The sequence below is a fragment of the Mucilaginibacter aureus genome (assembly GCF_053514885.1).
The window spans coordinates 4,491,920-4,549,590 of the sequence record NZ_CP170601.1; the positions used below are offsets into that span (position 1 = coordinate 4,491,920).

A 57,671-nucleotide genomic window follows, 5' to 3' on the forward strand; every position below is an offset into this window, starting at 1 on the left:
GAAGTAATTTACGGTACGCCATCGCGCTTTACCGATCCGGCCAGGTTTTCGTTTGCGCACGGTGGTAAGGATGGGCATCCGTTCCCGGTACCTATCAAAACTTATGATGAAACCATCGCGACCCTACAAACTGCGGTACATAAGGCAAAGCTTGGCCAGTCTGACAAACAGGACGCCATCAAAAAGCTTTCGCAGATAGCGCAAAGAGCAGAAAACAATTTTACGCCGAATGCCGATTTTGATAAGGTGATCGAAAAAGAACGGAATGAATCGTGGAGATATGGCGGCCGTACAGTATTTGGCAAAGCAAAACCGCCTGTTGAAGCCCAATTGAAACTATTTTAATAAAAAAGGCCCCGGAAACTGATCACCCGGAACCTTTTTTGATTCTAACCTCACTTAGTCACCCTGCTACAACATCATTTACGTAACTGATCAGGTGTTGGATTTTTAATAATTTATTTAATCCGGTAAGCCGACGACGGGAATCGAACCTGCGGCCTACGCATTACGAATGCGTTGCTCTACCAGCTGAGCTACGTCGGCTAATTAAAAAGAACGTTGCTAAATTACATACTGGCTTGTGGAAACCAAACCTGCATCTCCCCTTTTCCCCGGTTTGCCCAGTCGCAATAAGGTATCAGAGTTAATTTTTCATGAGCAACTTCACTTTTCAGCACCGTAACGCCGTTAAACAGGCTTTGATCAAATTCGGGTTTAAAAACAGCATTTTGTGGTAACGCTACATTACTGATCTTTGCCGCGTTGTCTTTCCATTCGGCGCAGTATACGATCGGACCGCGTTGTACGGCCACTTTACCGATATCATCCTTTACCAGTTGATTAGCAATAACTTTTTTAACCTCCATTGGCAGGTTAACTTCTACCCTATCGTTTTTATTCCACACCTTACTGATCACCGCGTAACCATTTTGCATGGTGTATTTTACCGGCTTGCCATTAAGTTTTACAACTACATTTTGCGCTTTGCCATTTTCAAAACTATACAGATCAGATGGTATGGCCTGGTTTTGTACCCATCCCGGTATGCGTATTTTTAGGGTAAACTGCTCTGCTTTCGCAGGATCGATAACAAAAGCTAATGCGCCGCTCCAGGGATAACTGTTTTGCTGAGTTATTTTTACCGGCTGGTTTTTGACTGAAAGCTGCGCAACGCCTTTTATAAACAGGTTTACAAATACATCGTCGTCTTTTTGTGCATACATATAACCCGAAAGCGATGGCAGGAAACGCGCTAAATTAGTTGGGCAGCATGAACATTCAAACCAGCCCGATCGCTCAGCTTCAACACCCTTACCCGAAGCGCCGTTAACCTGCATGGCGTTGGTATAAAAAAAGGAGTTACCGTTCAATCCAACGCCCGATATCAGGCCATTATATAAAACCTTTTCCATTACGTCTATATATTTGGCATCGCCGTGCAATAAAAACATCCGCTGGTTCCAGTAAACATCGCCTACAGCGGCGCAGGTTTCGTTATAAGCGGTTGCATTAGGCAACTCATAATCCGCACCAAAGCGCTCGCCGCTGGGCACCGCACCAATACCGCCCTGCACATAGATCTTTTTCCCCACCATATTGTTCCATATCTTATCAATGGCGGCTATATATTCTTTATCGCCGGTTAAAGCAGCCACATCAGCCATACCCGAATACAGATACATTGCTCTCACAGCATGGCCTTCGGCCACGTCCTGGTTTATTACAGGTACATCATCCTGCCAGTACATCCCGTTTTTCCATTCATCTTTGCTGTTTTTATCGTAAACACGTTTACCACGCTCATCTATAAAAAATTTAGCCAGGTCCAGGTAATCTTTTTTGCCGGTAATGCGGTAAAGTTTAACTAATCCCATTTCAACAATTTCGTGGCCCGGCTCCATGTGCATTTTATTGGGGCCGAAGGTTTGTACCAGCAAATCGGCATTTTTTAAGGCGATATTCAGAAAGTTACGTTTCCCTGTTGCCTGGTAATGTGCGCTTGCAGCCTCAAACAGGTGTCCCGAATTATACAATTCGTGGCTCAGTTCATGTTCTTTAACCCAGCGCTCCAAACCCGACCATGCATGCGGGTGCTGCGGATCGATAGTACGTGCAGTATACAGGTAACCGTCCGGTTCCTGCGCCTTACCCACTATCGCTATCAGCGAATCAACGTAATGATCAAGCTTAGGATCCGGATGTACAGCCATCGAAAATGAAGCGCCCTCAATTGTCTTGTAAATATCCGTATCATCAAAAGGGAATTTTGTACAAAACTTGCCGCTCTTTTGTGCCGCCATCTCAAAGTTCTTTACCCGGCCGGTGCTTTCGCAACGGGCAAATGATGCCGGTATGGTAACCGTACGATTAGTTTCTATCCGCGGCGACCAAAAATTATCATCCAGCTTTACTTTGGTGAATGATACCGGTTTAATGGTATAGTCTTTATTTTGAGCAAAAGTCATCTGCACACAGCCGGTGCAAATAAGCAACATAACAGTTCTTAATTTGTACATTTTGGTTTTGAATGGTTTTATTGGTTGTAACAAATCTATCAATAATTGTCATATCGACAAATAAAATCAAAACTTACTTAAAACCATATTACCCCCCTTATATAACTGATGCTATTTTCGATACGGTCTTCTTTACGGCTTCGGTTTGTGCATCCGGCTGGCTACCGCCAACACTGATCTTAACTTTTCCTGTTGGGATACTGGCATGGCCCTTTCCATCAATTAACCACAGATCCTGGGCAGATAATTCAAACTTAACAACCTTACTCTCACCTGCTTTCAAAAATATCCGGTCGAAACCTTTCAGTGCTCTTATCGGCGCTTTAACTTTTGCATTAATATGCGACAGGTAAAGCTCAGCAACTTCCTCACCATCGCGTTTACCGGTATTGGTTACCTTAACGCTTACAACAGTGTTTTTTGTTTTGCTAATGGTGGCTGGCATAATAAGGTTATCATATTTAAAAGTACTATAGCTTAAACCGAAACCAAAACCGTACAAAGGCGTACCCTTAAAATAACGATAGGTGCGGTTAGTCATTGAGTAATCATCAAACTTGGGCAGATCGTTATCACTTTTATAAAAGGTAACCGGTAAGCGCCCGGCAGGGTTATAATCACCGAATAAAACATCGGCTATAGCCGTACCCGCCGATTGCCCGCCATACCAGGCGTTAACAATAGCCGGCAGGTTTTCGGCTTCCCAGGGCGTGGCAATGGCGCTGCCGGTCATCATCACAAAAACAACCGGTTTACCTGTGCCTTTTAATGCTTTCAGCAAATCGGTTTGGGCTTGCGGCAGCAAAATAGTGGTGCGGTCGCCGCCGCTAAAGCCGGCTTTGCTCACCTTCATCTCTTCCCCTTCTAATTGTGGTGCTATACCACCTACAAAAATGATCGCATCGGCATCCTTAACCCGGTTAGCTACGGCATCAAAATCGGGTTTTGCATCCGGCGAGCCTACAAAATCCGTCCCCTGCTCGTAAACCACCGCGGTATTTGCGCCCAATTTGGCTTTGATCCCCGCAAGGGCAGTTACCAGTTGTGAGGGTGTGCCATTGTAATTACCTAATACGCTTTTTGCGTTATCAGCATTCGGACCGATAACAGCTATTTTTTTCAAAGATTTGCTTAAGGGCAAGGTGTTGTTTTCATTCTTTAATAACACAATGGATTGGTGCGCCATTTTCAGCGCTTGCGCCTGGTGAGCAGGGCTCTCTAATACTGATGTATTGATCTGGGCATACTTAACCATTTCAGCCGGATCAAACATTCCCAAACGGAAACGAATCGTAAACAATCTTCTTAGCGATATATCCAACTGACTTTCAGGTAATTTACCATCCTTAACTGCAGCGATCAGGGTTTTGTAGGTACGGTTACCACACTCTACATCCGTGCCGTGCAAAACAGCATCGGCTGCAGCGGCTTCTGCGTCGGGCGATGTTTTATGCCGCTCCCAAAAATCGTCTATCGCACCGCAATCAGAAGTTACATAACCGGTAAAATGCCAGTCGTTACGCAATATACTGGTCATCAACAGATCATTACCGCAGCACGGCTGCCCTTGAAACGCATTATACGCGCACATTACACCGGCAACTTTGGCATTAACCACTAAGTTTTTAAAAGCCGGTAAATACGTATCCCACAAATCGTAATCGCTTACCTCTACATTAAAAACGTGCCGTGATGGTTCGGGGCCGCTATGGATAGCATAATGCTTGGCGCAGGCAGCGGCTTTTAAATATTTAGGGTCTGTTCCCTGCAAACCTGTTACAAAGGCTTTGCCCATAGCTCCTGTTAAATAAGGATCTTCGCCGTAGGTTTCCTGCCCTCTGCCCCATCGTGGATCTCTAAAAATATTGATATTGGGTGTCCAGTAAGTTAATCCCAGGTAAATACCATGCTTACCATCTTTAAGGCTTTCATTATTAATGGCCCGGCCTTCTTCGGCCGTATAATCCGCCATGGTATGCAGCGAGTTTTTATCAAAGGTTGCTGCCATACCAATGGCCTGCGGGTAAACCGTAACCTTAAACGGTGTGCGTGCCACGCCGTGCAGGCATTCGTTCCACCAGTTATAAGCCGGGATGCCGAGGCGCTCAATAGCCGGAGCAGCATTGAGCATCTGCCCCACTTTTTCTTCAAGCGTCAGGCGCGATACCAGGTCGTTTACACGGGTATCAACCGGTAGCTCCGGGTTTTGAAAGTTATAAGCATAATGCTTTTTAGGAACCAGTGATAAAAAAGGTATCACCAAAGAAGCGGCAAGTGCGAACGCAATAGTTCTGTAAAAATTTGTTTTCATTGTGGGTATAATTGGATAGTTGAAGGTAAGGAAAAAAATTAATTATGCAACCGATTGTAATTTAAGTTTTTTATGTCTAATTATACCAAAAACGCTATTTACCAGTTAAGCAGGTATTATTACAGTTTTTATTTATCTTCAAATTTTAATTGTAACTATTTCCGCATGTCGAAACTGTTACCCATCCTAAATATAATTAACAGTATATCAGTTTATTGCAGGCGCAAATTAAACCGAACCGCTTTTTCAGGATGGTGCCTGACAGGTGTTTTATTTCTTTTTTTTGCCAATAACATCCCTGCTTTTGCCGAAGGCAGTAAAGAATTAATCGCAAACGGCGGCAACAGGGCTTATTTATATTCAAGTAATATCGCGACCCCGTCATTCCCCTTTCCTACCGTCGGTACAACAAAAGTTTACGTTAAAGTTGGCGAAACGATCAATGTAGGTTCAAGTGCACAGGGTATGGGCGCGGGCACTATCAATTTACGGGCACCCGATGGCTCAACTTATACAAGTGGTAACTCCACAACAGTTGGTTTAATAACCAACCTTGCACAGGAGCTGGCAGGGCCGCAGCCCAATGCAGGCGGTTATACACCCTTTACCAAAACTGTTTTAGCAGGCCAGGCCGGTGTTTGGGAAATAGATTTTGTGGCTCCTAATAATGGTGCTAATTCGGGTGCCAGTCCTGCTGTACTGCCGGCGCTGGCAAACTGGACACAGCCGTTTGCCGAATATATTGCAGCTTTTGATATTTCTGTTCGCGACGCATCAAACACTTCTTTTTTAACCGGCCGGGTGTATACCAACATCTTTTCGGGTTTATTAGGTGCCTATGATATCGGTTTTAATGCCATTGTGCAGATACTCACAAAAGACGGATATCAATACACCCTCAATAATAATGGCCAGGCAGGCGATGGATTTGCATTTTTTGTAAACAATAAAGGTTTTCGCAATGCCTCAGGAGCGGCATCCTACCAAAGTGTCGACAATGTAACCAGCCCTAATGTGCAGGACCCCCGAGTTGCTGATACACAAACCGATATTACCCACAAAATATTTTTCAACGCGCCTGCTGCCGACTTACCCACAACCGCCAATACCCCCGGTGGAGGTACAACCTGGTTGCTAAACCCGCCATTTGTGCCAACCATCAGCAATGTTGGTTTTACCGGTATTGAAGGCACCGCCAGCTTTGCCGGAACAAGCCCTATGGGTGGAAGCATCGGTTTTACCGCCGGTGCAAACGGCACTTATATCATTACCATTGATGTGAATAAAAACGGTGTGTTTACCGACGCCATCGACCGTAAGATAACAGGCATTGTGAATACAGGTACAAACAGTATTTATTGGGATGGCCTTGACGGTTTAGGCAACAAAGTACCGGCAAGCACCGGCAAATATACTGCCGCCATCCGTTTGTCGCTGTATGGCGCCGAAGTTCATTTTCCGTTTTTTGATGTTGAACGAAATATCAATGGCATTTTACTCACCCGCACCAACGGCAATCTTTCGCCCGATTATACGGTTTACTGGGACGATAGCCCAATAACAGTTACCGGCGGCACGCCATCAAATCCTTTAGTAAACACCACCGGTATCAGCAGCCTGATTAACGGCCACAAATGGGGCACGCCCGGAGCCGGGCCTACCGAGTTTGGCAACGAGAAAAGTTTAGATACCTGGGCCTATGCCGTCGGAACCCCCATTGTGGCTACGGTTGATTTTACCATCCGCGAAACAGACCTCGAAACGGTTAGCATTACCTCCAATACGGGCTGCGTTGGCCAGAATGTTATTTATACCGTTGTTGTGCGCAATAACGGCCCAAGCGATGCTGTGGGCACCAAATTTCATTTTGCCTACCCAACCGAAATTACCGGCTTATCTGCTACAAGCGCAGCAACAACAGGCACGTCAGCTTTGATATCGGGTACTGTAAGCGCTGGCGCATACGATGCTGTTTTAGATATGAGCAATGGTGCCGTGCGCACCTTTACTATTACCGGGAAAGTTAGTGCGGTACCATCCGGCGGAAGCCTGAATGTAACCGCAAGCATGCTCAGGGCGGCCGACTATACCGACCCTGATGCCACAAACCCCGATACAGCTCCCCCAACCGACCCAGCTGCCGAATGTAATGCTGCACCATCGGGCGCGGGCTGTAACAATATTAAAACCAATAGTACGGTATTTGCAGCCTTGCCAAATGCCGGTGCCGATCAAACCGTGATCCAGAACACAACGGTTACCTTAACGGCAAACACTACCGGTACATGGTCGCAATTGGGCATTACCCCAACAGTTGCTCACATTACTACCCCCGCCAGCGCAACCACTACGGTTACCGGCCTTACCGATATTGGTAACTACAGCTTTATATTTACAAGCAGTAGTGGCTGCCCGGATACGGTGGTTATCCATGTGGTTACATCGGCTATAAGCATACCCAATATTTTTACGCCTAATGGCGATGGCAAGAATGATCAGTTGGTTATCGGCGGACTGCAATTTTATCCCGGCAGCCAATTGCTGATATTTAACCGCTGGGGCAACGAGGTTTATAGCAGCGATAATTACCCCAATAACTGGGACGGCAGCGGTTTAACCGAAGGGACCTATTACTATGTATTAAATCGTAAAGAGCCTACAACGGGTACAATAACCACATTTAAAGGCTGGATCTATTTAAAAAGATGAAGATTAACAGGTACATATTACTGACGTTTTTAGCTTTTGGCTTTGCCAGGAGCTATGCGCAGCAAACTGTACAGTTTAGTCAGTATATTTTTAACGGATTGGCTGTTAACCCGGCCTACGCGGGTTATAAAGAAGATTGGACCTTAAGTTTAAGCAGCCGTTTGCAGTGGACAGGTATTGAAGGTGCACCAAAAACCAGCACAGTATCTGCCGACGGATTAACAAGGAACAGTAACATCGGGTTAGGCTTCATCGCCACATCTGATCTTTTGGGCCCGCAAAACACTTCATCACTTTACGCCAATTATGCTTACAGGCTGCGCTTAGATGAAAATGATACCAAACGCATAAGCTTTGGCATTGCTGCCGGATTGGTACAATACAGCCTTGACGGTTCAAAATTTACCGCTACCGATATTGGTGACGGTAATGTGCCATCGGGCAGTGAAAGTAAGTTAACTCCCGATTTTAGATTAGGTATCTATTATTATACACCCGACTATTATGTTGGCGCATCGGTACTTAATGTTTTATCGGGCACTACCAGTTTTACTGATAATCCGGCAGTGATTAGGGAAACCCGGCATGTTTACTTAACAGCCGGTGCATTGCTGCCTTTAACAGATAATCTCGATCTTAAACCATCAGTAATGTTTAAAGAGGACTTTAAAAGCCCTACCAATCTCGATCTTAACGCGTTTATATTACTGAATAAGATCATCTGGTTGGGTGCTTCGTACCGCACCGGGGTTACGATCTGGAATAAAAGCAACCTGCAAAACGGCCTTGATAAAAGCGATGCCATCGCCGCCATATTCGAACTTAAGGTAAATGATGTTTTCCGGTTTGGTTATTCATACGATTTTACTACCAGCCAGCTTGCAGGCTACCAAAGCGGCACGCACGAAATTTCGGTTAGCATAACCTTTAAGAGCAAAAAGCCGAGAATATTAAGTCCACGCTATTTTTAAGATGAGCGCATGAAAAAGATAACCACACTCATCACTACCCTGTTATTTGTCTCCGGCCTTTTTGCCCAGGAACAGTTAACTAAAAGACAGCAGGCCGACAAGCTTTTTGAGCGTTATGAATACGCGAAGAGCCTGAATCTATATCTCGAAATCGAAGCTTCTAAAAAGAAATATGATCTGACGTTGATCGAGCATATTGCAACCTGCTATCGTGAAATGAATCAATATGATGAGGCCGAAAAGCGGTATGCCGATGTGGTTGAGGATGAAAAAGCGCCGGCAATTGACAGTTACTACTATGCGGAAGTGCTGCTGCGAAACAAAAACTTTGAAGCGGCTAAAAATCTCTATAAAAAGTACTATTCGGCTACCGGTAATACAGCAGACCTTACTTTTAAATTAGCTACCTGTGATTCGGCAGCATTATGGATCAGCCAGCCATCAGATCTGGTTGTAAAGAACGAGCAAAGTTTAAACAGTTCGTATTCCGAATGGGGCCTAACCTATTACGGTGCGAATGCCTTTGTTTTCACATCCGATAGGAAAACCACTTTGAGCAAAAAAGAAAAATACATTTATCCCTGGACGGGAAATGGTTATTTTAAGCTGTTTGAAGCGGAAGGCACCAAGCTCATCGAACTTCCCATCAACTTTAAAGATAATAAACTGCTTACCGGCGATTACCATGTTGGGCCGATAGCACTTAATGTAACCCAGGATACCGCTTACATTACTATCACCACAGTTGTGTTGAAAAAGGAAATTACAACCGAAAAGTTAACGCCCAATAAGCAAAAGCTATATACCCGCAGGCTACAGCTCATTATAGCTACCAAAAAGAATGGCGAATGGGGGAATTTTAAAAACTTTGCTTACAATAACATTAACCAATACAGTGTTGGCCACGCCGCGTTATCCCGTAATGGAAGATTGATCTACTTTACGTCGGACATGGAGGGGGGCAATGGTAAAACCGATATTTGGTATTGTGAAAAGCAGGGCGATGGCAGTTGGGGCAAACCGGTTAACTGCGGTAAACAGATCAACACCAAAGAAGAAGAGGCCTTCCCTACCCTTAACGGCGATGATGTGTTGTACTACTCCTCGAAAGGCTTACCGGGCATGGGTGGTTATGATCTGTTTTCGGCGCAGGGTAGTAAAACCAGTTGGAGCAAGCCGGAGCATTTGCCTTATTCTATAAACAGTACCAGCGACGATTTTTGGTATATCTCGAAGGATGGATTGACAGGTTATTTTTCATCCGACCGGGAAAATGGCGAGGGTAACGATGATATCTACAGTTTCAGCTTTAAAGCACCGAAACCAAAACCGGCAAAGAAAAAGCCCGAACCCGAAATTGCCGGACCCGTTGCCCCCCCTAAACAATATGAAACCGGCAGCACATTTGTTTTAAGTAATATTTATTACGATCTGGATAAGAGCAACATACGCCCGGATGCCGCGGTAGAATTAGATAAACTGGTGGTAATTTTAAAAGAGCATCCTACCATGAAGATAGAACTGTCATCGCATACCGATTCCCGGGCTTCGGATGAATACAATATAGCTCTTTCGCAACGCCGGGCAGCATCGGCGGTAGCTTACCTGGTAAGTAAGGGTATTGATAAAAGCCGCATGATAGCCAAAGGTTATGGCGAAACGCGTTTGGTTAATCAATGCTCAAACGGTGTGCAATGCACCGAAGCCGAGCACCAGTTAAACAGGCGTACCGAAGTAAAAGTATTGAGCCAGTGAATAACTCAATATTTTTGAATATCTTTTTTTAAGATGCTGTTAACGGGTTGAATACTTAATCCGGATACATCTTTTACTTGTAAAACTGGAACATTTGATGGTTTGGCAGCTTTCACATTACTGAGGCTCAACCCATCAATATCTTCTAAAATAAACGGCGGGCGGGTTTCTTTACCTAAAAAGCTAACCTCTACATTGTTTAATTGGATATTTTTAGCGTGCCGGATAAAAAAACCATAAGCTGGCAAAACTTTAAACCGCTCAGGCTCCGGGTAATCCTTTTCATATTCCGGAACGAGTTTCTGTATCTTTGATTCGGCCGAGTCGATCTGGCGATAGTAAATGCGAATGTTGCTCAACTTTACATCTTCAACGGGATGTTCCGGTAAACCGGCTATGATCGATGCAAAATGCGAATCGGCATTATAAACCATCATATTACTGATGAGTACCCGGTGCAGGCTGCCTGCCTTTGTACCCTCCGGAGCACGCAGCCTTGCTCCTAACCGTAAAAATATGGGCGAGTTAACTATATCACGCATAGTGATGTTCGAAATGCTTACATCTTCAATATCGCCGCCGTCGACAGTTTCCAGTGCCAGGCCACGGCAAAAATTAAACACGCAATTAGATATCACGATATTTTTAAAACCCGCGTTTGATTCCGTACCTAATTTAATCCGGCCTGTAGGCCCTTCACGGTCGGGTACTTTTTTATACTCATCGCGCATATAGGTACCGTTAATAAATGTGCCCCGGTCAAACCCGCTCACCTGGCAATTGGTAATGGTTACGTTCTCTGTTGACCGTAAATAGCCCAACGCATACGATGTTTTCAGACAAATACCATCATCCCACGGCGAATTAACGCTGCAGTTGGAGATATGTACATTATGGCAGCAGTCGATATCCATACCATCGCGGTTGGTATCCATTTTCAGGTTGTCGATGGTGAGGTTATCAACTCCGGTAGCCAGTATCCCAAAATGACCGCCGTAGGTTATAGTGAAATCTTTCAATATCACATTGCGACAAAGCCTTAAACCAATAGTTTTATTACCCATGCCTACCGAACGTGGCGTGTTGCGTGTTAAACCCTTACCATATAAAGTGCCCGGGCCCGTTATAGAGATATCTTCGAGGTTTTCGCCCCATATCAAACTGTTATGCCAGTGACTGTGACCAAAATCTTGATAAAGTGTCGAGCTATTCGGTTCGGCAGCGTCGTAATTCTCTTTATTGGTGGGAATGTAATCGGCAGCTAAAATGGTACAACCCTGGTCAAGATACAGGGCAATGTGACTTTTTAAATGGATAGAATAACTCAGGTAAGTACCCGCCGGAAAATAAACTGTACCGCCGCCCGCGTTTGAGGCCGCTTCAATCGTTTTGTTGATCGCTTCCGAATCAATTGTTTTACCGTCGCCTTTAGCGCCATAATCGCGTACATTATAATTAATACCGCTGGTTTTTGCACTAAAGGGCATTAAAAGTATGATGACAAGGAAAAATCTATTCAGGTATGCGGATAGCATGTTTTAAGTATTGATCAACCAAAGCTGCTAAATTATAATAAAACAAGTTGTAAAATATTGATTACAACCTTTTGAAACAATTCCCCGTATCTATTATTATATTTAACGGGTTATGGATATAAAAGAAATTGAACGGCTAATCAGGATTAGTACGGAACATCCTTTAATGCCTGAAACGTATATTCCGTGGCATGAGCAGCCAACGGCCGATGACATCTTTTTGCCCGAAATGCTTACTTCGTTACATGGATTAGCGGTTTATGATACGCTGTCTCCGACACAAAAGCTTGAACTTGGCCGGCATGAGTTGGTTCAAGTGGTTGCGTCATATGCCTGGGGCGAAAGCTTGTTTTGCCTGTTCATGACCCGACACTTGCTCACACTACCTGCTGACAATGTTGAACATCGTTTTTTGTTACGTGAGCTAATAGAGGAATTCAGACACCAGGAAATGTTTGCGCGAGCCATTATGCAGTTGGGAGGCCAACCTATATCCCAGTCGCGTGCACATCGTTTTTTCGGATTATTTAGTAACAAATACCTGCCCGCCGATTATTTATTTATGGGAAGCATCTCGGTTGAGCTGGTAACTGATATTTATGGCGATTATGCCCGCAAAGCGCCTAATGTGTACCCGGTATTGCGTAAGATGTTTGACCTGCATAGTATTGAGGAAGGACGACACATCCTTTTCACAAAAAGTCTGTTGAGTGATTATTCCGCGAAAGCGGGATACATTAAACGTACGCTATACAGCTATGTGATCCTGTTTAATATTTATTTTGTACGCACCATGTATGTGAAGAAAGAGATATTTGAGCGGATAGGTATCGAAAACTCTGGCAATGTCTACAAGCAAGTCTCAAAACACTATAAAACAAAATTCGCTGAAACCTGCTTGAAAGACATCATCAAGTTTGTTGATGAATGGAAAGGCTTTAACGTACTTACCCGTTGGGCCTGGCGGTGGTTGTTGGGCGCGAATGTTTAATGTTGTGCTTCGATATTGCTTTTCAGATCGCGGAGCCGCTGCCTGACGTTAGCTTGTAAATTAAGCTTAACAAAAAATCCAACTAAATTAAACGGAAAACGAAGCGTAAACGAATAAACAAACATAACCTCGGTTTGCACTGGTGTGATTTCTTTGAATGTCCACGAACCGGCGAATGATTTGAAGAGATATGGCCCTTCCGTCATTTTGATGGCCGTTACTTTGGGCGGCGTAAAAGTTACATATTCGGTAACCATGCCCAATCCGTTTTTTGCTACACAAAATGCTTTAACACCTTTGCCGGCAGCTAAAGCGCCATCAATCAGGTCGGCTTGTTTTAAGAATGTATCCCAGGTAAGGCGTTTGGAATAATCCTGGGTGTAGTTAAAGGCAAAAGCAGGAGCGCAATCAATTTCTATACTTTCGCTGAATTTAATTGCGCTCACGCTGATAAGATAGTTAAGCGTTCGCTTCTTCGGTAACCTTTTTAGCAGGCCTGCCGTTTTTAAAGGCTTCGCGGGGTTTTAGCCCCAATAACTCCAGCATAGCCATATCATCGCTAAAGCTTGGATTTGGTGTGGTTAATAGTTTTTCGCCTGCAAATATGGAGTTGGCGCCGGCCATAAAGCAAAATGCTTGTTCAACGGTGGTCATTTCGGTACGGCCGGCAGATAAACGCACAACCGATTTAGGCATAATGATCTTAGTGGTTGCTATCATTCTCACCATATCCCAAACGGAAACACGTGGCTGATCGGCCAGTGGCGTACCCTTAACCGGAACCAAAGCATTGATCGGCACCGATTCGGGGTGTTGTGGCAGGTTAGCTAAAGTATGCAGCATCGAAATACGATCTTCGTTCGTTTCGCCCAGGCCGATGATACCACCGCTGCAAACCGAAATATGTGCCTTACGCACGTTTTCCAGTGTTTTTAAACGGTCGTCATAAGTGCGGGTGGTGATGATACGTTTATAATCATCCTCTGATGTATCCAGGTTATGGTTGTAAGCATATAAACCGGCATCGGCTAAACGCTGCGCCTGGCTTTCGGTAAGCATACCCAGGGTACAGCAAACCTCCATATCCAGCTCGTTAACTGCCTTTACCATATCAATCACTTTATCAAAATCGCGGTTATCGCGTACCTCGCGCCATGCAGCGCCCATACACAAACGCGATGCGCCGCCATTTTTTGCCTTTTGGGCAGCCGCAAGTACTTCGTCCTTAGGCATCATGGCGTGTACATCAACACCGGTATTGTAACGTGCCGCCTGGGGGCAATACGCGCAATCCTCAGGGCACCCACCGGTTTTGATCGAGATCAGCGAACTGATCTGCACTTCAGAATAATCTTTGTTTTCGCGGTGTATAGTTGCCGCCTGGTAGATCAGGTCGAGCAGCGGTGAGTAATATATATCTGCAATTTCTTCTTTCGTCCAGTTGTGTCTAACTTCAGTCATACATGTATCTTTAGCGCCCCAAACTTAACAATTTTATAATAAAATCTTTGTTGCCAACCATAACGACAGAAAAAATCCGGCACAATCAGTAAACGTGGTAATAATGATAGACGATGCGACTGCAGGATCGATCCCTACCCTTTTTAATATTAAAGGAATTGAAGCGCCTGTTAAGCCTGCCACAATTAAATTGCCGGTCATTGCTGTAAACAATACGAGTCCGAGCATTGGGCTGCCATCATAAAAAAGAGCAAATAAACCTACAATAAGGCCATTAACGGCGCCGTTAATCAAACCTACCGAAACTTCTTTTAAAACGGCTCTATAGGCCTGCTGATCGGTAAGATCACTCAACGAAATACGCCTGACAGTTACTGCAAGGGCCTGTGTGGCCGCATTACCACCCATACCGCTGATAATCGTCATGTAAGCTACAATGGCCGTTATTTTAATCTGCACATCGGGGAACTGCCTTACAACGCCTGCTGCTAAAAAACCAGTACCTAAGTTTATTACTAACCATGGTAAACGGCTTTTTACAGCGTCCTGCCAGTTACCGCTCAGTTCCTCATCCTGGGATACACCGGAGATCTTTAAAATGTCCTCGGTGTTTTCTTCTTCCATTACGTCGATGATATCATCAACCGTAATACGGCCCAGCAAACGCATATCATCGTCTACAACGGGTATACTGGCCAGGTTATATTGCGATATCAGCTTGGCTACGTCTTCCTGGTCAAGATCGGCCTTAACGTATACGTAATCGGTATTTAAAATATCAGCTATCTTGATCTCGGGTCGGGCCTTGATAATGGATTTGAGCGAAACAATGCCTTTCAGTATCTCCTGGTCATCAACTACATAAATGGTGTAAAACTCCTCCATCTCTTCCGATTGATGGATGATCTCTTCCAGGGCATCTTTTTTATTGAGATTGATGTTTACACAGATCACATCCGTGTTCATCAAACCACCGGCACTATCTTCGGGGTAACTTAAAAGAGAGCGTATTTCGGTGGCATCTTCATGGTCAACATCTTTTAATATTTCGTGCTGCTCATGCTCTTCCAACTGCGATATTAAGTCGGTAGCGTCATCATAGTCCAGTTCCTCGATAATTTCAGAACGCTTTTCGGGATCCAGATTAAACAGGATATCCTCGGGGTGATGCTCTTCGTCCATCTCGGCAATTACCTCCGAGGCTGTTTCTACCGACAAAACATTGATAATGCGTTCGCGCTCTTCCTTGGTGAGCTTTTCGAAAATAATGGCAATTTCGGACGCGTGGTAATCCTCCAGGGCTTCTTTAAGCTCTAAATCATCGCCCTGCAGTGCTGTGGTTATACGCAGCAGATCGGCCTTATTGATCTCGAAGGATTGCATACCCGACTAAATTACGAATAATGCCCCAAAGGCCAACAAAAAAGGGCGAATAATCGCCCTTAATTCTCTAATCAACTAATAAATAAACATTTAGTTTGTCCTGATCTTTTGCAGCTTATACGACGTGTTGTCGTGGCAAATAACCAATTCATCCTGATCAATAGATTCGATCATTATCTTGCGTTCGCCGGTGCGGTCGTAATCATGGATCAGCAAAAACATTTTGTCGTCGTTTTTGATCATCCTGAAAGGCGAAACAATAGTATTGGCCAGTTTTGATTCTTTAAAAAAACTGATCTTTAGCAAATGAGTAACAAAATCAAATTCGAACTTTTTTTCCTTTTCCAGGTAAATGCCAAGCGGAAGCGTGCTCATGTTAATGATTTTTAAGTTTAGGTAGTATATGTTATCTCTGTTTTAAACTGTACTGAACGTTGCACTAAACGGTGTGCAACCACGAAACTTTGATACCCTGAACGCTATTTAGAAGAGCTACAGTTTTTTCAACCTGACTTTTTCTTACTTCTATTTTAATTTCACAAACGGTATCAAATTGCTGATGGGTGATTGCCAGGTTTTCGTTTTTGACAATACGCATCACATCGTTCATTTGTGAATAATCAAAATAAATGCCATAAACATCATTTACAGTTTTTTGGATAATATTTGATGATTTTATGACATCTTCGGCAGCGGAGCGGTAGGCATTGATCAATCCGGGCACACCTAACAGCGTTCCGCCAAAATAACGCACAACCACCACCAGAATATTGGTTAGATTTTTAGACAACAATGTATTTAAAATGGGACGGCCTGCCGTACCCGATGGTTCGCCATCATCATTTACCCTAAACACCGAACGATCGGGCGTTAAGCGCAACGCAAAACAATGATGATTAGCTTTGGGATGTTCGGCTTTTAACCTGGCTATAATCGTTTTAACTTCTGTTTCCGACTTAATGGGATACGCAAACGCGATAAACTTACTGCCTTTGTCTTTAAATCCCCCTTCGCAGGGTTCGGTAATGGTAAGGTAGGTATCGTCAAACAGCATAAGGTTTTATTATTCGCAGTTCATCCTTACCTATCACATCTGCGCTGATGATATCTCCGGCAATTACAGGCGCTTTGATACCATTTTTTAAGGTTGCTTTGCCGGTAAACACACGAGCTTCATCCCATAACCCGGCTTCAATAAATGCCTTTAATGTTTGGGCGCCGCCCTCGATAATTACCGATTGTACATCCTGCAGGTAAAGCTGAAATAAAACATACTGGGGTACAAAATTGTTAAAATCTTCAAGCGCGATGTATTTGATCTTACCATCAACATCGGTTTTAACGGCATTGAAGACAAAGGTATCAACCGACTGGTCAAACAGGTTAAGCTCTGCCGGAAGTTCAAGGTTACGATCTATTACCACCCTTTTAGGAGATTTACCATATCCATAACGAACGTTAAGCCGCGGGTTATCGATCAGAGCAGTATTTTTACCAACCAGCATAGCATCTTCCTCACCGCGCCATTGATGCACCAGCTTACGCGATGCTTCACCGGTTATCCAAAACTGGCTGCTATCCTCCGGTGCGAAAAATCCATCACTTGTTTGTGCCCATTTTAAAATGATATAGGGCCTTTGTTTTTGTACACGCGTAAAAAAGCGTTTGTTTAATTCAATGCATTCGGCCTCCAATACACCTACGGTCACATCGATACCTGTTTCCCGGAGCTTTTCAATACCTTTGCCATTAACCTGGTCAAATGGGTCACGACTGCCTACTACCACCTTTGATATTTGATGTTTAATGATCAGATCGGCACAAGGGGGTGTTTTGCCATAATGCGCGCAGGGTTCTAACGTAACGTAGATGGTTGATCGTTTAAGCAATCCGGCAGCATCGGAAAAACTATCTAAAACATTATTAACCGCATTTACTTCGGCATGGGCCTGCCCATATTGCTGATGATATCCTTCACCTATAATCCGGTCATCGCAAACGATCACAGCGCCTACCATCGGGTTCGGACTAACAAAACCAATCCCGAGTTTGGCTAACTCCAAAGCGCGGTGCATGTATTTATTGTGATCTGCCATTTTTGCAAAGGTATGCTTTTATGTTTCTTTGCAGTATGAAAACCATTGCCGATGCCTTGTTAATTTTAAATGATAGCCTGAAAAAAATTTATGCTGAAGATGAATTAACATCAATTAAGTATTTGGTATTAAGCGACATAAGCAATTTATCAAAAGCGCAGTTGCGGGCATTTACAGATCAAACACTTACTGATGAGCAATGGCAAAAACTAACTGAAATTACTGCCGCATTACAAACCGGCATACCCGTACAGTATGTTTTGGGCCATACCGAATTTTACGGATTACCTTTTAATGTAAACCCATCGGTACTGATACCACGACCGGAGACTGAAGAGTTGGTAGAATGGATTTTAGAAGAGAGTCAAGAATTAAGAATCAGGAATCAAGATGATTTTCGGATTCTGGATATTGGCACCGGTAGCGGATGTATCCCTATCTCATTAAAGAAAAACCTGCCCAATGCACAGGTGAGCGGTTTAGATATATCCGCGGAAGCTTTAAGCACAGCTAAGCAAAACGCTAAATTAAATAATGTAGACGTAGATTTTATCAATGCTGATATTTTGAATGTTTCTCAAATCTCAAATCTAACACCGCAAATCTCAATCATAGTAAGCAACCCTCCCTACGTTACCGAACGCGAAAAAGGCGAAATGCACAGCAATGTTTTGGATTATGAACCGCACACGGCATTATTTGTACCGGATAATGATGCCCTGGTATTTTATAATGCCATAGCTGATTTTGCACTGATGCACTTAAAACCAGGAGGCTTGCTTTTCTTTGAGATCAATGAAAATTTAGGTAAACAAACGGTTGATTTATTAAAATATAAATCATTTAAAAACATTGAGTTAAGGCAGGATATGAGAGGTAAGGATAGGATGATTAAAGCGGTTATTTAGTTACTAAGTTACTGGTTATTGAGTTATTAAGTAGCCGGTCAATATTACTCATCGGGTATCTTTAGCTTTTCTCCCTGCACTCCTCGGATGATGGCTAATAATTACACTTTTGAGATACTCCCTATCGAGGTGGGTATAGATCTCGGTAGTTGTAATACTTTCATGGCCCAGCATTTCCTGCACGGCACGTAAATCCGCACCACCTTCTATCAGGTGCGTAGCGAACGAATGACGGAACGTATGCGGGCTAATGCTCTTCTTTAAACCGATCTTTTCGGCCAGTTCTTTGACCATCATAAACACATACACCCGCGAAAGGCGCTTACCTCTGCGGTTTAAAAATACCATATCTTCTTCCCCGCTTTGTATGGGGATATGCGGCCTGAGTTCGTTGAGCCATATTTTAAGATATTTTATTGCTTCCGTGCCTATCGGTACCAACCGCTCTTTATTGCCTTTACCAACTATTTTGATAAAGTTAATTTCGAGGTACAGGTTGGATATACGCAGTGTAACCAGCTCTGATACCCGCAAACCGCAGCTGTACAAAACCTCGATCATGGTTTTATTACGCATACCTTCGGGTGTAGAAACATCAACGGCGGCTATCAGGTTATCAATATCGGCTAAACTTAGCGTATCGGGCAGCTTGCGGGTCAGCTTGGGCCCTTCTATCAGTTCGGATGGATCGTTGGTTATCTGGTTATCTAAGAGCAGGTATCGGTAAAAGGCTTTGATACCCGATATGATCCGTGCCTGCGATGCGGGTATCATTCCCAGATCTGCAACCACACTGGTTACAAAATTGCTCAGATCCTGGTGTTTGATATTTAATGGACTAAGTTTAACATCCTTATTTTCAGCAAAATATATCAGTTTATCTAAATCGCTCAGATATGCACCGATGGAATTTGGCGAGAGCGATCTTTCCAACTTGAGATACGAACGAAAACCCTTTTTTGCTGTCTGCCAGTCCACTATTTATGTTTTAGTTTTGATGTTTTATAGCTATGTTTGAGCTGATGAAGATACAAATTATCAACGGGCCTAATTTAAACTTACTTGGCGTGCGCGAAAAATCTATTTATGGCAGCGCCAGTTTTGATGATTATTTAATCGATCTGCGCAAGCAATACCCCGAAATCGAGATCAGTTACTACCAAAGTAATGTTGAGGGCGAATTAATAAACAAACTGCACGAAGTTGGGTTTAGTTATAACGGCATTATTATGAATGCCGGGGCTTACACTCATACCTCTATCGCTATTGCCGATGCAATTGCTGCTATCAACACACCGGTTATCGAGGTGCATATTTCAAACGTTTACAAACGCGAAGAATTCAGGCACTCATCCATGCTGGCAAGCAATTGTAAAGGTGTTATAGCAGGCTTCGGCCTTGATTCGTACCGGTTGGGTGTAGAAAATTTAGTAAAAGGATAGATACCTATATGCGCAATTTATTTAAACTGATATCATTAAGCATCATTTTATTATTATCATTTGGAACGATAAATGATATCAATGCGCAAACAACCACAACTAAAAAGAAGCACACCAAACACTCATTACGCGATTCGCTAAGGCAAAAAGTATTGCAGCGCGATTCGATGGTGCGCTCATTTAAACATACCGACGGCTCTATCAACAATTTGTTAGGTAAGATAGAAGATTACACCACGCAATACAACGAGATCAGCTCCGATCTGTCTAAAGGTTTTGATACTTTAGAGATCAGTCAGCGCCTGCCGCAATTAGAAAGACGGATGGCTTTGATGAAGAACACCATCGATAACTCCACTACACTAGGTTATTTGTTTACCATACGTGATATGATAGACCATATCACCGAACAGATGACGGTATGGGAAACTCAACTGAGCACATATAATGACGAGCTGGAAAAAATGCGCAGTGACCTGGCAACGTTTAAGGCCGACACTGCCCTCCGTACCGCACCCACCGACAGCACTTTACAGGCCAAATATTATGTGCAGGTACATGAGCTGGAAAAAAAGTGGGCCCGGGTTGACAGTTGTAGCAAAAAGTCGATCATTAAAATAGGTTTTTTAGAGAATGGCGTTTCTACGCTTTCTATTTTACTGATCGACCTGGATGACCGGATAGATGCCAAGATACACCTGTTTACCATTAAAGCGACCACAAATGAGTATGGTTTTTTGTGGGATATGCACAAGATGGATAAGCTTGATACGGCAATTTCCCGTTCGTACAACCTTAATTTCCGTTTATACCGCTACTTTTTAACCAGTAAGAATAATTATTATGGGCATTTAGGCTCAATAATTTTGCTGATCGCGTTTTTAATGTGGATCATCAGCAGCAGGCGCAAAACAGTGCGTGTTAATAAAAACTACCAGGCACTTTTTGATCAAACACATTATATTGTTAAACATCCCATCGCATCGGCAATTACCATAACGGCTGTTATAGGCACTTATTTTTACGATCATCCGCCACAGGTATTTGCGCAAACTACCTTATTACTGATGTTACTGGCGTTAGGCTTTCTCATCAGGGATAACTGGCCTAAGCCTTTGTTCAGATTCTGGGTAATATTACTACCGGTAACTCTACTTTTCAGCTTAAGCGACCTACTCATCCTGATACCTTATTTTGACAGGTGGTTGCTGCTATTACTCTCGGGTATCAGTATCTATGCCGCTTATCAGCTAATTAAAAAGGTAAAACTTTTAACTGATCATGCAGCCTCGAAAAACGAATACCCGCCCCACCTGGAGGTGATATTAAAGATCTTTATTGCATTAAATGCGATTTGCATATTACTGAACATTGCCGGCCGCTTTAGCCTGGCTAAAATAATCAGCACGACAGCTGTATTTAATCTCTGCCTGGGGATGGGTATGTATATTTTGGTACAGATGCTCATGGAGAGCTTATTTTTACAATTGGAGGCCAATAAAGCCGACAATGGCCAAAGCCTGACATCGTACCTTGATTTTAAGCTGGTACAAAAGAAATTTAAAGATGTTTTGGTTAAAGTAACCGCAGTGATGTGGCTGGTGGCACTGACACAAAACCTCAATATTGATGATTATATTTACGACCATGCCGGCGATTTTTTAAGCAACAAGCACCAGTTTAGCAGTACAGCATTTACTTTCGGCAGCATATTGACCTTTATTATCGTGATCTGGATATCGGGTTTAATAGCCCGTGTGATCAGCTATTTTTACGATTTTGCCAGTCAACAGCAAACCAAACTTACGCCCAAGGCTAAAAAAACCCGCTCATCCATACTGCTCATCAGGTTAACCATATTTGTTATTGGTTTTTTTGTGGCCATAACCGCGGCCGGTATACCCATGGATAGGGTAACCATTATTATAGGCGCATTGGGCGTTGGTATTGGTTTTGGTTTGCAAAACATTGTAAATAACCTGGTATCGGGTGTTATACTGGCCTTTGAAAAACCTGTTCAGGTGGGTGATATTATTGAAGTTAGCGGCAAGGCGGGCACCATCAAAGAAATAGGGATACGTGCCAGTAAAATAGCCTGCGGTGATGGTTCTGAATTAATTGTGCCTAACGGCGACCTGATATCACAACACGTAGTTAACTGGACGCTGACCGATAACAATCGCCAGGTTGAACTGGTTGTAGGCGTAGCTTACGGCACCGATATTGCCAAAGTTGATGCCTTGCTGAAACGGATAGTAAATGGCCGCGAAGATATCATGAAATCTCCGGCGCCATCGGTGTTGCTGCATAATTTTAGCGACAGCGCAGTAGATTTTAAGGTACAATTTTGGGCAGATGATATCAGCAACTGGGCAGGATTAAAGAGTAGTGTAATGAGTGAAATATATACCGAATTTACCAAAGAAGGTATTGAAATACCGCACCCTAAACGCGATATCCAGGTTTATTTCCCCGAAGGCAGTACACCCGAAGACATCAGTAAATTACAGCAGGCTACAAAAAATCCTCCGGCAAAAGATCAGTAAAAAATTTCTTCTTCTTTACAAAAAAGCACATAACGATGCTTTTTTTGTACAAGCCTGTTAAATTATACTTGCGGTAGCGCGACCGCACAGTTGTAATATTTTTACTGAACAGGTTACGGATAAAGTTTTGGTGTGCCTTACTTACAGCCCAGGCATCCCTGCGTTTACCTTCGCCAATAAACCGGAATATGGCTATAAAATCTAAGGTCATCCTTATCGGGATGATGATCAGGGCCCGCATAAAAGGCAGGTTCTTTTTCAACAATACCAGGTTATTGCGAAAGTTAAGGTAGGTTTTAAAAGGATTTTCGGTATTAAGCGTACCGCCGCCAACATGAAATACTTCCGATTCGGCACAGTACATTACCTTGAGGCCGATGTTCTTTAACCGCCAGCAAAGGTCAATTTCTTCCATGTGGGCAAAAAAGCGCTCATCAAAGCCACCAACATCATCCCAATGCTTTTTCTTGATAAACAAGGCCGCACCCGATGCCCAGAAGATCTCTTTAGAGCGCTGGTATTGGCCGCGGTCTTCTTCTATTTCGTAAAAAATGCGCCCTTCGCAAAACGGGTAACCAAATTTATCAATAAAGCCGCCGGCAGCGCCTGCGTGTTCAAAGTGTGTTTTTTGTTTAAAATCTTTGATCTTGGGGGCGGCGGCAGCTATCAGCTCATCACTTTCCATTAAACTGATCACCGGCTCAATCCAACCGGGCACAACCTCGATATCCGAATTGAGTAAAATATAATAGTCGGCCTCTACCCTGCTTAGTATACGGTTATAACCGCCTGTAAAGCCATAGTTTTGATCGTTTTGTAATATAGTAACCGATGGGAAGTTTTCTTTTAAAAACTGAACAGAGCCATCAGACGAGCCGTTATCGCCAACAACGACAGTGAAATTTGGATAGGTTGTTGCCAGTACGGATGGTAAAAAATCGCGAAGATAATTTTTGCCGTTCCAGTTTAATATAACTATGGCAACCTTGGGTAAACTTAAACTCATTGAGCTGCAGCCTCCGGTTTAAATTTCCACCTGCGGTGCGACCAAAGCCAGTACTGCGGTTCATTTTTGATCATATCTTCGAGGTGTTTAACGTACATTTCCGTTATTTCGTTAGGTTTGGTTTCTTTTGGTTTTTCAACCATGGGTACAAAGGTATATTCATAATAGCCACGTTTCAAATATTTTATTTGTCCGAATACAATTGTGCTGTTAAACATCACGGCCATTTTCTCGGTACCCTGAAAAAAGTAAGTATCCTGATTTAAAAACCTGGTATGATATTGCGCCTCGTGCTGTACCGGCGTTTGATCGGCAGCTAAAACTGTAAACGTTAATTCTTTGCGTAGTTCGGTTAGTTTGCGTAAGGTCGATTTCATGGTTACCAGTAATACGCCAAAACGGCCCCGTACCTTTAGGTAATAGCTATCCGATTGTTTATTGGACAGTGATTTATACACCATTATTTTTTTATACTGGGGTATCAGGCTAAAACGCAGTACGCACATTTCCCAGTTACAATAATGCCCAACAGCTGCGATCAGGCTTGTACCCTGCTTATAGTAGTTTTCGATCAATTCAGGATTAGTGAGGTGGATACGCCGCAAAATCTCTTTTTCAGAAATAGTGATCAGTTTGATGGTCTCTACAATCAGATCGGCCAGGTACTTATAGTATTTTTTCTCGAGTGTTTTGATCTCCGCGTTCGTTTTTTCGGGGAAGGAATTACGCATATTGCCCTGCACAACAGCGCGACGGTAACCTATAACGCGATATAGAAAGAAGAAAAGCACATCGGCAAGTAGAAACAATAACCAAAAGGGCAGCAGCGATAGCAGGTATAAAAAGAATATAACTATATACGAAAGCCCTTTTTTAATCATTAGTTTTGCAAATTCGGCCTGCAAACATAAAAAATATATATGTACGATAAAGAAGCTATTTTACCAATGTTTTACCTGCCACCGGTAGCCTGGTTTGCACAATTAAACAAAAGTAAAAGCGATATACTGATTGAAAAAGAAGAACATTTCATCAAACAAACGTACCGCAACCGCGCGCATATCTACTCGCCCGATGGTGTTTTGGCGCTTACTGTGCCTGTTGTAAAAGGCGCCAAAGTGCATACTAAGGTTAAAGATGTTAAAATAAGCTACGATTTTAACTGGCAGCGCTTACACTGGATGAGCCTGCAAAATTGCTATCGACGCTCAGCCTATTTTGAATTTTATGAGGATAGCTTTGCCCCCTTTTACCAAACGCGCTACGATAACTTATTTGACTATAATCTGCAGCAGCTTACGGTGATATTGAAACTATTAAAGCTTAAAGCAGAGATAAAGTTTACTGAAGAGTACGAGGAAAATTATCCTGAAAAAGTAGACTTACGCCTAACGCTCGACCCTAAAAAAGAACAGCCCCAGCAAAAGCCATATTTCCAGCTATTTGAAGAAAAGCATGGTTTTTTAAATAATCTGAGCATTGTGGACCTGCTGTTTAACCAGGGGCCGCAGGCGGTTAATTATTTGTAAGGGTATGATTTAAAGCGTCATTGCGAACGATAGTGAAGCAATCTCTATTCAGGACATTCGATGAACACATTCGGACCTGTATAGCATAGAGATTGCTTCGTACCTCGCAATGACGTGTGAAAAGAATTCACAATACTTTACTTAGCAAACTCCGGCTTTAATAACTGCGGTACGGCTTTACGCATCTTCATTACTTTAGGTACCGATACCGATTGGATATAACCGCTTTCGGGGTGCAAACGGTAATAGCCCTGGTGGTAAACCTCGGCAGGGTATAATACCTTATACGGTGTAACCTCGGTTACTATAGGTTTATCGTAGTGGTGCGTGGCGTTAACCTTTTTGATCTCTGCATCTACAATTGCTTTCTCTTCGGGCGTGCGGTAAAATATGGCTGAGCGATAATCCTCGCCTTCGTCAGGGCCCTGGTAGTTTAGTTCGGTTGGGTTGTGGGCGTATAAAAAGGCCTCTACCAATTGTGCATAGCTTATTACGGCCGGGTTGTAATAGATCTGTACCGATTCGGCATGGCCGGTGTTCTTTTCGCAAACCTGTTCGTAAGTTGGACGCGCGGTAGTACCACCAGCATAACCGGCTATTACTTTGTTAACGCCTTTTAGTTCGGACATTGCTTCTGTCATCGCCCAAAAACAACCGCCAGCAAAGGTAGCCACCTTTTCGCCAGGGCCCGGTGTGGGCAGTTTAGCAAAAGAATGATCTTCGGGAAGTGCATTTGCGCAACCAACGGCCAGCCATATGATACTTAAAAACAACAAACTTATTCTTTTCATGATTTTGATTTTATTATTGAATTTACGCAATTAGTCGCAACACGGTTGCTGTACCTTACAAATACTTTATCATTTCAAATTCACATTAACGACTCTTTCTTAGCGGGGCAAGCAAATAATCCAGGCCATTGGTCTTGATCTCGAACATGGTGCTCAACAGCATCCCCATCTCTCCTTTCGGGAAACCCTGCATGGAATACCATTCCAGGTAATATGCTGGCATATCGCATATTAAAGTGCCTTTATACTTACCGTAAGGCATACGGGTTGTCATTAATTTTTTTAGTATTTCAGGATTCAAAGCTTCATTATTGATGTATCAAAGATATCTTTTTCGCGCGCTTTCCACGATGAGCAATCATCAATAGCTGATGATTTAAAAACACCGGGCGGTAATCTGTGTTATTACAACCATATATACAAATTATGGAAGCGTTTGAAACTACTTTAACAGGCAGCGATGGTAATATAGCCGGAGTTGTTACCCAATTAAGCAAAGAAGCCTATCAGTTTATATCGATAGATGGTGCCTTGCATTTAACCGTTACAAAAAACGAAGACGGAAAATGGATCCGGTTGGCGGGCAGTGAGCCCTACTTTTCGGGATGGGTGGATGAACTGATAGAAAAGGTTGCCGCGCAACCAAAAGCTGTTAGGCCCACTCAGGCAAAAACGGTTACAAAGAAACCCACACCTGTAACATCCGAAAAAGCGACAGCTGTTAAAAAATCAGCTACAGCTTCTGCAACCGTAAAAAAGAAAGCAATTGCTGCCCCGCCAGTTAAAAAAACGAAGGCCAAGCCAGATACTGACAAAAAAACTACAGTGGCTGCTTCGGCAAGTAAAAAAGCTAAAGTATCTTCGGCTGCAACAAAAGGTAAATAATGGAAAAACGGAATTTGGGTGATACCGGTATCATGGTTAGTAAGCTATGTTTTGGCGGTAATGTTTTTGGCTGGACGATAGATGAGGCACAATCGCATCAATTATTAGATGCCTTAACCGGCGCGGGTATTAATTTTATCGATACCGCCGATGTTTACTCAACCTGGGCACATGGCGGCGAAGGCGGCCAATCGGAAACCATTATTGGCAACTGGCTTAAAAAAAGCGGCAAACGCGATAGCGTGATCATAGCCACTAAAGTTGGTAAGGATATGGGTAACGGTAAAAAAGGGCTATCCAAAGCTTACATTACCAAGGCTGTGGAAGATTCGCTTAAGCGATTGCAAACTGACTATATCGATCTGTATCAATCACATGATGATGACCAGCAAACATCTTTTGAGGAAACATTATCCACTTTTGGCGACCTGATCAAACAAGGCAAAGTTCGTGCTATCGGTGCATCTAATTATAATGCACAGCGCTTGCAGGAAGCTTTGAACGTTAGTAAGGAACATCATTTACCTGCTTATCAAACTTTACAGCCTTTATATAACCTGTACGACCGTGAAGCTTATGAAAAAGAACTCGAGGGTGTTTGCGTTGATAATGGATTAGGGGTAATTAATTTTTACGCACTGGCCAGCGGTTTTTTAACCGGCAAGTACCGTACGGAGGAAGACCTGGCAAAAACACGCCGGCAAAGCAACAAAAAATACTTTAATGAGCGCGGCTTTAAAATATTAAAAGGGCTTGATGAAGTTGCCGCTCAGTACAATGCCAACCCGGCACAGGTAGCGCTTGCCTGGCAAATGGCCCGCCCAAGTATTACAGCACCCATTGCCAGCGCAACAAGCATTGAGCAGTTACAGGATCTGATCAAAGCGACAACTTTAAAACTGGATGATAACGCGATTGGAATTATCAACAAAGCAAGCGCCTGGTAATTATTTTAAAAACTCACCGTACCATTTGCCCGATGATTTGATGGTACGCTGCTGTGTTTCAAAATCAACGTGGATGATGCCAAAGCGTGGATGATAGCCCTCGGCCCATTCAAAGTTATCGGTGAGGGTCCAAATAAAATACCCGCCTACTTTACAGCCTTCGTTTTTGGCTCTTAAAACCTGGGCTATATGATCTTTTAAGTATTGCAATCTTAACGGATCGTCAACCACTCCACCGATAATGGTATCCGGAAAAGCTGCGCCGTTTTCGGTAATGATGATCTTTTTTACCTGTGGATAGTTATCAAACTGCTTAATGATGTGGTAAATGGCTTGCGGGTAAACTTCCCATTTCATGGCGGTAATGGGCACATTTCGCTTTTCGGGTTTAATCAGCCGGGCACCAACGTAGGGCACAAAAAATGATGCTTTGACTATTTCGCGGGTGTAGTTTTGCAGGCCGATGAAATCAAAATCAAAGGTCATCAGTTCTTCATCGCCGGGCAGCATATATTTTTTGATCTCCCTGAATATCTTAACTTCATCCGGGTAACCCAAACCGGCGGTGGCTTCAAAAAACAAACGGTTTAAAATAGCGTCAACACGCCTGGCTGCGGCAATATCTCTTGGTTTTGTTGAATAAGGCTCGATGTATGAGCAGGAAAAGGTAGTGCCTATTTCTGCATCCGGACATAATTTTCGCAGTATCCTGCCCCCCGTTGCCATACATAAAACAGCATGATGTACCGCAGGAAGGAAGTTTTTAACGCCTGTACGGCCCGGGGCGTGCAAACCTAAAAAGTAACCGGCTCCCACAAAAACCGATGGCTCGTTCATCACCATCCAATGCTTAACGCGGTCGCCAAAGCTTTGGGCACAAACGGTTATATAATCGGTAAACCAGTTGAGTATTTCACGGTTTGTCCAGCCGCCCTTTAATTCGAGCGCATGCGGCAGGTCCCAATGATAAACCGTTACCCAGGGCTCTACGCCGCATTCCAGGCAAAAATCTATCACCCGGTTATAAAAATCAATGCCAGCCTGATTAAGCGATGCGTTGGTGCCGTCGGGCATAATGCGCGGCCAGGCTATTGAAAAACGAAAATTAGGAATATTGAGTTGTTTGATGAGCAGGATGTCCTCCCGGTAACGGTTATAAAAATCGTTGGCTATTTGAGGATGATCGCCATTTAAAGTTTTACCTTTTGTTTGTGCAAACACATCCCAAACGGAAAGACCGCGGCCATCGGTATCAAAACTACCCTCAACCTGCGGTGCTGCGGTTGATACGCCCCAGTCAAAATCGTTGCCAAAAAGTTGTTTGTTAAAATCGTTTTTTTCGATATCAGAGTCCATCTATAGTCCAGGTCAAGCCAATTTTTTGCCTAAACTGTAAATTTTAATTCGAAGTAGCACAGAAAATTGAATAAATAATAATTTTAGTGCATGAACGATGAGCGCATGCTTCTTAAAAAAACTATTTTTTTAATAGTCCGGATGAGGCTAAAAATATTTAATGCTTTCATACTATAAATTTAAATACTTGCCTTTAACTTAATATGCAATAGTTGTTATCATATTGTTAATAAGTTAAATGTATCTGACTGTTAATTAAACGTTTGTCAGTAAAAAAAAGTTCCGCTTTACTATCAAAAACTTTATCTTGGCGGCAACCTTATCAAAATTTATATATGCCAGCTAAAAGAACTGTTTACAGTTTAACAGTGATCGTATTACTTGCTTTTACAGGATGCACCCAGCGTATCTACCTTCCAGCATTATTACATAACGATATTTCATACCTCCCAAGGCCCATGGCTACAGACACAGTTAAAACATCCCAATATATAGCCGGAGGTGTAACTTTTGCCGAGGGCTCCGCAAGTATGAACGACAACATTTTTATTGGTCAACTAAATTACAGCGGGGCACATACTTTTAAATATATTAATATAGCCTACGGGGCATACGGTTTTGGCGGCTCGTATTCTAATAATACTTATAGCCCTGCCGATGGCTATTATTTTTCGGACAAATCGTTTTTTGGCTTCGGCGGCCGGGCATCGGCCAACTTTTTTGCACCTGTGGGCCGGGCAGATATCAGGATATTGGGAATAGAACTATCCTATAGTAAAGAATTTGGTGATTACCTGGCCTATCGAAGATCAGTAAAAAATCAACCCGGATTTACTATTGACGATCGTTCGGCATTGTTTACAGGCGGACTTACAACCGAAGTGATATGGCATGGTGCAAAAAACTACTCAAACCAATTCGGCTTCCGCGTATTTATCGGGAAGAACTTTGGCGGGCCAACATCAAGCAGCAATGATTATTATGATTATCATGTTTACCCCAGCTCCTATACATCAAGTATAAGTTACTTTTTGAAGATCCACCGGTATTTAATTGTGCTGGAAGGCGGTAACGGAATTCAAATTAAGGCTGCCTACCAATTTTAATTATTCCGAATAAACGCTGCCTACCCTATCCCGCAGGTTATAGCCCGAAACCATAACCTCGCCATAAGCGCCTGCGGTACGTATCGCGATCAGGTCGCCACGGAACGATTCAGCCAGTTCTACATCTTTACGGAAACAATCAGTGCTTTCGCAGATAGGGCCTACTACGTCGTAATGGAGTTGTGAGTTGCCGATTGCGGGTTGTGGGTTGTTGTGATTCAAATTCTCTATCTGATGATAAGCCTGGTACAGCATCGGGCGGATCAGTTCTGTCATGCCGGCATCTAGTATCAAAAAGTTCTTTTTAATACCGTTTTTTACATACAGCACGCGGCTTATCAGCGCTGCCGACTGTGCAACCAGCGCGCGGCCCAGCTCAAAGTGAACTTCCTGGCCGGGTTTTACATTTAAAAAATCGTTAAATACTTTAAAATAGCTTTCAAAATCGCAGATGGGTTTTTCATCCGGATTTTGATAGTCAACCCCCAAACCACCGCCTAAGTTTAAAACTTTAACCGGCAGGTGATGATCTTCAAACCATTGTTGCAACTCGTTTACACGCACGCACAGGTTTTTATAAACGGTGAGGTCGGTAATTTGCGAACCGATATGGAAATGGATCCCGATGAATTGCAGGTTAGGACATTTAGCTAATGCCTCAGCAACAGCAGGCAGTTCCCAGGTGTTTACACCAAACTTGTTTTCCTCCAGCCCAGTAGTAATAAAATGGTGGGTATGCGCATCAACATTAGGGTTAATACGGATAGCCACACTGGCGGTTTTGTTTTTGGCTTTCGCCAGATCGTTAATGATCTGCAGCTCTTGCACCGATTCGACATTAAAGCAAAAAATGTCGCGGTCAAGCGCCTCGTTTATTTCCTTATCCGATTTACCTACACCGGCAAATACTACCTTATCTTTACTAAAGCCATGTTCAATAGCCGCCTTTACCTCGCCCCCGCTCACACAATCGGCACCAATACCAAACGACTGGATCATATCGATAACCCTGGGGTTAAAGTTGGCCTTCATGGCATAATGTACATGGAAGTTATACGGGGCCGCAGCCGATGTACACGCCTGTAAAGTTTGTTTTAGCAGGTTAAGATCGTAATAGTAAAACGGTGTTTCTAATTGCTGAAAACGGGATATGGTGGTTTGTGAGAACATTTTATTTTAATTTCGGATATCGGATGTTCGATTTCGGATTTAATTTTTCTTGATTGTTGGTTCTTGGTTCTAAAACAACCGGCTATGTAAGCTGCGTAAAACTTCAACTTTATCGCCTGTTTTAACCAGTATGGATATGTTATAGCTGCTGCCGCCGTATGATATCATCCGTACCGGGATGTGTTTAATTGCTTCCAAAACCTTGGCTGCATAGCCATGCATTTCGGCCCTGAAGTCGCCAACCACGCAGATGATGGTTTGATTCACATCAACCTCCACGGTACCAAACGTGTTTAGTTCTTCCCTGATCTCGTCAAGATGGGTGGTATCGTCGATGGTTAAAGATACGGCAACCTCTGAGGTGGTGATCATATCGATAGCTGTTTTGTAGCGCTCAAATACTTCGAACACCTGGCGCAAAAAGCCATGTGCCAGCAACATACGGCTCGAGTGGATGTTAATGGCTGTAATGCCGTCTTTAGCCGCAATAGATCTGATCCCGCTCCTGTCGCTGTTGCTGCTGATCAGCGTTCCGGCAGCAGTGGGCTCCATGGTATTTAATAACCTTACCGGGATCTTATATTTTTGCGCCGGGAAAACACTTTGCGGGTGCAATATCTTGGCGCCAAAATAGGCCAGTTCGGCTGCCTCATCAAATGATAACTGCTTGATCGGTTTAGTACCCTGAACAATGCGCGGATCGTTATTATGCATACCGTCAATATCCGTCCAGATCTGCACCTCTTCGGCGCGGATAGCAGCACCGATAAGCGATGCGGTATAATCGCTGCCGCCACGGCGCAGGTTATCCACCTCGCCAAATGCATTACGGCAAATGTAGCCTTGTGTTATAAAAAGCTTGTTATCGCCATGCTTTTGCAGATGCGGGTTAATATGTGCTGTGATAAAATCAATTTCGGGCTCGCCGTCTTCGTCGATCTTCATAAAATCGAGCGCAGGCAGTAAAACCGATTTAACACCCAGTTCCTGTAAGTAAACGTGGTATAAAGTTGTAGATAATAGTTCGCCCTGGGCCAAAACAATTTTATCTTCAATACCGGTAAACAGGTCATTAGCTAAAGCCGTAAGCAAGTCGAAATGATAGTCGATCACCTCTTTACCTAAAACCAGGTATTCGTTTTTGATGAACAGATCTTTAATAAATACCTCATACTTAGCCTTCAAAGCCAAGATCAATTGAGCAGCATTGCTCTTATCGCCTTTAAGGTAAGCCTGGCCTATTTCAACAAGGCTATTGGTTGTACCCGAAACTGCAGATAACACCACAATCTGTCTTTGAGACGGATCGATGATATCCAGCAATTTTTTCATCCTTTCGGGACTACCTACAGAAGTGCCGCCGAACTTTAAAACTTTCATCTGTTAATCCTTATCTATCCTGTATTGATACAAGCGGCCAAAATTAGGATTTTAGCAGCAAAATACACACCCGCGGCAAAATTAAATTCGGAACGGGCCGGCAGATCGACATCACAACAAAAGATTTTATGGTGATGATAACCATCTGGCAAACTCTTTGTGTACAATAATTAATGCAACCGTATAAAAACACCGCCGAAAATTCGGGTGTAACCGCTTACCAGTTGGGTGATGATTTTATCACCATTCAGTTTCAGGACGGGAGCACTTATTTATATAACTACCAAAGCACCGGTAAGGCTCATATTGAGCAAATGAAGGTTTTAGCCCTTTCTGGAGAAGGTTTAACCACATTTATCAATCAGCATGTAAGGGAACATTATGCTAAAAAGTTGAAATAAATCACATTTCAAAGAACATTTTTTAATACCATCACGGTATGTATAAAGGTACTTTTTTGAAATGTTAAAACAGTCTCACAGTTTTAAGACAAAGCCGGTCGGCTTTGTCATTTTGCCCGCCTTGCTGTTACCCTTACTGCGTCATCTTCTTTGGTTTCAAAGATGATCTCGGTATCCGTTAGCTTGCTGATGTAAAACGGAAAATTCCGTGTCTTGCCATCGGGTAACTGTTCGGCAACCTCAATATTGCTCCCCACAAGCTGGTACTTGCCGTGCGATAACACTTTGCCTTCGGATACAATGGTCAGCTCTCCGTTGGGTGATAAAGTGATATATGGAGCCTTTTCAGCAAGTTCGCGCGATGAAACCGTATCATCGGGGTTACGTGAATACGGATTACCTACTTTGATATACTTCCATTTACCAACAACCGCCTCGGGCCTGATCGTTGTTTTGCACGATGTAAACACAAATAATATCGCTATAAAGCAAAATAGAATGGTTTTGCGCATTGGCCAATTAGTTTTGAGCTATAGCCCGCAAATTAAAGGTTTCGGCTAATAATTCAAAAGACCGGAACCTGTCTTCCTGCGAATAGGTTATAGCAGCAGCCATAATTTCATCAGCATGGCAGGTATGCGCCAGCGTGTTGATCTGTTGTTTAACCTGCTCGGGAGTACCGGCAATAATACGGTTACTATTGGCCTCCATCCGCATTTTATCCTGCAGGGTATATGGGTAATCTTTTATTTCGCTATAAGGCACCATTCCTTCGCGCACCTCTCCTTTTTCCATCTGTAAAAAAACATGCAGTAACGATTTTTTTAACTCCTCCGCTTTCTCTTCGGTATCGGCACATAAAACCCATATTGCAATAAGCACTTCGGGCTGTGCAAATGTATCTGATGGAATAAAACGTTCGCGATAAGCCTGTATAGCTTCTTTAACGCCATTGGCGGCAATAAACTGCGCAAACGCTAAACCAAGGCCCATTTCTGCAGCTATATAGGCACTGGTGCCGCTTGACGTGAGCATCCATATCGGTGGTTCATCATACACTACCGGGATGGCTTTTACCGGGCCAAATTGCGTTTGTACCCTATCGTTAAAATACAACTGCAATTCGTTTACCTGTTGTATATAATCCTCCTCTTTAAAGCGATTGCCCGGATTAAGCAATGATGCCGTTACCCTGTCGCCACCGGGTGCGCGGCCAACGCCAAGGTCGATACGCCCTGGCGCCAATGTTTCAAGCAATCTAAAATTTTCGGCAACCTTTAACGAACTGTGGTTAGGCAGCATTATTCCGCCAGCGCCAAGCCTGATGGTTTTGGTAAATGCAGCCAGATGGGCTATCAGCACCTCGGGCGCCGAGCCGGCTATACTGGCCAGGTTATGGTGTTCTGACATCCAAAACCGGTGATAACCCCAGTCTTCGGCTTTTTGCACTAACTGGACGGTTTGTTGTATGGCATTAATGGCCGTATCGCCTTTACTGATGGTGGATTGATCGAGTATACTTAGTTTAATGTTTTTCATTTCAAAATGCGGATCATTAACCTGTTTGGTTAACACAGCAAATTGAAGTATTTCATGATGATTATTGGTAATAATAAAATCATAAAAACCTCTAACAGGTTCCCGGATGGTAATAATTATGTAAAAAGAAAAAGGGTGACCGTTTTTAAAACGACACCCTTGAACGACTTTAGGTTTATAGCTGGTTAGACTACGTAGTTAACTAAAGCAACTATGCTGATAATTGCCAGAATGAATACTTGTAACTTTTGTTCAAAAGTTAATGATTGTGTTATCGCTTTCATTTTTTCTAAGGGATTAACCAAATGTATATATAATACACTCTCGCGCAAGGGGGTAAATACACTTTTATTAATTTTCAATTAACATTTCAGTTACATTGATTGCTATATAATCACATTGATTTTCAAATAAGAAAATTGTAATAAAATGAGGCTTTTTTTACAACAGCAGGATTTGAAAATATAGGTTTAAACGGTTTAAACCCACAAAATGCGACTCTATTCTGCTTAAAATACCTAAACACGAAAAAATATTTATTTTTTTTAGCCGGGTAAAATTTTAGCAATCTCAGATCTTCACTTATTAATGTTCTTTCAGTATATTATTTATTTGTTAATTAATGCTGATAATTTAACAATACGCGGCAAAAACGCTATATTTAGCGTATATTGATAAAAAGGAAAGAGATGAAGAAGACCGCTATTATTATTTTTATCAAAAACCCTGATCTGGGCAGGGTAAAAAAAAGATTAGCGCAATCCATTGGCGACGACCACGCACTCGGTATCTATAAAGGAATGCTGGAGCATACGCAAACAATTACCAGGGCCTTAAATACTGATAAATATTTATTTTACGATCGTGCCAAAGACATGAACGATAACTGGCCAAATGATATCTATCATAAAGAGGTACAATCCGGCCAGTACATGGTTAACCGCATACAAAACGCATTAAAAAAGATCTTCGCCAGGGGGTATGAACATGTGGTGATCATCGGCAGTGATTGTTTGGAATTGGATGAGCGTGTCATCCGCCTGGCATTCAGGCAGCTTGAGCATTTTGATACCGTGTTGGGCCCAACAAAGGATGGTGGTTTTTACCTTTTGGGGATGAATAATTACGACCCCGAAATATTGAAAGTGCCCGCCTGGGGTACATCGTCACTTGTTGCGGGTGTTACCAAAGCCATCCATCATTTGCATAAAACGTACTTTACCTTATCAGAATTGACAGGCATAGTAACCGCCGACGACCTGAACGACAATCTAAAACAATTAATTACATAATCATTGCAAATATTTGATAATCAATAGCAATTAATCTATAATTAATTATAAAAACCCAGGTAAACAGCGTTATTTACCGGCCATACTCTTTACCTTTAGCTGACTAATACGACCGTATTTATCGCAATAATTGCTTACTTTTGCGCCATAAAACAATGAGCAAGCACGGTAGAATTTTGGTAGCCATGAGTGGTGGCGTTGATAGCTCGGTAGCGGCGGTAATGCTGCATGAGCAGGGCTATGAGGTTATCGGGCTAACCATGAAAACCTGGGACTATGCCTCATCGGGTACCAATACCAAAGAAACCGGCTGTTGCAGTTTAGATAGTATTAACGATGCGCGTGCCTTGGCCGTTGGTTATGGTTTCCCGCATTATATCCTGGACATCCGCAGCGAGTTTGGCGATTTTGTGATCGATAACTTTGTTGACGAATATCTTGCAGGCCGCACCCCTAACCCATGCGTGCTTTGCAATACCCATATTAAATGGGAAGCATTACTTAAACGCGCCGATAAACTCGATTGCGAATTTATTGCTACCGGCCATTATGCCAACATTCGCCAACACGATAACGGCCGCTATGTGATATCTAAAGGACTGGATGAGCATAAAGATCAATCGTATGTGCTTTGGGGCGTATCACAGCAAAACCTGGCGCGCACACGCTTCCCCTTAGGTAGTTTCGCTAAAGCGGAAATACGGCAGATGGCTAAAGATATGGGGCAGCTGGAGTTAGCCAATAAAAGCGAAAGCTACGAAATCTGTTTTGTGCCGGATAATGACTACCGCGCATTTCTACGTCATAAAGTTGGCGACCTGGAAGAACGTGTAGATGGCGGAAATTATGTTTTAACCGACGGTACCGTGGTGGGCAAGCATAAAGGTTATCCTTTTTATACCATTGGCCAGCGCAAAGGCCTTGGTGTGGCTTTTGGCCACCCGATGTTTGTTACGCAAATACTACCCGAAAGCAATACCGTTGTTTTAGGTACCGCCGACGAGCTGGAACGCAAAGAAGCATGGGTACGTAACCTCAATCTTATTAAATACGAGAGCATTACCGAGCCTATTGAAGCCATTACTAAAATAAGATATAAAGACTCAGGCTCACTGAGCAATATCGTGCAGATAGGCGATCACATGAAGGTTGATTTCCATCATTCTGTTTCGGGCATAGCACCCGGCCAATCAGCCGTATTTTACGAAGGAAACGACCTTTTAGGCGGTGGTTTTTTGATTTAGTTATTAGGTAAATGAGTTACTCATTTATTCCCTAGCGCAAACTTTATCTATCTGCTTATTTTATAAAATAAGCCAATAAACTAACAACTTAATAACCCAATAACGAAACTTAAAGTTTGCGTTTCGCATTCTTTATGCTTTATTTGCAAAAAAACTGAACTAAATGGCCAAAAATTTACTCATTGTAGAATCTCCCGCAAAGGCTAAAACCATTGAGGGATATCTTGGTAAAGACTTCACCGTTAAATCGAGTTACGGGCATATCCGCGACCTGGTTAAATCTGAAGACGCCATTGACATCGCTAATAATTTTGAACAGAAATACGAAGTACCGGCAGATAAAAAGCAGGTAGTTAGCGAGTTAAAGAAATTAGCTAAAGAGGCCGAAATGGTATGGCTCGCTTCCGATGAGGACCGCGAAGGAGAAGCGATATCATGGCACTTATTTGATACCCTTGATTTAAAAGAAGCGACAACCAAACGTATCGTTTTCCACGAGATCACCAAGGGCGCTATTGAAAAAGCGATACAGAACCCGCGCAAAATTGATTACAATTTAGTGAATGCCCAACAAGCCCGTCGTGTATTAGACCGGCTGGTTGGTTTTGAGCTTTCGCCCGTTTTGTGGAAAAAGGTAAAACCATCGCTTTCTGCGGGCCGCGTACAATCGGTAGCCGTGAGACTGATCGTTGACCGGGAGCGCGAGATCAATAAATTTACCAGCGAGGCTTCATTCCGCATTACTGCGATATTTGGCAAGGGCCGCGAAGCATTCAAAGCCGAACTGCCTGAGCGCTTTGGTAAACAGGAAGATGCAGAAAAGTTTTTAACAGATTGTATCAACGCGGCTTTCACAGTAAAGAGTTTAGAAACCAAACCAGCCAAGCGATCACCGGCTGCGCCGTTCACCACATCAACCTTGCAGCAGGAAGCCAGCCGTAAATTAGGTTTTTCGGTATCGCGAACCATGTCTGTAGCGCAAAAACTGTACGAATATGGTAAGATAACCTATATGCGTACCGATTCGGTTAGCTTATCGGACACCGCATTACAAGCCGCCCAAAAGCAAATTGTATCGGCCTACGGCGAAAAATATCACCAGCTACGTAAATACAAAACTAAATCGGCTGGTGCACAGGAAGCTCACGAAGCTATCAGGCCAACTTTTTTTGAAGATCACACTACCGATGGCGATCCATCGGAAAGAAGATTATACGAATTGATATGGAAACGTGCCATCGCATCACAAATGAGCGAAGCACAGTTTGAAAAGACAACTGCTAAAATCGATATCTCCACCCGGAGCGAAAACTTAATTGCAAACGGTGAGGTGATGAAGTTTGATGGTTTCCTGAAAGTATACCTGGAATCTGTAGACGAAGATGAAGAAAATTCGGAAGATGGCGAAAACGCCATGCTGCCACCTTTAACACAAGGCCAGTTACTGGCTTTGCGCGATATGACCGCTACCGAACGTTTTTCGCGAGCTGCGGCACGATACACCGAGGCAAGCCTGGTAAAGAAACTGGAAGAACTGGGTATTGGCAGGCCGTCAACCTACGCTCCTACCATCTCTACCATTCAAAATCGTGGTTATGTGGTTAAGGAAGATCGTGAAGGTAAACCACGCGCTTACCGTGTACTAACGTTAAGCAATGGCTCAATAAGTAAAGAAACCAAGACTGAAAATACCGGTGTAGAAAAAGCCAAGCTTTTCCCTACCGATATTGGTGCTGTTGTAAACGACTTTTTAGTTCAGCACTTTAAAGGTATTGTTGATTTTAACTTTACTGCCCGCGTTGAAAAAGAATTTGACGAAATAGCCCAGGGGTTAAAAGAATGGACAGAAATGATCCGCTCGTTTTATACACCTTTTCACCGGGAAGTTGAAAACACGATAGAAACTGCCGACAGAGCCAACGGCGGCCGTGATCTGGGTATCGACCCACAATCGGGTAAAATGGTTTCGGTACGCATAGGCCGTTACGGTCCGTTTGTACAGATCGGCGAAAGCGAAACCAAAGATAAATCAGAAGCACAGGAAAAACCACTATACGCCAGCCTGCGCAACGGCCAGATGATGGAGACCATCACGCTTGAGGAAGCCATGGAACTGTTTAAGCTACCAAAAAAGGTTGGTTTTTACGAAGATAAGGATATGACTGTAGCCATTGGCAAATTTGGCCCGTACATTCGTCACAACAGTGCCTTTTACTCACTTCCAAAAGAGCTCGACCCGCACGATGTTACCGAAGCACAGGCTATTGAGATAATTGAAGCCAAACGCAAACGTGATGCGGAACGACTGATCAAAACGTTTGATGAAGATGCGGATGTTAAAATACTCAATGGTCGCTGGGGGCCGTACATCGAGTTTGGCAAGCTGAACCTGAAAATACCAAAAGACAAAGATGCTGCAAGCCTGACTTATGCTGATTGCAAGGCTTTGGCCGATATTGCCGAAAAGGAACCTAAAAAAACAGGCCGGTTTGGTAAAAAGGCAGCCACACCAGTTGCTAAGGTTGCAGCCAGTAAAAAGCCTGCAGCTAAGCCAGTAGCTAAAAAGACGGCGAAAAAGACGGCGAAAAAGAAATAAGTTACAAAGGTGATATCAACACACGTATTATAATTGTACAATTAAAAAATACCGTTATATTTACTAAATATTATCGCTATAGTAAACTTATACCTTAAATGCCCCCGCTTGCCCGAACTGTTGTGCGCTTTATTGTGCCGTTAAAAAACAGATACCTTCTTTTTTGTATAGTACTTTTGCTTTGTTTAGACAAGGCAAATGCGCAAACAGCAATCCCCTGCCCGCTTAATGTTGATTTTGCATTAGGTGATTTTACCAACTGGCAATGTTTTATTGGTACAACTACCGTTTCTGGATCAAAAAACGCTATCAATGTTACATTAAGTTCGCCAACTGCAGATAGGCATGTGATTATTCCAAAGGGTAACGCGGTTGATCCTTATGGAAAATTCCCGATATCACCACCAGATGGAAGCAATTACTGTGTAAAGCTGGGCAACAGTGGTGTAGGAGCACAGGCTGAACGGGTAAGTTATTCGTTTACCATACCACAAAATCAACACGACTTCCAGATAACCTACCAGTATGCTATCGTACTGGAAGACCCGGGCCATATGGCGGAGTCGCAACCCCGCTTTACAGCAAAGGTTCTTGATGTTGATTCAAATAAATATATATCCTGTGGTGCATTCGAATATGTAGCAACTGCAAACTTACCTGGCTTTAAAAAAGGCTTTCCTTATAATGGACTAACTGATGTTATTTATAAAGATTGGACACCCGTAACGCTTAGCCTTGCAGGTTATGAAGGCAGAAAGATCAAGCTTGAGTTTACTACAGCCGACTGTACCGCTAGCGGGCATTTTGGTTATGCATATGTAGACGTAAATACCAGTTGTTCTTCATTGGTGATAGGTACTGATTACTGCTCCGGTTCGGCGAACGCGGTATTAACAGGCCCGGCCGGTTTTGCGCACTATAAATGGTATAATGCTGACAGATCAGCACAGATCGACACCAGCAGAAGCATCGTGCTTTCGCCGCCACCGCCCGATGGTACACAATATATACTTGATGTTGTTCCGTATGCAGGTTTTGGCTGCAATAATTCCATCACGGCAACGATACATGAAAAGCCGGCAATAACGTTTAATATTTTTGACCCGCTGGGATCATGTTCTCAGATCACTCTTGATCTTACGGCTCCTGCTGTTACACTGGGAAATGATGCTAATCTGACCTATACTTACTGGACGGATTCTGTAGCAACGGTAAGCCTGCTTAACCCCGAGGCAGTAACCAAGGGCGGCACTTATTATATCAAGGCCACCTCGCCATCGGGTTGTTCTGAAATAAAACCGGTTCATGCCATTATCAATCTGGTACCCGATTTTGTGATAACCAACCCGGCAACAACCTGCCTGGCAACGCCAACAGATATCACACTACCTAAATTGATCAGACCAATCACCCCCGGGTTAACCTATACTTATTGGAAAGATGCAAATGCTACTATCCCGCTAACAGCGGCAAATAATATTACCACAGCGGGTACATACTATGTAAAAGGCGCAAGCAAACTTGGCTGTGCAACTATTAAGCCTATGGTTGTTAGTTATTTTCCGTTACCGGTACTGGTAACCGTTAATCCACCGGCAGTTTGCTATCCAACTACGGTTGATATAACCCAAGCCTCAGTTACCCGGGGCAGCGACCCTAATTTGCAATTAACGTATTGGAAAAACGCAACAGCAACCGATACGTTATTAACCCCCAATGCTGTAACTAAAAGTGGCATTTACTATATCAAAGCAATTAATAACAATGGTTGCCAGTATATTACGCCGGTAACAGTGGTTGTAAATCCGTTACCAAACCTGGTAACCAATACACCGCCAGAAGTATGTATACCTGAGGTTGTTGATATCACCAAAACGGCGGTAACTGCGGGTAGTACTGATGTTGCCACACTAACCTATTGGGCGGATGCCTCTGCAACTACTGCGCTTGCAAACCCTTCGGCTGTAGCCGATAGCGGCATTTATTATATCAAAGCTACCAACACTTTAGGCTGCGATATAGTAAAACCAGTAACTGTGGTGATCCATAAATTACCTGTGTTAAAGATCACTTTTCCACCTAAGATCTATAAGCCGGGGACAACCGACATTACATCCGATTCGATAACCCGTGGCAGTTCACCCCACCTTATGTTTGCTTACTGGAAAGATTCAAGTTTGACCGTACCTCTTACCAACCCTAAAAAAATAGATAATAGCGGGTCGTTCTTTATACAGGCGACTAATCAATATGGTTGTTACACCATTAAACGTGTGGATGTGGTAGTAGCCGATATACCGGATATTAAAGTGCCTACTGCTTTTACCCCGTTACAGGCTGATAATAAAACCTTGTCGCCATTTTTTATCGGTGTAAAAACGTTTACATTTTTCAGGGTATATAACAAATGGGGAAATATCGTATTTCAAACCAACGGACCTGCTAATGATAAAGGCTGGGATGGCATGTACAAAAGCAAAATGGGCTTTTTAGAAACATACACCTGGGTTGCCGAAGGTTACGATTTTGTAGGCAACCTGGTACATAAAACGGGTAATACCATATTGTTAAAATAATGAAGGTATTGCACTACATAGGGGGTATATTATTAATGGCAGGCTTTAGCTTGCAGGTACATGCCCAGGACCCTCATTTTTCGCAATACTATGCCTCACCTTTAACCCTAAACCCAGCCAATACCGGTTTTTTTGATGGAGATGCCCGTATAGCTGTAAACGAACGGCAGCAATGGTGGAATGTGGGGTATAATTACAATACAACCAGCGTATCATCAGATGTTAAGCTTTTTAAAGAGCGTATACCCGAATTCGACACTTTTGCCGCAGGCATTTCGGGTATATTTGAAAAGTCGCTTAATGGTGCACTGCAAAGTAATTACCTATCACTATCGTCGGCCTATCACAAAAGTTTAGGTTATGAAGGCAGTCACAGAGTTGGCTTGGGTATACAACTTAATTATACCAATAAATATTTCGATTATACCAAGCTTTCGTTCGCCTCGCAATATAACGGCAAATTTTTCGACCCAACTGTTCCGGTAAGTTTTGACTATTCAGACTTGCAGGCTAAATATTTTGATATCAATGCCGGTATACTTTATGCCTTCCACTCTGAGCGGGCAAATTTATATGCAGGTGCATCATTATATCACATTAATCAACCCAACGAAACCCTGTTCAATGCCGCCGGTTCAACTTTGCCTATGCGCAAAACTGTTCACGCAGGCGGCGAAGTGATATTAGCCGAATCTTCATCCGTATTGTTTAGCGGCTATTATTCAAAACAGGGTTATGCTGATGACAGTATGTATGGTGGTGCCTATTGCCTAAAAACTGTTAGCCGTGATAACGTAGCATTAAACTTATATTTGGGTATGTGGTATCGCTCCAATTATACGGTTACGCCATACATAGGTGCCGATTTGCAGAACTTTAGTTTGGGTGTAAATTACGGAGTTTCATCGGGCAGCGATATTGCCTTTAGCCCCAATACATTTGAAGTATCTTTAATTTACAGGTTTAAAGCAAACACCATATTATCATCGCTATGTCCCAGATTTTAAACTTTTCGGTTAAAACAATACTTTGTTTAGCAGTATTAAGCCTATGCGGAGACTGCTTTGCGCAATATACAGTAAAGCGCAGCCTGCAAGATGGTATCCAGGTAGCCGAAACATCAGAATATTATACCTATAAGCGCTCGGATGATAGCTATAATGGAATCTCATTTAAAACCAGCCTATCGGGCAAACAAGCAAATAATAGCGGCCTGTTTAAGATCAACCTTATCTATACCACCACATCAACAGGGATAGCCCAAACCATAAAATTCCGATCGGCTACCGATAGCAGTTTATATATTACGGCTACTTTAACTCCGGCAGGTACTCAACCCACAGATAATAAAAAATTCACATCCACAGCCTACGCAATTGATGTTGCAGATAGTTTGAAAATATTTTTAACTCACCAGTCATTAAAACAGGTTTTAATTTTTGATGCTGCTCATAAACAGATCTCCGGGTTGGATATTACTTCCCCCTCTTTCTTTATACAGCAATTTACGGCTCTGCAAGCACCACAGATCAGGCGCAAACCACCGGTAAAAAAATCACAGAAACACAGCAGTTAAATTACTTTGTTTAATTTTGCGACAGATATAGCCAGGTTACCTTTGCCGTATCAGTTTCAGAAATTATACATTAATGAAAAAAGACATCCCCGATAATACTGTTGAAGATATTGCTGTTGCAGTTGCGTTAGAGAAAGAAAGTATCGAGTCGAAAATATGGTACGTTTATCTCATTAACCTGAAGCGGGTTGCTATCGAGAACGTGCTGATCACCTCGAAAGGCTATGGTGAAAAAAATGGAGAGCAGGTAAAAACATCAGTATTGCGACACATGTTCCCAAAAGTAGAAGCCGGTGAGTTTGTACTGGTTGAGCCTATTGACGAAGAAACTTTCGGGCTAACTAACGAATACTGGTTGAGTTATTACATCAACGGTAACATCTACGATAAAAAATTCATCTTTTTACCTGAAAGTATTATTGATTCGAATTTTATTAAGTTGCCTGTTTTGAACAAACCCGGTGTAATGATCAGGTAATTACGGGGCCGTAAATTGCCATCAGCGCCTAAAAGCGGGTTATTGTATATTGTAATTAAGCGATCAAACGTTCATTACAAATACCTTTTCGGATGAGAGAAAAGAAAATTAGCGAAGCTCTCAATTTTTGGCAACAAGTACTTCATAACTATTGATATTTAATAATTTAGCACAAAAAGCACACCAATTCGGCTCATTAATAAAGGTTAGGGTAAAATTTAACACTAATTTGATTTTACACCCATTTATATGATTGGTAATACGTACCAACTGCAAAATAGGTTGTAGTTAATTGAATACGCTGTTTGTTTTTTAACACAGCCTATGATGCTTAAATAGTCCATAAAACAAAAAAATTATTTTACTTTTAGGCATGCTTGAGCACATTGATCTGCAAAACGTTTTGGTGTTGGATATTGAAACCGTTCCGCAATATGCAGACTTTGAACAGGTACCCGAATCGTTAAAAAAGCTGTGGGCAGCTAAAACACAATACCAGCGAAAAGATGAAACACCCGATGAATTTTATGAGCGTGCCGGTATCTGGGCCGAGTTCGGTAAGATCATCTGTATCTCAGTAGGTATATTTACGCCTGGCACCCCGGCGGGTTTACGTGTAAAATCATTCGCCGGGCATGATGAAAAACTGTTACTGCAGCAGTTTTGCCTGCTGTTAAACAAGCAACCCAAAACCATGATGCTTTGCGCACATAACGGTAAAGAGTTTGATTTTCCGTACTTGTGCCGCCGGATGCTCATCAACGCTGTACCTATCCCAACTCAATTGGAAATATCGGGCAAAAAGCCCTGGGAAGTAAGCCATTTAGACACCATGGAGCTTTGGAAGTTTGGCGATTACAAAAGTTACACCTCGCTAAGCCTCCTCACCGAAATATTTAACATACCAACCCCGAAAGACGATATTGACGGTAGCATGGTTGGCAATGTTTACTGGAATGAAAACGACCTGCCCCGTATTTGTGTATATTGCCAAAAGGATGTGGTAGCCACCGCGCAGCTGTTGCGCCGGTTTAGGGCCGAAGAATTAATTGCCGACGAGAACATTACCATAGTTTAACCTGTATGCTGAGCATTGCTAACCTTAAAGTAGAATTTAAAACCGAGAACGGCACATTTGAAGCCGTTAAGGGACTCTCCTTTAATTTGGATAAAGGCGAAGTGATCGGTATTGTTGGCGAATCGGGGTCGGGTAAGTCGGTTACTTCACTGGCTATTATGCGTTTGCTGGAGCCTGGTGTAAGTGAGGTAAAAGGCGAAATATTGTTGGACGACATCAACTTACTCAGCCTGCCCGAAACAGAAATGCGGAACATCCGGGGTAACCGCATCGGCATGATCTTTCAGGAACCGATGACATCGCTTAACCCGGTGCTTACCTGCGGGTTCCAGGTTGCCGAGGCCATTAAACTACACCAAAAACTGGATGCTAAAACTGCACGCGAACGCGCTATAGCCTTGTTTAACGAAGTGCAGCTACCCCGACCCGAGGCTATATTTGATGCTTACCCACACGAAATATCTGGCGGGCAAAAACAAAGGGTAATGATAGCCATGGCACTGTCGTGCGATCCGGAAATATTAATTGCCGACGAACCGACAACGGCATTGGATGTAACCGTACAAAAAACCATTATTGAGCTTTTGTTAAGGCTTAAAGCCGAACGCAACATGAGCCTGGTATTTATTTCGCACGATCTGGGGGTTATCAGCGAAATTGCCGACCGGGTGATCGTGATGTACAAGGGCCAGATAGTGGAGCAGGCAAATATTGCCGATATATTTACCAACCCGCAGCACCCGTATACCAAAGGTTTATTGGCCTGCCGCCCCTCGCCTGCCCATCAGTTAAAAAAATTACCGGTATTAAGTGATTTTTTAAAGTTTGATGAGCAAGGAAACATGGAGGGTTCTAATCTCACCATTGATGAGTTGCGCACCCGTTTTGCCTATCCGGCACAAGAGATCGCCGAAAGGAAAGAGAAATTATACACCCTATCGCCTATATTAAAAGTACAAAACCTGAGCACCTGGTACCCTGTAAGTGCGGGCTTCCTGCAAAAATCAAAAGAGGTGGTTAAAGCAGTTACCGATGTTAGTTTTGATGTTTATCCCGGCGAAACATTGGGTTTGGTTGGCGAGTCGGGCTGTGGCAAAACCACCCTGGGCCGCAGTATTTTGCGATTAGTTGAACCAACGACAGGGAATGTGCTGTTTGAAAATGTTGACCTGCGAAATTTACGAACGGAGCAATTAAGGCAAATACGCCGCGATATCCAGATCATTTTCCAGGATCCTTACTCCTCTTTAAATCCGCGTTTAACCGTCGGCGAATCTATTATGGAGCCGCTGCAAGTGCATAACCTGTACAATAACAATACACAACGCAAGCAACGGGTACTCCAGCTGTTAGAACGCGTTAACTTAACCCCGGCACATTTTAACCGTTACCCGTACGAATTTTCGGGCGGGCAAAGGCAGCGGATCGTAATAGCACGTGCACTGGCACTGCAGCCTAAGTTTATTATTTGCGACGAATCGGTTTCTGCATTGGATGTATCGGTACAGGCGCAGGTGTTGAATTTATTGCGCGAATTACAGGAAGAACTAAAGCTGACCTATATTTTTATTTCGCATGACCTTTCGGTCATCAAACACATCTCTGATCGTGTTTTGGTAATGAATAAAGGCGTAATTGAAGAAAGCGGTACCCCAGAGCAGATCTACTATCATCCGCAAAAAGCCTATACTCAAAAATTGATCGCATCTATACCGGGAATAGAGAAGAGCCGGTCAGTTTAATTTTGTCAACCTGATAGTGTCGGTAGCGTGTTCGTTTACAAATACCAAAGTTTCATACCCCGGCTTACTTACCTTTACCTTTAACTTTGGCACACCAAAGGTCATCGGGATCATCGTGGTAATAAATTTAAAATTTCCCGATGCATCCGTTACCGAATCAGATTTTAACGGGTCAAATCTAAACTGCTTTACAGGCGTTATTATAACATCCGATAATGGCTGGCCGTTCTGTTTAGAAACCACAGTGATCACCCCCCGCTTATACCCTTCACAGCCGCTAAGTACAAATAATATCATTAAAGCGGCTACCGTTAACTTCATTGATATATTATATCAGTTATCCTCTGTCTTTTTTTCAAGATCGATACCGGTATTAGCAGGTATAACACTGTCTTTACTGGTATGAATATCCGGGTTAGCGTAATCTTTTTCGATCAGGCCATCGCGCATGCGCACTATACGATGTGCGTGTAAGGCAATATCTTCTTCGTGCGTTACCAATATAATGGTATTGCCCTTGGCGTGGATATCTTCCAGCAAACCCATAATTTCGATAGATGTTTTGGTATCGAGGTTACCGGTAGGCTCATCGGCCAGGATGATCGACGGATTATTGATCAGGGCCCGCGCAACAGCAACACGTTGACGTTGACCACCCGAAAGTTCGTTTGGCTTATGATCGATACGATTACCCAGCCCAACATTTTTTAAGGCCTGAGTAGCCATTTGCTCCCGTTTTTCTTTCTTTACACCGGCATATATCAGCGGTAAGCCAACATTATCCAAAGCGGTATTACGTGGTAACAGGTTAAATGTTTGGAAAACGAAGCCAATCTCTTTGTTACGTACCTCGGCAAGCTGGTTATCACTCATCTGGCTTACATTGGTGCCGTTTAAAATATATTCGCCTTTTGATGGAGTGTCCAGGCAGCCTAATATATTCATCAGGGTTGATTTACCCGAACCCGAAGGGCCCATTAAAGCTACAAATTCGCCTTTATTGATAGTTAGCGATACCGACTTTAAGGCATGAATAACCTCGCTGCCGATAACATATTTACGACCTATATCTTTAATGGTAATTAATGGCTTCATCCGCGTTTTGTTATTTGACTAAGATACGGTATGGAATGTTACAGTTGAAAAAGAATTTTTGTGCACTAACTTTTCAGCCTGATCTTACCTGAAGTATATAACGCAATAGCCTGCTGCAAAATGTCTTGAATAGTATCAACCGGCAAATCGCGGGAGGCATCAAATAACATGGTTTTCATCCTCGCCCTGTCTTCCTGTATCAGGTTGGGGTGTTCAATATGTTTGCCTTCAACTATACCGATATAAGGCTGGTGATGTTTTTTGTGTACCCACAGGTAGCAAAACATTTTACCCTTGTAGCAAAAAAAAGGCATGCCGTATTTCCAGGCAGCGGTAACGTCTTTATCCTGCGCAAGTATAATATCGCGTAAAGCCAATAAACAACTTTTAATGGGTTCGGGTTGGTTTGAATAAAACTCTTCTAATGGAGTCATCCGTTTCTTGTTCCCCGTTTAGGGGGTTAGGGCTTATCCAATTACTTTTGCCACTCTAAAATGGTCTTTATCGTGTGCAGGTGCATTTTCAAGCGCTTCTTCGTGAGTGATATCCTGCTTAACAACATCGGGGCGCAATGGGCTAATGGTCGTGGTCATATAAACCAGGGGTTCAACACCGGTGGTATCTATTTCGTTCAGCTTATCCATAAAGCCCAATATATTGCCCATGTCGTTAATCAACTCCTCACATTCGGCATCGGTAACTTCCAAACGGGCAAGGTGGGCTATTTTATCAACGGTTTCTTTGTTCATGCTTTGGCAAATTTATTATTTATCGGGGTATAAACCTCATCTTTTAATATATCGGTATCATCAACAGCTAAGAATATGCCCGGGTATCAGGATTGAAATTTATTAGCAGTCTTAAATTTCTGATCAATAATATTAAAAACCTGGTCTTTAAGCGCATCGGCATCATCAACTGTCAGCTTTGATGTATCAATAGGCTTGTGGAAATAAATATGGCACAAACCCGGGTTACTACCTATTTCAAGTCCGGTATCCCAAAGTACCTTCCAGGTATCGATACAGGTAACAGGTATAATAGGTATTTTGAGTTCGATAGCCAGCCTGAACGGCCCGTTTTTAAACGGATTTAGCTGTGGCGGATAGTCATCCGGAATTTTTCCTTCCGGGAAAATGATCAGGCTCATACCACTTTTTAAATTTTGTTCGGCACGTTTAAATGCACGGAACGACGACATTTTACTATCCCGGTTAACCGGGATATCAATGGTTTTGAAAAATAAATTAAGTGGAAATTTATCCAGCAAAGCTTCTTTACCTATATAGTGAAAATTATTGTGCATCCCCAGTGTTGTACCGGTAACATCCAGGTTTGAAACATGGTTTGGGCATACGATGTAAGTTTTACTCCAATCTATAGTACTTTCATAATCAATACTATAAAACACACCAGCCAAAGTCGAGCTTAAAAAACCACAGATCTTTCGCACTTTATTCATTGCAGGATACCGTGATGGCTTACGCGAAAAAAGATAGAGCAGCGGATAAAAAAGGAAGATAAAAACGGCAACACTGTACCGGTAAATGCGGGCATGGAGTTTTCTCAGCATTAATTTCATCGACATCAAAAATAGAAAAAATACTTACTTTCGCCCCATGGAAACTGTTGTTAGTGGTATTCGTTCCACAGGAAAATTACATTTAGGCAATTACTACGGAGCTATTCAAAACTTCGTAAAAATGCAAAACGAATTTAAGTGCTTTTTTTTCATAGCCGATCTGCATTCGTTAACTACGCACCCTACCCCGGCCGACCTGCACGGCAATGTGAAACAGGTGTTGGTAGAATACCTTGCAGCAGGCATTGATCCCGAAAAGGTAACGATCTATGTACAATCCGACGTGCCCGAAATTGCCGAACTGTACCTGTATATGAACATGAACGCCTATATGGGCGAACTGGAACGCAGCACTTCATTTAAAGATAAAGTGCGTGCCAACCCCGACAACGTAAACGCCGGCCTGCTAACCTATCCTGTGTTAATGGCTGCCGATATTTTGATCCATAAAGCTACTAAAGTACCGGTTGGTAAAGATCAGGAACAACATTTGGAAATGGCCCGCACTTTTGGCAACCGCTTTAACCGGATGTATAGTAATGATTATTTCCCCGAGCCTTATGCTTTTAATTACAGCGATAACCTGGTTAAGATACCGGGTTTAGATGGCAAAGGAAAAATGGGTAAATCGGAAGGTGAAGCCAATGCGGTTTATTTGTCAGACTCGCCGGAAATTATCCGTAAAAAAGTAATGCGTGCTGTTACAGATAGCGGCCCGACAGCCGAAAATCAGCCTAAGCCAACCGAAATACAAAACCTTTTCGATCTGATGAAGGTGGTATCAACACCTGATACCTATGTTCATTTTGACGAACTATATAACAAGTGCCAGATCCGTTACGGCGACCTGAAAAAGCAGTTAGCCGAAGATATGGTAATTGCTACAGCGCCTATCCGCGAACGCATTGATGCTATTGCCAGCGACGCGGTATACTTACGCCAGGTAGCTAAACACGGCGCTATAAAGGCCCGTGAAAGCGCACAGAAGACTATTAAAGATGTAAGGGAAATTATTGGGTTCCGTGGGTTTTGAGTTATGATCAGTTCCTTTGAATAACCATTAGGATTTTCGATTTATAACTTTTACCTTTTGACTTTAAACTTTTGACTTAAAAACATGCACATAGCCATTGTAGGCAACATAGGAGCCGGTAAAACCACATTAACAGAATTATTAGCTAAAAATTACGGGTGGGAACCATTGTACGAAGCCGTAGACAATAACCCCTACCTGGAAGATTTTTACAGCGACATGAAACGCTGGAGCTTTAACCTGCAGATCTACTTTTTGAATAACCGTTTCCAGCAGATCATCGAGATACAAAAAGGCACCCGTAATATTATACAGGACAGAACGATATACGAAGACGCATTCATTTTTGCCGAAAACCTGCACGACATGGGATTGATGACCAGCAGAGATTATGAAAATTACCGGGCTATATTTGATAACATTACCAGCTTTATTAAACCGCCCGATCTGTTAATTTACCTTAAAGCATCGGTACCAACCTTAGTAAACAATATACAACGCCGCGGCCGTGAGTACGAAAGTGGTATCCGTTTGGATTATCTTTCAAAACTGAACGAAAAATATCAGAAATGGATAAACGGTTACAAACTGGGCAAATTGCTGATATTGGATAAAGATCACCTCGATTTTACCAATAACCCCGAAGACCTGGGCAGTATTATCCAACTGATAGAACGCGAAATAAACGGGTTGTTTTAAGCTTACGCAATGAAGATCTTAGGCATCATACCTGCACGTTACGCTTCTACCCGTTTTCCGGGTAAACCCCTGGTTGATATTGCCGGTAAAAGTATGCTGCAGCGGGTTTATGAGCAGGCCAAAAAGTGTAAGAGCCTAACCGAGGTTATTGTTGCTACCGATGACGAGCGCATTTTTGACCATGTAACCGGTTTTGGCGGTGTAGCCGCAATGACATCAGACAAGCACCAAAGCGGCACCGACCGCTGTGCCGAAGTTGCGGCCAAATACCCCGAATATGGTGTAGTGATCAATATCCAGGGTGATGAACCTTTTATCGATCCGGAACAGATAGCTCTTGTAGCCGGCTGTTTTAACGGGCCCGGTACACAACTGGCCACTCTTATCAAAAAGATCAACACTACCGAAGAGCTTTATAATTTCAGTTCGCCCAAGGTGATCATTAATAAACAATCCGAAGCGATCTACTTTTCACGTGCAGCCATTCCGCACGTGCGCGGCGAAGAGCCACAACGCTGGTTATATCATAACACCTATTACAAACACATCGGCATATATGGTTATAACAGCGATGTTTTGCAGCAGGTAACACTTCTGCCCCTGTCATCACTCGAAAAAGCCGAAAGCCTTGAACAGCTGCGCTGGATAGAAAACGGTTACCGCATTAAAGTTGCCGAAACCGAACTGGAAACTCACGCCATTGATACCCCGCAGGATCTGGAAAAGCTACTGGAAACTTTGAAGTTAAAGTAAACGGATTCATCCCGGGTCACAAACAATCGTCCGCCTTTGTATCAGTAACCGTCCGGAAACGAACAGTTAATTTGGTTTCGTTTTTTATAATACACTAAAAATCAATCAGTTGTTTAAATGGTGTCAATTTTGGCATGCACTTGAAAAACAATCACGATGATGACGACTGATAACCGTTTAAACGAAATGTGGGCAGGCTGCCTCAAAAACGACCGCAAACAGCAAGAACTATTATACAGAACCTTAGCACCCAAAATGCTGGCCGTATGTATGCGTTATGCTAAAGATAAAGACGAAGCGCAGGATATACTGCAGGAAGGTTTTATAAAAATGTTTAACAACGTACATAAATATCGTGGTGATGGCAGCCTTGAAGGATGGATCCGCCGCATTATGGTGCACTCGGCTATATCACGATATCGTAAACTAAAACCAACCGTATTGATGGAAGACCTGCCTGAACAAGCCGACCGTTATGGGAGCAATAGCTATAACGCTCATGGCCTTGAGGTGAACGATCTGCTAAAAATAATACAAAAACTGCCTCAAACTTACCGATCGGTTTTTAATATGTATGCTATTGAAGGCTACTCGCACCAGGAGATAGGCCAGGTACTTGGCATCAGCGAGTTGTTATCGCGCACCAATATGTTTAGGGCACGCGCTATATTAAAGGACGCAATTACCCGTCTTACAGGCGAAGTTTATTGCCTGGCTGGGTAAATTATTTACCCAGCCCACTACCCCTTATTCCTAAAGCCTCAAGCCGTGAATCTGGTATTAATATTTTCACAATTTAATAATATTAAAATTAGGTTTTAATAATTATTGTTTTATATATTTACAAAAATAACAAACGGAATTTCCCCAATCCTACAAAGAGCAGGTGTTCATTTTTTTTCCTGCATTATTTTTATTCGATCTCTAAAGTTGTTCTTATAACAACTAAGGGTACTTTTTTCTTGCATCTACTACAAAACTGCCGGCATTTAATAACGCATTAAATCAATACCCTTGCTTTGATTTAATGTTTTCTTAATTAATAATATAATTACGATTAAAAAATTAACAATAACTAAAATCATATTATAATTATAAACACCTGATTTGCACAGGGTGATTAAAGGCAAGGCGTAACCCCAAAAGCCAAACGAGTAGGGATAAACTTAAATTATTTACACAATGTCAACTTCAACACCATTAGCTGGCCTGTTTCAGCTATGCTTACTTGCAGAAAAACCGGGATTATTAGGTGCCCCGGTTTTTAATCTTAAATTATTGGTGTACCCAGCGGGTCAGTCAGTAACCGGCTTGGTTCACATTTCACAATCTGTTACGCCACAAGGGGCTCCGGTAGTTGTAAACGTACACGGCACTCTCCACGAAATGGTTTTTGGCGCACAGGTAACCAAAGTTATCACACTTTCGGGCCAGTATGTAGTTAGTTTTCCGCCACCTGCTATTGGCTCTTACCTGGCTAATTTTTCGGCAACCCTTGTTTTTAACCAAAAAGATGCATGGACCGGTGTAAGTAATTTCGCCTGGGGCCATCAAACCGATAACGGCGTGCCAACCCATAGTGTACCTTGTTAAAACGTAATTTGGCAAAAAATCAAAACAGCTTCAAAATAACTTGAAGCTGTTTTTTTTATCACATTGACCATAAATATTGAGCTATTTTTGGCCATTGTAACAAATAAATCCGGCGCCAGTGATACGCCGCAAGCACTAAATACAATCCTCCACATCACCTATTTTCTCAACAAATACGGCGTAATCCAAAAAATTTATTACTTTTGCATCCCGTACACAAACATTTGGTTTCGCTCTTTTTTTGAAGCCAAAATCCTTAAAACATATGACTAAATATATTTTTGTTACGGGTGGCGTTACTTCGTCATTAGGAAAAGGTATTATTTCCGCATCTCTCGCAAAGCTTTTACAGGCACGTGGTTACAGTGTAACCATTCAAAAGTTCGACCCTTATATCAACATTGATCCGGGTACGATGAACCCTTATGAGCATGGCGAATGCTATGTAACAGAAGATGGCGCCGAAACTGATCTGGATCTGGGCCATTACGAGCGCTTTTTAAACACACCGACATCAAAAGCCAATAACATTACTACCGGCCGTATCTATCAAAATGTGATCAACCGCGAACGCCAGGGTGCCTTTTTAGGTAAAACTGTACAGGTTGTACCCCATATTACCGATGAGATAAAAAGCAACATCCGCATTTTAGGTGAAAGCGGCAACTACGATATTGTGATCACCGAAATTGGCGGTACCGTGGGCGATATCGAATCGCTGCCATTTATTGAGGCTGTACGCCAGTTCAGGTGGGAAACCGGCCAGAACAATTCGCTGGTTATCCATTTAACCTTGATCCCGTTTTTAGCTGCAGCCGGCGAGTTAAAAACAAAACCTACGCAGCACTCGGTTAAAATGCTGCTGGAATATGGAATTCAACCCGATATCCTGGTTTGCCGTACCGAACACCATATCAATGCCGACATCAGAAAAAAAATTGCATTATTTTGTAACGTAAACATCAATGCAGTAATCGAATCAATAGATGCATCGACCATATACGATGTGCCTTTGCTGATGTTGAAAGAACAATTAGACAAAACCGTTTTAAGCAAATTAAAACTGCCAACTAAAAACGAGCCTAACCTGGAAAGCTGGAAAGACTTTTTAGGCAGGTTAAAAAATCCTACAGCCGAGATCCGTATCGGCCTGGTGGGTAAATACGTTGAGTTGCCCGATGCTTATAAATCAATCACCGAGTCATTTATCCACGCAGGTGCCAAAAATGAGTGCAAGGTGCGTGTTGAAACTATTCACTCGGAAGAACTGACACCTGAGAACGCAATTGAAAAACTGCAGGGTCTGCATGGCATATTGGTAGCACCAGGCTTTGGCCAGCGTGGTATTGAGGGTAAAATTGAAGCCATACGCTATGTGCGCGAAAATAACATCCCTTTCTTTGGTATTTGTTTAGGTATGCAAATGGCCGTGGTTGAGTATGGCCGTAACGTATTGGGGCTTAAAGATGCACACAGTACCGAAATGGATATCGAAACCCCTCACCCGGTTATCGGTATGATGGAAGGTCAGAAAAAGATCACTACCAAGGGCGGCACCATGCGTTTAGGTGCATATGCCTGCGATCTGCGTAAGAACAGTAAAGCCGCTTCTATTTACGGCAAGGCCCATATTTCTGAGCGCCACCGCCATCGTTACGAGTTTAATAACGCCTATCTTAAGCAATATGAAAACGGCGGCATGATACCATCGGGTATTAACCCCGACAATAACCTGGTTGAGATAGTAGAGCTTAAAAATCACCCGTTTTTTGTAGGCGCGCAATTTCACCCCGAATTAAAATCAACGGTTGCTAATCCTCACCCACTTTTTGTTAACTTTGTCGCCGCTGCGCTGGCTTATGCCCGTAAAAAATAGATTTATAGCAGGTACTTTTTAAATAATGGATAAAAATACATACACAGGATTATTCCTGATCATGCTCATTTTGTTTGGCTTCTTTTACTTAACCAAGCCAAACGATGCTCAAATTGCCGCCGAGAAAGCCCGTATACACCAGGATTCGTTAAAAAAAGCAGGTATAAAGCAAACTGCCGCTGTTGTTAAACCTGATAGCGTTAAGCAACCTGCTAAGATCGATTCGGCGTTATTAAAATCGCCATTCGGCATTACTACCGTTGGTACAGAGCAATTTATAACGCTCGAAAATAAAGAGCTGAAAGTTAAATTATCAACTTTAGGCGGCCGCATACAATCAGTTGAGCTTAAAAACTTTAAAACCTTTGATAAAAAACCTTTGGTGCTGTTTGATGGTGCTCAAAACCATTTAGGTTTATACTTTACCGCTGCCGGTAAAAGCATCAACACCAATACCTTGTACTTTAAGCAGATCAGTGCTGTAATGCAGGATTCATCGGCGGTAACGCTGCGCTTAAATTATAGCGATAATCAGTATATCGATTATGTGTATACGTTGCCTGCATCGGGCTACAAACTTGGCTTTAATATCAAGATGAACGGCCTTGAGCAGGTAATACCTAACAACGCTCCTTTAACTTTAGGATGGCAGGCAAGCCTGAACAAAACAGAAAAGGACATGACCATGGAGCGCCAGTACTCAACTATTTACTATGAAAACTCCGACGGGGATGTTAACAGCCTGAGCACTACCAAAGACGATACCGCCCTGGTAAAAGATAAAAAGGTTAGTTGGGTATCGTTCAAACAACACTTTTTCTCAAACGTACTGATCTATAAAAACGGATTTGAAAATGCCAACCTGCATGTGAGCACCGATACCAGTTTACATAACGAGCTTAAACAAACCTTAGCTAAGGTACAGCTGTCAAACAATACAGGCGGCAATTACCCGATGACCTTTTACTTTGGCCCTAACTTGTTTAAAACACTTAAGGCACAGGGCGATGGCCTTGAAAAACAAACTGATTTTGGCTGGGGACCGTTAAGATATATTAACCGTTGGGTTGTTTTACCGGTATTTGACTTTTTAAAAGGATTTGGCTGGAACTACGGTATCATCATCCTGATGCTGACCATTTTGTTGAAACTGGTGCTATCTCCGTTAACCTATAAGTCTTACCTGTCGATGGCTAAGATGCGTATCCTGAAACCGGAAATTGACGAGATCAAAGCTAAAGTGGGCGAAGACAACCCAACCCTGTTGCAACAGGAAACCATGAAGCTGTACAAAAAAGCAGGTGTAAACCCGCTTGGTGGTTGTTTGCCGATGTTATTGCAATTACCAATTGTTTTTGCATTCCTGCGATTCTTCCCGGCGTTGTTTGAGTTACGGGGTCAAAGCTTTTTGTGGATGAAGGATCTGTCGACGTATGATGATGTGATCAAATTTGGAACTAACCTTCCGTTTATTGGTGAGCACTTAAGCTTAATGTGTTTGCTGATGACCATCTCGACATTTATTTACACTTACTTTAACAACCAGATATCGGGTGTAACCGGCCAGATGAAATACATCGGCTACATTACCCCTATTATCTTTATCGTGGTGTTAAACAAATATCCATCTGGCTTAAATTATTACTATTTCTTAGCTAACATGTTAACCTTCACCCAGCAGTATTTGATCCGCCTGATGGTTGATGAGAAAAAAATACATG

Annotated in this window: 53 protein-coding genes and 1 tRNA gene (2 of these 54 running past the window's edge); 29 read left to right on the top strand and 25 right to left on the bottom strand. The window is 42.8% G+C overall.

Annotated elements, in window-relative coordinates:
• On the top strand, positions 1-345 hold the 3' portion of the coding sequence (locus tag ACFGVR_RS19310) for a DUF763 domain-containing protein (RefSeq protein ID WP_448699093.1). The gene continues 858 nt to the left of window position 1, outside the view; 345 of the gene's 1,203 nt are visible here — the last part of the coding sequence; its start codon lies off the left edge, out of view; it ends in the stop codon at positions 343-345.
• A 128-nt stretch (positions 346-473) separates the two neighbouring features.
• Here ACFGVR_RS19310 and ACFGVR_RS19315 read toward each other — a convergent pair.
• The 3 genes from ACFGVR_RS19315 to ACFGVR_RS19325 form a co-directional block, all read right to left on the bottom strand.
• Positions 474-546, bottom strand: a tRNA-Thr gene (locus ACFGVR_RS19315).
• Between the two features lie 23 nt (positions 547-569).
• Positions 570-2,519 carry a glycoside hydrolase family 127 protein gene (locus ACFGVR_RS19320; protein WP_448699094.1) on the bottom strand — a complete coding sequence of 650 codons (1,950 nt, stop codon included), beginning with the start codon at positions 2,517-2,519 and terminating at the stop codon, positions 570-572.
• A gap of 97 nt (positions 2,520-2,616) precedes the next feature.
• Positions 2,617-4,830: a glycoside hydrolase family 3 C-terminal domain-containing protein gene (locus tag ACFGVR_RS19325; RefSeq protein ID WP_448699095.1), complete on the bottom strand. Its 2,214-nt coding sequence runs from the start codon at positions 4,828-4,830 to the stop codon at positions 2,617-2,619.
• 165 nt (positions 4,831-4,995) lie between these two features.
• On the opposite strand from ACFGVR_RS19325, the gene ACFGVR_RS19330 reads away from it, so the two are divergent.
• The 3 genes from ACFGVR_RS19330 to ACFGVR_RS19340 are packed head-to-tail and all read left to right on the top strand — an operon-like array spanning position 4,996 to position 10,265.
• Entirely contained in the window at positions 4,996-7,539 is a 2,544-nt protein-coding gene (locus ACFGVR_RS19330; protein WP_448699096.1) for a T9SS type B sorting domain-containing protein, read from the top strand.
• Complete coding sequence (locus ACFGVR_RS19335) at positions 7,536-8,510, top strand: PorP/SprF family type IX secretion system membrane protein (protein ID WP_448699097.1); 975 nt, start codon at positions 7,536-7,538, stop codon at positions 8,508-8,510. Before ACFGVR_RS19330 ends, ACFGVR_RS19335 begins: the two co-directional genes overlap by 4 nt.
• Before the next feature lie 9 nt (positions 8,511-8,519).
• Positions 8,520-10,265 (top strand): OmpA family protein, encoded by a 1,746-nt coding sequence (locus tag ACFGVR_RS19340; protein WP_448699098.1) that lies wholly within the window; start codon positions 8,520-8,522, stop codon positions 10,263-10,265.
• Positions 10,266-10,270: 5 nt separating this feature from the next.
• Here the strand turns inward: ACFGVR_RS19340 and ACFGVR_RS19345 are convergent, their stop codons facing one another.
• Entirely contained in the window at positions 10,271-11,752 is a 1,482-nt protein-coding gene (locus ACFGVR_RS19345; RefSeq protein ID WP_448699099.1) for a rhamnogalacturonidase, read from the bottom strand.
• Positions 11,753-11,912: 160 nt separating this feature from the next.
• Between ACFGVR_RS19345 and ACFGVR_RS19350 the strand changes: the two genes are divergently transcribed.
• Positions 11,913-12,791: a diiron oxygenase gene (locus ACFGVR_RS19350; protein WP_448699100.1), complete on the top strand. Its 879-nt coding sequence runs from the start codon at positions 11,913-11,915 to the stop codon at positions 12,789-12,791.
• On the opposite strand, the gene ACFGVR_RS19355 is transcribed toward ACFGVR_RS19350, so the two are convergent.
• From ACFGVR_RS19355 to ribD, 6 genes are all read right to left on the bottom strand, one after another.
• On the bottom strand, positions 12,788-13,237 hold the full coding sequence (locus ACFGVR_RS19355; RefSeq protein WP_448699101.1) for a type II toxin-antitoxin system RatA family toxin: 450 nt from the start codon (positions 13,235-13,237) through the stop codon (positions 12,788-12,790). The genes ACFGVR_RS19350 and ACFGVR_RS19355 overlap by 4 nt on opposite strands.
• A 13-nt stretch (positions 13,238-13,250) precedes the next feature.
• Complete coding sequence (gene bioB, locus ACFGVR_RS19360) at positions 13,251-14,252, bottom strand: biotin synthase BioB (protein ID WP_448699103.1); 1,002 nt, start codon at positions 14,250-14,252, stop codon at positions 13,251-13,253.
• A gap of 33 nt (positions 14,253-14,285) precedes the next feature.
• On the bottom strand, positions 14,286-15,635 hold the full coding sequence (mgtE, locus tag ACFGVR_RS19365; protein ID WP_448699104.1) for a magnesium transporter: 1,350 nt from the start codon (positions 15,633-15,635) through the stop codon (positions 14,286-14,288).
• A 90-nt stretch (positions 15,636-15,725) separates the two neighbouring features.
• A complete protein-coding gene (locus tag ACFGVR_RS19370) occupies positions 15,726-16,010 on the bottom strand; it encodes a hypothetical protein (RefSeq protein ID WP_448699105.1) in 285 nt (94 codons plus the stop codon).
• A gap of 64 nt (positions 16,011-16,074) precedes the next feature.
• Positions 16,075-16,689 carry an IMPACT family protein gene (locus ACFGVR_RS19375; protein WP_448699106.1) on the bottom strand — a complete coding sequence of 205 codons (615 nt, stop codon included), beginning with the start codon at positions 16,687-16,689 and terminating at the stop codon, positions 16,075-16,077.
• A complete protein-coding gene (gene ribD / locus ACFGVR_RS19380) occupies positions 16,679-17,731 on the bottom strand; it encodes a bifunctional diaminohydroxyphosphoribosylaminopyrimidine deaminase/5-amino-6-(5-phosphoribosylamino)uracil reductase RibD (RefSeq protein ID WP_448699108.1) in 1,053 nt (350 codons plus the stop codon). The genes ACFGVR_RS19375 and ribD overlap by 11 nt, the downstream gene beginning before the upstream one ends.
• Positions 17,732-17,766: 35 nt before the next feature.
• Between ribD and prmC the strand changes: the two genes are divergently transcribed.
• A complete protein-coding gene (gene prmC / locus ACFGVR_RS19385) occupies positions 17,767-18,639 on the top strand; it encodes a peptide chain release factor N(5)-glutamine methyltransferase (protein WP_448699110.1) in 873 nt (290 codons plus the stop codon).
• Between the two features lie 48 nt (positions 18,640-18,687).
• Here prmC and xerD read toward each other — a convergent pair whose 3' ends face one another.
• Positions 18,688-19,617, bottom strand: coding sequence for a site-specific tyrosine recombinase XerD (xerD, locus tag ACFGVR_RS19390; RefSeq protein WP_448699112.1), 930 nt, complete (start codon positions 19,615-19,617; stop codon positions 18,688-18,690).
• Positions 19,618-19,661: 44 nt separating this feature from the next.
• Between xerD and aroQ the strand changes: the two genes are divergently transcribed.
• Positions 19,662-20,081 carry a type II 3-dehydroquinate dehydratase gene (gene aroQ / locus ACFGVR_RS19395; protein WP_448699114.1) on the top strand — a complete coding sequence of 140 codons (420 nt, stop codon included), beginning with the start codon at positions 19,662-19,664 and terminating at the stop codon, positions 20,079-20,081.
• Between the two features lie 8 nt (positions 20,082-20,089).
• Positions 20,090-22,627, top strand: coding sequence for a mechanosensitive ion channel family protein (locus ACFGVR_RS19400; RefSeq protein WP_448699115.1), 2,538 nt, complete (start codon positions 20,090-20,092; stop codon positions 22,625-22,627).
• On the opposite strand, the gene ACFGVR_RS19405 is transcribed toward ACFGVR_RS19400, so the two are convergent.
• The gene (locus ACFGVR_RS19405) at positions 22,596-23,633 is read right to left on the bottom strand and encodes a glycosyltransferase family 2 protein (protein ID WP_448699117.1); all 1,038 of its coding nucleotides are present in this window, start codon (positions 23,631-23,633) and stop codon (positions 22,596-22,598) included. The genes ACFGVR_RS19400 and ACFGVR_RS19405 overlap by 32 nt on opposite strands.
• Positions 23,630-24,514: a lysophospholipid acyltransferase family protein gene (locus ACFGVR_RS19410; RefSeq protein ID WP_448699119.1), complete on the bottom strand. Its 885-nt coding sequence runs from the start codon at positions 24,512-24,514 to the stop codon at positions 23,630-23,632. Before ACFGVR_RS19410 ends, ACFGVR_RS19405 begins: the two co-directional genes overlap by 4 nt.
• A gap of 39 nt (positions 24,515-24,553) precedes the next feature.
• On the opposite strand from ACFGVR_RS19410, the gene ACFGVR_RS19415 reads away from it, so the two are divergent.
• Positions 24,554-25,162, top strand: a complete 609-nt coding sequence (locus ACFGVR_RS19415; protein WP_448699121.1) for a WbqC family protein — start codon at positions 24,554-24,556, stop codon at positions 25,160-25,162.
• A gap of 137 nt (positions 25,163-25,299) precedes the next feature.
• On the opposite strand, the gene msrA is transcribed toward ACFGVR_RS19415, so the two are convergent.
• Both msrA and ACFGVR_RS19425 read right to left on the bottom strand, forming a co-directional pair.
• A complete protein-coding gene (gene msrA / locus ACFGVR_RS19420) occupies positions 25,300-25,953 on the bottom strand; it encodes a peptide-methionine (S)-S-oxide reductase MsrA (RefSeq protein ID WP_448699123.1) in 654 nt (217 codons plus the stop codon).
• Positions 25,954-26,038: 85 nt separating this feature from the next.
• Positions 26,039-26,254: a DUF3820 family protein gene (locus ACFGVR_RS19425; protein WP_448699125.1), complete on the bottom strand. Its 216-nt coding sequence runs from the start codon at positions 26,252-26,254 to the stop codon at positions 26,039-26,041.
• A gap of 125 nt (positions 26,255-26,379) precedes the next feature.
• Between ACFGVR_RS19425 and ACFGVR_RS19430 the strand changes: the two genes are divergently transcribed.
• On the top strand, positions 26,380-26,838 hold the full coding sequence (locus tag ACFGVR_RS19430; RefSeq protein ID WP_448699127.1) for a hypothetical protein: 459 nt from the start codon (positions 26,380-26,382) through the stop codon (positions 26,836-26,838).
• Positions 26,838-27,785, top strand: a complete 948-nt coding sequence (locus tag ACFGVR_RS19435) for an aldo/keto reductase (RefSeq protein ID WP_448699129.1) — start codon at positions 26,838-26,840, stop codon at positions 27,783-27,785. The genes ACFGVR_RS19430 and ACFGVR_RS19435 overlap by 1 nt, the downstream gene beginning before the upstream one ends.
• On the opposite strand, the gene ACFGVR_RS19440 is transcribed toward ACFGVR_RS19435, so the two are convergent.
• Positions 27,786-29,141, bottom strand: a complete 1,356-nt coding sequence (locus ACFGVR_RS19440; RefSeq protein ID WP_448699130.1) for a GH1 family beta-glucosidase — start codon at positions 29,139-29,141, stop codon at positions 27,786-27,788.
• Positions 29,142-29,476: 335 nt separating this feature from the next.
• Between ACFGVR_RS19440 and ACFGVR_RS19445 the strand changes: the two genes are divergently transcribed.
• Positions 29,477-30,247: a hypothetical protein gene (locus tag ACFGVR_RS19445; protein WP_448699132.1), complete on the top strand. Its 771-nt coding sequence runs from the start codon at positions 29,477-29,479 to the stop codon at positions 30,245-30,247.
• Here ACFGVR_RS19445 and lysA read toward each other — a convergent pair whose 3' ends face one another.
• Positions 30,248-31,417 carry a diaminopimelate decarboxylase gene (gene lysA, locus ACFGVR_RS19450; RefSeq protein WP_448699133.1) on the bottom strand — a complete coding sequence of 390 codons (1,170 nt, stop codon included), beginning with the start codon at positions 31,415-31,417 and terminating at the stop codon, positions 30,248-30,250.
• A 69-nt stretch (positions 31,418-31,486) separates the two neighbouring features.
• Complete coding sequence (locus tag ACFGVR_RS19455; RefSeq protein ID WP_448699134.1) at positions 31,487-32,797, bottom strand: aspartate kinase; 1,311 nt, start codon at positions 32,795-32,797, stop codon at positions 31,487-31,489.
• A gap of 173 nt (positions 32,798-32,970) precedes the next feature.
• Here ACFGVR_RS19455 and ACFGVR_RS19460 point away from each other — a divergent pair, with 173 nt between their 5' ends.
• Positions 32,971-33,198: a hypothetical protein gene (locus tag ACFGVR_RS19460; protein ID WP_448699136.1), complete on the top strand. Its 228-nt coding sequence runs from the start codon at positions 32,971-32,973 to the stop codon at positions 33,196-33,198.
• A 107-nt stretch (positions 33,199-33,305) separates the two neighbouring features.
• Here ACFGVR_RS19460 and ACFGVR_RS19465 read toward each other — a convergent pair whose 3' ends face one another.
• Positions 33,306-33,710 (bottom strand): hypothetical protein, encoded by a 405-nt coding sequence (locus tag ACFGVR_RS19465; RefSeq protein WP_448699137.1) that lies wholly within the window; start codon positions 33,708-33,710, stop codon positions 33,306-33,308.
• A gap of 7 nt (positions 33,711-33,717) precedes the next feature.
• Positions 33,718-34,737, bottom strand: coding sequence for an LLM class flavin-dependent oxidoreductase (locus ACFGVR_RS19470; protein ID WP_448699138.1), 1,020 nt, complete (start codon positions 34,735-34,737; stop codon positions 33,718-33,720).
• Positions 34,738-35,426: 689 nt separating this feature from the next.
• Here ACFGVR_RS19470 and ACFGVR_RS19475 point away from each other — a divergent pair.
• From ACFGVR_RS19475 to ACFGVR_RS19515, 9 genes are all read left to right on the top strand, one after another.
• Positions 35,427-36,029 (top strand): TIGR04282 family arsenosugar biosynthesis glycosyltransferase, encoded by a 603-nt coding sequence (locus tag ACFGVR_RS19475; RefSeq protein ID WP_448699140.1) that lies wholly within the window; start codon positions 35,427-35,429, stop codon positions 36,027-36,029.
• Between the two features lie 155 nt (positions 36,030-36,184).
• The gene (gene mnmA, locus ACFGVR_RS19480) at positions 36,185-37,273 is read left to right on the top strand and encodes a tRNA 2-thiouridine(34) synthase MnmA (RefSeq protein ID WP_448699141.1); all 1,089 of its coding nucleotides are present in this window, start codon (positions 36,185-36,187) and stop codon (positions 37,271-37,273) included.
• Between the two features lie 163 nt (positions 37,274-37,436).
• Entirely contained in the window at positions 37,437-39,869 is a 2,433-nt protein-coding gene (gene topA, locus ACFGVR_RS19485) for a type I DNA topoisomerase (protein WP_448699142.1), read from the top strand.
• Positions 39,870-40,045: 176 nt separating this feature from the next.
• A complete protein-coding gene (locus ACFGVR_RS19490) occupies positions 40,046-42,445 on the top strand; it encodes a hypothetical protein (protein ID WP_448699143.1) in 2,400 nt (799 codons plus the stop codon).
• Positions 42,445-43,452 carry a PorP/SprF family type IX secretion system membrane protein gene (locus ACFGVR_RS19495; RefSeq protein ID WP_448699144.1) on the top strand — a complete coding sequence of 336 codons (1,008 nt, stop codon included), beginning with the start codon at positions 42,445-42,447 and terminating at the stop codon, positions 43,450-43,452. The genes ACFGVR_RS19490 and ACFGVR_RS19495 overlap by 1 nt, the downstream gene beginning before the upstream one ends.
• Positions 43,437-44,021, top strand: a complete 585-nt coding sequence (locus tag ACFGVR_RS19500; protein ID WP_448699145.1) for a hypothetical protein — start codon at positions 43,437-43,439, stop codon at positions 44,019-44,021. Before ACFGVR_RS19495 ends, ACFGVR_RS19500 begins: the two co-directional genes overlap by 16 nt.
• 73 nt (positions 44,022-44,094) lie before the next feature.
• On the top strand, positions 44,095-44,499 hold the full coding sequence (locus ACFGVR_RS19505) for a hypothetical protein (protein WP_448699146.1): 405 nt from the start codon (positions 44,095-44,097) through the stop codon (positions 44,497-44,499).
• Between the two features lie 373 nt (positions 44,500-44,872).
• Positions 44,873-45,577, top strand: coding sequence for a 3'-5' exonuclease (locus tag ACFGVR_RS19510; protein WP_448699147.1), 705 nt, complete (start codon positions 44,873-44,875; stop codon positions 45,575-45,577).
• 5 nt (positions 45,578-45,582) lie between these two features.
• The gene (locus ACFGVR_RS19515) at positions 45,583-47,319 is read left to right on the top strand and encodes an ABC transporter ATP-binding protein (protein WP_448699148.1); all 1,737 of its coding nucleotides are present in this window, start codon (positions 45,583-45,585) and stop codon (positions 47,317-47,319) included.
• On the opposite strand, the gene ACFGVR_RS19520 is transcribed toward ACFGVR_RS19515, so the two are convergent.
• The 5 genes from ACFGVR_RS19520 to ACFGVR_RS19540 form a co-directional block, all read right to left on the bottom strand.
• The gene (locus ACFGVR_RS19520) at positions 47,311-47,640 is read right to left on the bottom strand and encodes a hypothetical protein (protein ID WP_448699149.1); all 330 of its coding nucleotides are present in this window, start codon (positions 47,638-47,640) and stop codon (positions 47,311-47,313) included. The genes ACFGVR_RS19515 and ACFGVR_RS19520 overlap by 9 nt on opposite strands.
• Positions 47,641-47,652: 12 nt before the next feature.
• Positions 47,653-48,414, bottom strand: a complete 762-nt coding sequence (locus tag ACFGVR_RS19525) for an ABC transporter ATP-binding protein (RefSeq protein WP_448699150.1) — start codon at positions 48,412-48,414, stop codon at positions 47,653-47,655.
• A gap of 65 nt (positions 48,415-48,479) precedes the next feature.
• The gene (locus tag ACFGVR_RS19530) at positions 48,480-48,848 is read right to left on the bottom strand and encodes a DUF1801 domain-containing protein (RefSeq protein ID WP_448699151.1); all 369 of its coding nucleotides are present in this window, start codon (positions 48,846-48,848) and stop codon (positions 48,480-48,482) included.
• Between the two features lie 33 nt (positions 48,849-48,881).
• The gene (gene gatC / locus ACFGVR_RS19535) at positions 48,882-49,163 is read right to left on the bottom strand and encodes an Asp-tRNA(Asn)/Glu-tRNA(Gln) amidotransferase subunit GatC (RefSeq protein ID WP_448699152.1); all 282 of its coding nucleotides are present in this window, start codon (positions 49,161-49,163) and stop codon (positions 48,882-48,884) included.
• An 86-nt stretch (positions 49,164-49,249) separates the two neighbouring features.
• Entirely contained in the window at positions 49,250-49,987 is a 738-nt protein-coding gene (locus tag ACFGVR_RS19540; protein WP_448699153.1) for a lysophospholipid acyltransferase family protein, read from the bottom strand.
• A gap of 46 nt (positions 49,988-50,033) precedes the next feature.
• Between ACFGVR_RS19540 and trpS the strand changes: the two genes are divergently transcribed.
• From trpS to yidC, 7 genes are all read left to right on the top strand, one after another.
• Positions 50,034-51,029, top strand: coding sequence for a tryptophan--tRNA ligase (trpS, locus tag ACFGVR_RS19545; protein WP_448699154.1), 996 nt, complete (start codon positions 50,034-50,036; stop codon positions 51,027-51,029).
• An 84-nt stretch (positions 51,030-51,113) separates the two neighbouring features.
• Positions 51,114-51,728: a deoxynucleoside kinase gene (locus ACFGVR_RS19550; protein ID WP_448699155.1), complete on the top strand. Its 615-nt coding sequence runs from the start codon at positions 51,114-51,116 to the stop codon at positions 51,726-51,728.
• Positions 51,729-51,737: 9 nt separating this feature from the next.
• Entirely contained in the window at positions 51,738-52,481 is a 744-nt protein-coding gene (kdsB, locus tag ACFGVR_RS19555; RefSeq protein WP_448699156.1) for a 3-deoxy-manno-octulosonate cytidylyltransferase, read from the top strand.
• 156 nt (positions 52,482-52,637) lie between these two features.
• Positions 52,638-53,204 carry an RNA polymerase sigma factor gene (locus tag ACFGVR_RS19560; protein WP_448699157.1) on the top strand — a complete coding sequence of 189 codons (567 nt, stop codon included), beginning with the start codon at positions 52,638-52,640 and terminating at the stop codon, positions 53,202-53,204.
• A 459-nt stretch (positions 53,205-53,663) separates the two neighbouring features.
• Complete coding sequence (locus tag ACFGVR_RS19565) at positions 53,664-54,074, top strand: DUF1842 domain-containing protein (RefSeq protein ID WP_448699158.1); 411 nt, start codon at positions 53,664-53,666, stop codon at positions 54,072-54,074.
• Between the two features lie 265 nt (positions 54,075-54,339).
• Positions 54,340-55,950 carry a CTP synthase gene (locus tag ACFGVR_RS19570; protein ID WP_448699160.1) on the top strand — a complete coding sequence of 537 codons (1,611 nt, stop codon included), beginning with the start codon at positions 54,340-54,342 and terminating at the stop codon, positions 55,948-55,950.
• Between the two features lie 25 nt (positions 55,951-55,975).
• Positions 55,976-57,671, top strand: partial view of a membrane protein insertase YidC gene (yidC, locus tag ACFGVR_RS19575; RefSeq protein WP_448699161.1) — the 5' portion only. Its footprint extends 119 nt past the window's final position; only the first 1,696 of its 1,815 coding nucleotides appear in the window; it begins with the start codon at positions 55,976-55,978; its stop codon lies beyond the right edge, outside the window.

Coding starts and splice junctions, on each gene's coding strand:
- ACFGVR_RS19320 (WP_448699094.1), bottom strand. CDS start 2,519: ATGTACAAATTAAGAACTGTTATGTTGCTTATTTGCACCGGCTGTGTG.
- ACFGVR_RS19325 (WP_448699095.1), bottom strand. CDS start 4,830: ATGAAAACAAATTTTTACAGAACTATTGCGTTCGCACTTGCCGCTTCT.
- ACFGVR_RS19330 (WP_448699096.1), top strand. CDS start 4,996: ATGTCGAAACTGTTACCCATCCTAAATATAATTAACAGTATATCAGTT.
- ACFGVR_RS19335 (WP_448699097.1), top strand. CDS start 7,536: ATGAAGATTAACAGGTACATATTACTGACGTTTTTAGCTTTTGGCTTT.
- ACFGVR_RS19340 (WP_448699098.1), top strand. CDS start 8,520: ATGAAAAAGATAACCACACTCATCACTACCCTGTTATTTGTCTCCGGC.
- ACFGVR_RS19345 (WP_448699099.1), bottom strand. CDS start 11,752: ATGCCCTTTAGTGCAAAAACCAGCGGTATTAATTATAATGTACGCGAT.
- ACFGVR_RS19350 (WP_448699100.1), top strand. CDS start 11,913: ATGGATATAAAAGAAATTGAACGGCTAATCAGGATTAGTACGGAACAT.
- bioB (WP_448699103.1), bottom strand. CDS start 14,252: ATGACTGAAGTTAGACACAACTGGACGAAAGAAGAAATTGCAGATATA.
- mgtE (WP_448699104.1), bottom strand. CDS start 15,635: ATGCAATCCTTCGAGATCAATAAGGCCGATCTGCTGCGTATAACCACA.
- ACFGVR_RS19370 (WP_448699105.1), bottom strand. CDS start 16,010: ATGAGCACGCTTCCGCTTGGCATTTACCTGGAAAAGGAAAAAAAGTTC.
- ACFGVR_RS19375 (WP_448699106.1), bottom strand. CDS start 16,689: ATGCTGTTTGACGATACCTACCTTACCATTACCGAACCCTGCGAAGGG.
- ribD (WP_448699108.1), bottom strand. CDS start 17,731: ATGGCAGATCACAATAAATACATGCACCGCGCTTTGGAGTTAGCCAAA.
- prmC (WP_448699110.1), top strand. CDS start 17,767: ATGAAAACCATTGCCGATGCCTTGTTAATTTTAAATGATAGCCTGAAA.
- aroQ (WP_448699114.1), top strand. CDS start 19,662: ATGAAGATACAAATTATCAACGGGCCTAATTTAAACTTACTTGGCGTG.
- ACFGVR_RS19400 (WP_448699115.1), top strand. CDS start 20,090: ATGCGCAATTTATTTAAACTGATATCATTAAGCATCATTTTATTATTA.
- ACFGVR_RS19405 (WP_448699117.1), bottom strand. CDS start 23,633: ATGAGTTTAAGTTTACCCAAGGTTGCCATAGTTATATTAAACTGGAAC.
- ACFGVR_RS19410 (WP_448699119.1), bottom strand. CDS start 24,514: ATGATTAAAAAAGGGCTTTCGTATATAGTTATATTCTTTTTATACCTG.
- ACFGVR_RS19415 (WP_448699121.1), top strand. CDS start 24,554: ATGTACGATAAAGAAGCTATTTTACCAATGTTTTACCTGCCACCGGTA.
- msrA (WP_448699123.1), bottom strand. CDS start 25,953: ATGAAAAGAATAAGTTTGTTGTTTTTAAGTATCATATGGCTGGCCGTT.
- ACFGVR_RS19430 (WP_448699127.1), top strand. CDS start 26,380: ATGGAAGCGTTTGAAACTACTTTAACAGGCAGCGATGGTAATATAGCC.
- ACFGVR_RS19435 (WP_448699129.1), top strand. CDS start 26,838: ATGGAAAAACGGAATTTGGGTGATACCGGTATCATGGTTAGTAAGCTA.
- ACFGVR_RS19440 (WP_448699130.1), bottom strand. CDS start 29,141: ATGGACTCTGATATCGAAAAAAACGATTTTAACAAACAACTTTTTGGC.
- ACFGVR_RS19445 (WP_448699132.1), top strand. CDS start 29,477: ATGCCAGCTAAAAGAACTGTTTACAGTTTAACAGTGATCGTATTACTT.
- lysA (WP_448699133.1), bottom strand. CDS start 31,417: ATGTTCTCACAAACCACCATATCCCGTTTTCAGCAATTAGAAACACCG.
- ACFGVR_RS19455 (WP_448699134.1), bottom strand. CDS start 32,797: ATGAAAGTTTTAAAGTTCGGCGGCACTTCTGTAGGTAGTCCCGAAAGG.
- ACFGVR_RS19460 (WP_448699136.1), top strand. CDS start 32,971: ATGCAACCGTATAAAAACACCGCCGAAAATTCGGGTGTAACCGCTTAC.
- ACFGVR_RS19465 (WP_448699137.1), bottom strand. CDS start 33,710: ATGCGCAAAACCATTCTATTTTGCTTTATAGCGATATTATTTGTGTTT.
- ACFGVR_RS19470 (WP_448699138.1), bottom strand. CDS start 34,737: ATGAAAAACATTAAACTAAGTATACTCGATCAATCCACCATCAGTAAA.
- ACFGVR_RS19475 (WP_448699140.1), top strand. CDS start 35,427: ATGAAGAAGACCGCTATTATTATTTTTATCAAAAACCCTGATCTGGGC.
- mnmA (WP_448699141.1), top strand. CDS start 36,185: ATGAGCAAGCACGGTAGAATTTTGGTAGCCATGAGTGGTGGCGTTGAT.
- topA (WP_448699142.1), top strand. CDS start 37,437: ATGGCCAAAAATTTACTCATTGTAGAATCTCCCGCAAAGGCTAAAACC.
- ACFGVR_RS19495 (WP_448699144.1), top strand. CDS start 42,445: ATGAAGGTATTGCACTACATAGGGGGTATATTATTAATGGCAGGCTTT.
- ACFGVR_RS19500 (WP_448699145.1), top strand. CDS start 43,437: ATGTCCCAGATTTTAAACTTTTCGGTTAAAACAATACTTTGTTTAGCA.
- ACFGVR_RS19505 (WP_448699146.1), top strand. CDS start 44,095: ATGAAAAAAGACATCCCCGATAATACTGTTGAAGATATTGCTGTTGCA.
- ACFGVR_RS19510 (WP_448699147.1), top strand. CDS start 44,873: ATGCTTGAGCACATTGATCTGCAAAACGTTTTGGTGTTGGATATTGAA.
- ACFGVR_RS19515 (WP_448699148.1), top strand. CDS start 45,583: ATGCTGAGCATTGCTAACCTTAAAGTAGAATTTAAAACCGAGAACGGC.
- ACFGVR_RS19520 (WP_448699149.1), bottom strand. CDS start 47,640: ATGAAGTTAACGGTAGCCGCTTTAATGATATTATTTGTACTTAGCGGC.
- ACFGVR_RS19525 (WP_448699150.1), bottom strand. CDS start 48,414: ATGAAGCCATTAATTACCATTAAAGATATAGGTCGTAAATATGTTATC.
- ACFGVR_RS19530 (WP_448699151.1), bottom strand. CDS start 48,848: ATGACTCCATTAGAAGAGTTTTATTCAAACCAACCCGAACCCATTAAA.
- gatC (WP_448699152.1), bottom strand. CDS start 49,163: ATGAACAAAGAAACCGTTGATAAAATAGCCCACCTTGCCCGTTTGGAA.
- ACFGVR_RS19540 (WP_448699153.1), bottom strand. CDS start 49,987: ATGCTGAGAAAACTCCATGCCCGCATTTACCGGTACAGTGTTGCCGTT.
- trpS (WP_448699154.1), top strand. CDS start 50,034: ATGGAAACTGTTGTTAGTGGTATTCGTTCCACAGGAAAATTACATTTA.
- ACFGVR_RS19550 (WP_448699155.1), top strand. CDS start 51,114: ATGCACATAGCCATTGTAGGCAACATAGGAGCCGGTAAAACCACATTA.
- kdsB (WP_448699156.1), top strand. CDS start 51,738: ATGAAGATCTTAGGCATCATACCTGCACGTTACGCTTCTACCCGTTTT.
- ACFGVR_RS19560 (WP_448699157.1), top strand. CDS start 52,638: ATGATGACGACTGATAACCGTTTAAACGAAATGTGGGCAGGCTGCCTC.
- ACFGVR_RS19565 (WP_448699158.1), top strand. CDS start 53,664: ATGTCAACTTCAACACCATTAGCTGGCCTGTTTCAGCTATGCTTACTT.
- ACFGVR_RS19570 (WP_448699160.1), top strand. CDS start 54,340: ATGACTAAATATATTTTTGTTACGGGTGGCGTTACTTCGTCATTAGGA.